The organism is Promicromonospora sp. NPDC110617, assembly GCF_055598465.1.
Genome location: NZ_JBVKBM010000003.1, coordinates 786081 through 841850 on the forward strand (window position 1 = coordinate 786081; position 55770 = coordinate 841850).

The following is a 55770-nucleotide window of genomic DNA, read 5'->3' on the forward strand; positions in this document are numbered from 1 at the left end:
GCCCGAACGCGCCGTCCAGGCCCGCTGCGCGCGCGACGTCGCCCCCGGCCTGGAGGCCGCGCACATAGGCGGCGCCCAGGCGCCCGGTGAGGTCGGCGTCCTCGCCGAACGTGCCCCCGCCCCGCGCCCAGCGGGGCTCGGTCACGAGGTCCACCTGCGGGTGCAGCGCCGTGCGGATGCCGACGGCGAGGTACTCCTGGCGCGCGGCGTCGGCGTGCTCCTCCACGAGCCGCTCGTCGCGGGTCGCGGCCAGGCCCAGCGTCTCGGGCCACTGCGAGAACGGCCCCGACAGCAGGGCCGCGCCCGGGTTGTCCGTGAAGCCGTGCCGCGGGTCGGAGGCCACCGTCACGGGGATGCCCAGCCGCGTCCCGGCGGCCAGGCGCTGGAGCCGGTTGTGCCAGGCGGCGAACTCGCGGGCGGTCGGCGGCGCGGCGAGCACGTTGAGGTGCGTCAGGTGGCGTCCCACCACGAGCTCGGACGTGCCGGGCATGCCGTGGTCGGACGGCTCGTCGGCGAGCGTCCCGCCGGGGCCCACCTCGGCCATGGTCTGGAACATCTGCCCGGCCTTCTCGGCCAGGGTCATCCGGCCCAGCAGGTCGGCGACCCGCTCGGCGACGGGCAGCGCGGGGTCGCGGTACGGCGCTGTTCCGGACGACGGCTCGGTCGCCGGCTCGGGCAGTGCCGTGCGGCCCGCCGCGGTCGCCGTCATCGCGCACCCCGGATGAACATGGTGCTCACGGCGCCGACCACGACCACCAGCGCGCCCACCAGGAACAGCGACGTGTAGTTGCCGCCCGCCCCGGACGCCGGCCCGATCGCCAGCAGCGCGGGCGCGAGGGCCGGCGCGAGCGACTGCGGCAGGGCGTTGGCGATGTTGAACACGCCCATGTTCTTGGCGGCCTCCGTCTCCCGGTTGGGCAGCACGTCCGTCACGAGCGCCAGGTCGACGGCGAAGTACGCCCCCAGGCCCGCGCCGAACAGCGCGGCCCCGAGGTACAGGTGGCTCGGCGCCCCGGCGAACGCGAAGACGAGCAGGCCCGCACCCGCGAGCACGGTGGAGACGATGACGAACACCTTGCGGCGCCCGGTGCGGTCCGACAGCGCGCCGCCCGCGGCGCCCGCCAGCAGCAGCACGGCCGCCTGGAGCACCATGAGGCGCAGCTGCCAGCCGAGCGCCGTCGGCTCGTCCATGCCGAACCGGTCCTGCAGGAAGTACACCTGGTAGCTGTTGTACAGCGCGAAGCCGAACAGCAGCAGGAAGCGCCCGGCGAAGGCCCAGCCGAAGTCGGGGTGCTTGCGCGGCGAGACCCAGAAGCCCGCGAGGAAGCGGCCCAGGTGGAACGGCTCGACGTCGGCCGGGTCCAGGCGGCGGTCCTTGAGGACGGCGACCAGGGCGAGCACGCCCACGATCGCCAGCGCGGTGGGCAGCAGGAACAGCCACGCCGAGCCGGCGCCGGCCGCCGTCAGCCAGGCCGCGATGCCGATGCCGGCGAGCGGCGCGAGGTTCTGCGCGATACCGAGCCAGCCGGAGACGCGGGCCCGCAGGCGCTCGGAGACCTGGTCCGGCAGCAGGGCCTGGAGGGCGGCCTGCGTGCCGTTGAACGCCGTCTGCGCGACGGCCCAACCGATCGCGACCACGGCGATGTTCGGCGCGACGGCGATGATCGCGATGCCGGCCGAGCCGAGCAGCACACCCCACAGCAGCCACGGGCGGCGCATGCCGAGGCGGGAGGTGGTGCGGTCGGACAGGGCGCCCGCGAGCGGGTTGGCCACGAACGCGAAGAACGCGCCGACGCCGGTGACCAGCGCCAGGTCGCCCGCCCGCGACCCGGGGGTCGACAGGGCGCTGACTCGCAGCGCGAGGGTGCTGATCACCGGGGTCAGGAGCGCCACGTAGAGCGCGAAGAACGCTGCCACGTAGGCGAGGACGAGGCCGGTGCCGCCGGCCCGGGGCTGCACCGGGTCCTGCGTCGGGGGCTGGGCCGCGCGCGGTGCCGCGGCCACCGGGTCCTGGGGCGCGGGAGGCGAGTCGAGGGTTGCCATGGTCTCTCCTGAGTGGGGCAGCACTGCCCCGGCTGGTCGGGCGCCCGGCGGGCCGCTGTCGACGTCGGCCTACCAGGTGGTAGTTTTTGAATTTCTACCACCCGGTAGGTTTGCAGCGCAACAGCCCAGCCCAAGGAGTGCACACATGACCATCGAGGAGACCACCGAGGCGCCGGCAGCCGCAGGATCGGGCGCTACAGGGCAGGACACGGCCACGACGGCCGGCCGCGCGTTCGACGTCGAACGCGCGCTCGCCGCCCTCACGCTCGAGGAGAAGGCGTCGCTCCTGTCGGGCCTGGACTTCTGGACCACGCAGCCGGTCGACCGGGACGGCGTGGCCGTACCCGGCGTCATGGTCACCGACGGCCCGCACGGGCTGCGCAAGCAGGCCGAGACGCCCGACCACCTGGGGCTCGGGACCTCCGTGCCCGCCACCTGCTTCCCGCCCGCGGCCACCCTCGGCTCCACGTGGGATCCCGCGCTGCTGCGCCGGGTCGGCGAGGCGCTGGGCCGCGAGACCCGCGCCAACGACGTCGCCGTGCTGCTGGGCCCCGGCATCAACATCAAGCGCTCGCCGCTGAACGGGCGCAACTTCGAGTACCTGTCCGAGGACCCGGTGATCTCAGGCGAGCTCGGCACCGCGCTCGTGGCCGGCATCCAGTCCCAGGGCGTCGGCACCTCGCTCAAGCACTTCGCGGCCAACAACCAGGAGGCCGACCGCATGCGCGTCTCGGCCGACGTGGACGAGCGCACCCTGCGCGAGATCTACCTGCCCGGGTTCGAGCGCGTGGTCAAGCGGGCGCAGCCGTGGACCGTGATGTGCTCGTACAACAAGATCAACGACGTCTACGCGTCGCAGAACCACTGGCTGCTCACCGAGGTGCTGCGCGACGAGTGGGGCTTCGAAGGACTCGTCGTGTCCGACTGGGGCGCGGTGCGCGACCGTGTCGCCGCCGTCGCCGCCGGGCTCGACCTGGAGATGCCCGCCTCGGGCGGCCGGACCGACGCCGAGGTGGTCGCCGCGGTGCGCGCCGGCGAGCTCGACGAGGCCGTGGTCGACGTCGCGGCGCGCCGCGTGCTGCGGATGGTGGCGCGCGCACTGCCCGCTCTGGACGCCGCGGCCGCCGCTCGCGCCGGCTCAGGGGCCGAGGGCTTCGACGTCGACGCCCACCACACCCTGGCACGTGAGGCCGCGGCCGCGGGCACCGTGCTCCTGAAGAACGACCCGGTGGACGAGGCCCCGCTGCTGCCTCTCGCCTCGGCCGACGGCGTCGCCGTGGTCGGCGAGCTGGCCCGCACGCCGCGCTACCAGGGCGCCGGGTCCTCGCAGGTCAACCCCACGCGGCTCGACGACGCGCTGTCCGCGCTGCGCACCGCGACGGGCACCGAGGTGCCGTTCGCCGCCGGGTACACGGTCGACGGCGCGGACGCCGGCTCCGGCACGGACGCGGCGGCCCTGCTGGCCGAGGCCGTCGAGGTGGCCCGCGCCGCCGGGACCGTGCTGGTGTTCCTGGGGCTGCCCGCCTCCTACGAGTCGGAGGGCTTCGACCGCGCGCACATGGACCTGCCCGCCGCGCAGGTCGCGCTGCTGGAGGCCGTCGCCGCGGTCAACGCCCGGGTCGTGGTGGTGCTGGCGAACGGCTCGGCCGTCTCGGTCGCGTCCTGGCGGCACCTCGCTCCCGCCGTGGTCGAGGGCTGGCTGGGCGGCCAGGCCGGCGGCTCCGCCGTCGTCGACGTGCTGCTCGGGGCGCTGAACCCGGCCGGGCGCCTGGCCGAGACGATCCCGCTGCGGCTGGCGGACAACCCGTCCTACGGCAACTTCCCCGGCGAGCTGGGGCACGTGCGCTACGGCGAGGGTCTGCTGGTGGGCTACCGCTGGTACGACGCGCGGCAGGCGGACGTCGCCTACCCGTTCGGCCACGGCCTGTCGTACACCACGTTCGCCTACGACGGCGTGGCCGCCGAGGTGCTGCGCCCGGCGTCCGCGGCGGACGAGACCGGGTCGGACGCCGCCGCGGTCCGCGTGCGCGTGACCGTCGCCAACACGGGTGACCGGCCGGGCGCCGAGGTGGTGCAGGTGTACGTCGGCGACCCGGAGTCCCAGGTGCAGCGGCCGGAGCGCGAGCTCAAGGCGTTCGCCAAGGTCGACCTCGCGCCGGGCGAGTCGCGCGAGCTCACGTTCGACCTCACGGGCCGCGACCTGGCCTACTGGCACCCCGTGCTGCGCCGCTGGGTGGTCGAGGGCGGCGAGTTCGTCGTCTCCGTGGGCGCGTCGTCGCGCGACCTGCGCGGCTCGGTCACCGTCGTCGTCGACGGCGAGGACGTGCGCCTGCCGCTTGAACCGCTGTCCACGGTGGCCGAGGCGATGGCGCACCCCGTCGTCGGGCCGCGCATCCAGGCGCTCGTGCACGGCGGCGCCGTGGCCGAGGACATGCTCGGGATGATCGGCGACATGCCACTGACCGTCGTGGCCGACTTCGGCATGGGCGGGTTCGACCGGGACGGCCTGACGGCGCTGCTGGCGGAGGCCAACGGCTGAGCGCCCGGCGCACGCCGGGCGCGGTCAGCGCAGGATCAGGTTCAGGTAGCCGCGCAGGTCGGCGGCCATGTCGACCCGCTCAGCGCCCGGCCGTTCCAGGGAGAAGAGCCACTGGATCTGGAGACCGTCCATGAGCGCCACCACCGTGCGCGCCGCCTGGTCCGGGTCCACCCCGGGAGCGAGGCCGCCCCGTGCGGCCCGCTCCCGGAGGAGCTGGGACTGCTCGCCCAGCACGCGCGCGTACCGGCGCCGGAAGTACTCGTGCGCCGGGTGGTCCGGCGAGGTCGCCTCCGTGGACAGCCCGGCGAACAGCTCGACGAGCGGACGGCGCAGCCGGTTGCGCTCCACGAGGTTCAGCAGGGCCTCGAAGTAGTCGGAGCCGCGCTCGACGTCCTCCTGGAAGGACTGCTCGTCCACGGCGTCGCGGTACTCCAGCACGGCCTCCAGCAGGGCGGCCTTGTTGGGGAAGTGGTGCAGCAGGCCCGGGTGGGAGATGCCCACCCGGGCCGCGATGTCGCGCAGGGACGCGCCGTGGAAGCCGACGTCGGCGAACACGAGGATCGCCGTGCGGATGATCTCCTGCTGCGTCGCGCGGCCCTTGGCGTAGCCACCGCGTGTGCCGGTGGTGCTCCCGGGCCTGGTGGACGAACCGGTCTGCGCGCTGACGGACATGCGCCCAAACTACCTCGGCCGGGGCCGCGCGACGGCGTCGGCGTGGTTACGCGAGGCGGGCGCTGACCACGATCTCGCGGCCCACGTCCAGGCGGACGTCGGCCAGGCGGACGCCGTCGGGCAGCTTCTCGGCGAGGTCGACGTCCCGGCTGGTGGCGGCCTCGACCTTGCCGCGGATCGTCCCCAGCAGCGCGGCGACCAGCGGGTTGCCGCTGCCGAGCTGCACGTCGCGCACGGCGAGCACCATGTTCTCGTCGATGCTGACCGACGCCGTGGCCTGCACCCGCGCCGAGAGGAACACCCCCTTCTTGATCGCGGCGTCCACCCGGAGCGTCGCCGCGCGCGGCCCCCGCGAGACCACGTCGAGGTCCAGGCCGGTCAGCGTGATGCCCTGCTGCAGCAGCACGACGGTGAGCACCCCGCGGGCCGTCGCGACCAGGCCCGCCTTGTCGACCGCGATCCGGGCGTGGCCGGAGACCGGGTGGTCGGCGCTGGGCTCGACGGGCTGGATGCCGACGCGGCCGTCGGAGCCCTCGACCCAGTCGAACCGCAGGTTCGTGAGCTCCGCGGTGATGTCCACGGGCAGGTCCACCGCGACGAGCTGGTGCGCGTCCACGCGCAGGTGGCGCAGCGTGCCGGGCTCGCGGCGGACCACCTCGGGGTGCCAGCGCTTCGCGGCGGACGCGGGCTGGGCGGGGTAGCCGGGCTGGGCGGGGTGGCCGGGCTGGGCGGGCTGCGCCGGGGCCTCCGGCAGGCGGACGACGACGCCCGACAGGTCGATGACGGCGGAGGCGATGTCCGCGCCGTCGAGCTGCGCGGTGACCGTCGCGCGGTCCAGCCCCACGGCCTGGCCGCCGACCTCGTCCGCGAGCGTCGCGCGGATCCGGGCCTCCAGGTCGACGCCGGCGGCGGGCCGGGGTGCGGTGCCGAGCGGGATCGGGTCGGGCGCAGGGCGGGCGGCGGGCTGGTCGGGTGCGGGGCGCTGGGCGGCGTCGGTCATGGACGCGAGACTAGCCGCGATCAGGCGGGCGGGGTCGGTGACCTGCGGTGCCGAGCCGGACCGGCCGCCGTCGGACGGGGCCGGGCCGGACCCGGCGCCGTCAGACGCGGCCCTGGTTGAGGCGCCGCTGCAGGGCCATGACCGCGCGGGACTCACGCGAGACGACGCCGTCGACCGGGGTGCCGAGGTAGCGCTGGAGGGCGCGGATGGTCTGCGGGCCGATCTTGCCGTCGCGCTGGTCCGCGGGCATGCCGATCTTGCGCTGCAGGGCGGCGATGACGCGGGAGCCCTGGGCGTCGGAGACCCAGCGCCAGCCGGTGGTCAGGCCCGGGTTGACGTCGCGCCAGGCGACGCTCTGGGACGAGACGACGCCGTCGACCGTGGTGCCGAGCTCCTGCTGGAGGCGGCGGGTGGTGGACGAGCCCCAGAAGCCGTCGACGGTCAGGCCGCCGGGGTCCCCCGGGCTGGGCGGGGTGGACCCCTCGCCGGCGCGGATGTCGTCGAGCCGGGCATAGAGGTTGCGCCCGGGGCAGGCGGTCTGCGAGACGTCGCGGTGGCCGCCGAGCGGCGCGCCCTGGGTCCACCAGCGGCCCTTGCCGTAGCCGTAGATGGCCGCGGCCGTGGAGATCTGGGCGGCGGTGGGGTTGTTGGTCTCGTAGTTGCCGGCGAAGCAGATGGACCGGGAGGTGCTGTTGCGCCCGCCGGTATGGGTGCCGCGGCGGTTCCAGCTCACGCCCTGGTAGGCCCGGCCGGAGGGGAAGATCACCACGTTGTACGAGATACCGGTGCCGAACCGGGTCTGGCCCACGCTCTCCAGCGCGCGCATCTGCTCCGCCTCGGCGGCCACGCTCGCGCCGGGCGAGAGCTGCGCGGTGACCGAGTGGTGCACCCACACCTCGACGGCGGGGCCGGTCAGCGTCAGGTCCCCGTCGGGGTAGCGGGCGCCCCAGGACGCGCGGGTCGCGATGCTCACCGTGGCGGTGGGCTCGACGGTCGGCTCGGCCGGTTCGGGGGTCGTGGTGGGTTCGGGGGTCTCGAGCGGCTCGGTCGGTTCCGGAGCCGTCCAGGGCTCGGTCACCTCGCCCTGCGGCTCGTCGTCCGGCCCGAGCACCTCCAGCACGACGCCGCCCTCACCCTTGATCTCGTACGTCTCAGCCACGGTTCCCCCTCGCGCCATGTTCCGTATATGTCGGTCATGTCTACCACCGTGCGGCAGGCGAGGCGACCCCTTAGCGTGCAGGTATGACCACCGCCTGGTCCCTCACGATCGACTGCGCCGACGTCCGCGCCGTCGCCCCGTTCTGGATGCTCGCGCTCGGGTACGGCGAGCGGCCGCCGCCCGCGGGCTGGGGCTCGTGGGAGGACTGGCTGGCCGCCCAGGGCGTGCCCGAGGAGGAGTGGCACGACGTCGCCTACCTCGCCGACCCCGAGGGCCGGCTGCCGTCCGTGTCGTTCCTCAGGGTGCCCGAGCCCAAGACGGTCAAGAACCGCGTGCACGTGGACCTGCAGGTCTCGGGCGGACGCGACGTCAAGCCCCAGGTGCGCGAGGAGCGCATCCGCGCCAAGGTCGCCGAGCTGGTCGCGGCAGGCGGCACGATCGCGTGGGAGGTCCCCGGGCCGGCGGGCCTGGACCACGTCACGGTGCGCGACCCGGAGGGAAACGAGCTCTGCGTGGTGTGAGGGGCGTGGGCGTGAGCCGGCTGGCTGCGCTCGGGCCGGCATGGCGGGCGTGGCGGGCGTGGCCTCGTCGCGTGGGGCGGCGTGTGGGGGCGGCTTGTGGGGCGCGTCCTGGCCGGTCCGGCGCGGGTCGCGCTTGTACTGTGGCGAGCGTGATCAGCATCGACGCCGAGTCCTCCGTCCCGCCGTACGAGCAGGTGCGCACCTCGCTCGCCCAGCAGATGGCGGACCGGACGCTGCCCGTCGGCGCCCGGCTCCCGACCGTCCGGGCCCTGGCCGCCGACCTCGGGATCGCCGTGAACACCGTGGCCCGCGCGTACCGCGAGCTGGAGGCGGCCGGGCTCGTCGAGACCCGCGGTCGTGCCGGGACATTCGTCAGCGCGGCCGGCAACCAGCGCCTCGCCCTGGCCCAGGACGCCGCGGCGCAGTACGCGGAGACGACCCGCGCCCTGGGCATCAGCCGGGCCGAGGCCCTGGAGATCGTCTCGGCGGCGCTGCGGTAAGCCGAGCCGTCGCCGGCGTCGGCAGTTCCCTCCGACGTGGGCAGTTTCCTCCGACGTGGGCAGCCAGCTCCGAGGTCGGCAGTTCCTCCGGCGTCGGCAGTTTGCCGCACAAAGTCGGCAGTCTGCATCGAGGTCGGCACAGGCCTGTGCCGACCTCGATGCAGACTGCCGACCGCCCAGGAAGGTGCCGACGTCGGGGCGCGAGACGGTCGGAACCAGCGGACAGCGCCTCCGGTAGCCGGTGACCCGCCGACTCCCGGACTCAGCTGTCGGCGGGGGTGGTTCCGGGCACGGTCGTGCTCGGCAGGTGTCGTGCTCGGCAGGTGTCGTGGTCGGCGGGTGTCGTACTCGACAGGGTGTCGTGGTCGGCGGGTGTCGTGCTCGGCGGGGCCCGTTCGTCGTCCTCATGGATGCCCGGCCGATGAGCTTCGGCGTGGCCGGTCGTCGGTACGTGGAGAAGGCGTCGTCCCGCACGCCGAGCAACCCGTCGACCCAGGAGAGCACATGACCACGACACATGAGCACCACTCCGAGCAGCACCCCCAGCCCGACGAGGCCGCCAGTCCTGCGGCGCCGCCCGTCGTCGACCGCGCGGCCTGGCAGGCCGCGCGCGACGAGCTGCTGGTGCGGGAGAAGGCGCACACGCACGAGGGCGACGCGATCGCGGCGGCGCGGCGCCGGCTGCCGATGACGGAGGTCGACGCGGGCGCCGTTGTCGTCGGACGGGACGGGCCCACCACGCTGCTGGACCTGTTCCAGGGCCGCGAGGAGCTGATCGTCTACAAGCACATGTGGCACCCGGGCGAGCCGTTCGAGAACCAGTGCGAGGGCTGCACGCTGACCTACTGGGCGGTGCAGAACCCGGCGTACCTGAACGCGCGGGGCGTCTCGTTCGCGGTGCTCGCGAAGGCGCCGTACGCGGAGCTCGCGCCGTTCGTCGAGTTCATGGGGTACCCGGAGCACTGGTACTCGGTGCTGGAGACTGCGGAGGATGTGCTGGGCGGCGGCGAGTTCGGCACCTGGGTGTGCTTCCTGCGGCAGGGCGACCGCGTCTACCTCACCAACTCCGTCACAGGGCGCGGGGCGGAGGCGACCATGCCGGCACTCGCGCTGCTCGACATGACGGCGCGCGGCCGGCTGGAGTCGTGGCAGGACTCCCCCGAGGGCTGGCCGGAGGGCAAGGGGCCGGGCTGGTTCTGGCGCACCCACGAGGACGGCGTCGGGAACAGCTGGACCGGCGGCCGCCCGGCGATCCAGTGGACCCGCCCGGGCGCGACACCGGTGACGACGACGGAGCACCACCACCACTGACCGGCGTCGGTACCCGCTGACCGCCGTCGGCTGAATGCGCGGGAGCCCGGGCGCGGGGCCCGGGGTGCGGAGGTGCGCTTCTGCCCAGTCATCGGGCCCGGAACCAGCTGTGTTTCGTGCCCGATGACTGGGCAGAAGCGCACTTCGGATCGCAGTGCCGGAGCCGGGCACGTGTGCGGTCCGGTCCAGCCCGGGTACGTCAGGTCAGCGCTGGTCGGCGCGGATCGCGGCGCGCACTCGTGCCGAGCGGGAGCCCACGCGGTTGGTGGCGCCGGTGCGGTAGGCCCGGGCCCGCTGGTCGACATGCACGCCGGCCGCGCCCGAGCGGGCGTGCTCGGCGCGCTCCCGCACGGCCTCGGCCGGGAGCGCGTGCTTGTGCCGGGTGCGGTTCTTCTTGTTGCTGCTCACGCGTCTCACCTCCGTCCGGTGCGTCAGCGACGCCCGACCGTAACGGCCGGACCCGTACGCGGTCAGCGGATTTTCGCCGCCGCTTGTTCCCGCTGGTCAACGGCCGGTCCCCGGCTCGGCATACTTGCGCCAATGACCACCGCAGCACAGCACCCGGTCCACCACGTCGACATCCAGCACGCACCCCTCCGGCCCGACGACGACGTCGCGCCCACCAGCACCATGCCCACCAGCACCATGCCCACCAGCACCATGCCCACCGGCACCGCGCCGGCCGACGACGCTCCCCTGCGCCTCGCCTACCGCGAGGCCGGCGACCCCGTCGCCCCCGTGCTGCTCCTGCTGCACGCCCTCGGCGAGAGCTCGCTGTCCTGGGAGCCCTTGCTCGACGACCTCGCGGCGCTCGGCTACCGCGTCCTGGCCCCGGACGCCCGGGGCCACGGCGACAGCGACCGGCCCGGACAGTACTCGTACGAGCTGATGACGGCCGACACGCTCGCGTTCTGCGCGGCGCTCGGCGTGACCGCACCGGGCGGCCTCGCGATCGTCGGGCACTCGATGGGCGCCGTCACCGCGGCGCTGGTCACCACCGCCCTGAACGCCACCGCGACGGCCACCGCACCGGCCACCGCCCAGCCGACCCCGGCCCCCGTCACCCGGCTCGTCCTCGAGGACGCCACCCCGCCGCGGCCCGGCGGTCCGCGGTTCGAGCCGTTCGACGAGCCGGACCACCCCGTCCCGTTCGACTGGCCGCTCGTCAACGCGCTGCGCGCCCAGCGGAGCGACCCCGACCCGGCCTGGTGGGACGACGCGCTGCGGATCGATGCGCCCGTGCTCGTCGTCGCGGGCGGCCCCACGAGCAACGTGGACCAGGCGGACCTCGCGGAGTTCACCTCGCGCGTGTCCCACGGCCGGCTCGTCGAGATCCGCGTGGGCCACATGGTGCACGACGAGGCCCCGGACGAGTTCCTCGCGGCCGTGACCGACTTCCTGCGGCGGTAGCCGGGCCGCAACCCGCGGCAGCGCGGCCGCCGCCCGGGGTACCCCGGCCGCCACGGCCCGTTCACCCGGCGGCCGTACGGCGCTCACCTGGACGAAGACCTCGGCCAACACACTGAGCCGACCCTTCCCCGGACACGTCAGGAACAAGTCATGTCCTCATCCAGGTGGCGCCCAGCACCGCGCCCCACCCGTCCCGCCGGCGCCCGGACGGTCGGCACCCGTCCCGCCGGCACCCGGGCAGCCCTCGCGGCGGGGGTGGTGACGCTCCTCGCGCTCACCCCCGCCGCCACGCTGTCCGCCGCGGCCCAGCCCGCCGCGGCCGAGCAGGCACCGGCCGTGCAGGCCCAGCAGACGACCACGCACTCCCGTGAGCTCTCCCCGTTCGACGCCGTGGACCAGTTCATCGGCACCGAGCTCGACACGACGGAGAACAAGAGCAACGACGCCTACGGGAACACGTTCCCGGGCGCGACCGCGCCGTTCGGCCTGGTGCAGTCCAGCCCCACGACCTACCGCGAGGGCAGCAACGGCGAGAAGGGCGGGTACGAGTACACCGCCGACCGCATCCGCGGCTTCGGCATGACCCGGCTCTCGGGTACGGGCTGCACGGGCAACTACGGCGGCTTCGACTTCCCGGTCCTGCCGTTCACGGGCGCTCTGCCCGACGGCGGGCTGCCGACGGACCCGGCGGCGAGCATCCGGGACTACTACCTCCCGTTCAGCCACGACGACGAGCGCGCCGAGCCCGGGTTCTACGAGGTCACCACCGGCAACGACGTGACCACGCAGCTCACCGCGACCCAGCGCACCGCCGTCAGCCGCTTCGAGTTCCCCGAGGACGCCGCCGGTGCGACCCTCCTGCTCGACGTCGCCGGCTCGAACAACTCGATCCGCGCCAGCGAGGTCACCGTCGACGCGCAGCGCCGCACCGTGACCGGCACGGTCACCGCGGGCGCCGTCTGCAACCAGGGCACGTACTACACGGTGCACTTCTCGGCGACGTTCGACCGCCCGATCAAGGCCCACGGCGTGTGGGGCGACGGCGCGGTCACGCCCGGCCAGGACCACGCGACCGGCACCACGGCCAAGCACGGCACGGGCGCCTACCTCGGCTTCGAGCCGGGCAGCACCGTGACGGCCCGCATCGGCCTGAGCTACACGAGCGTCGAGAACGCGGCGCTCAACCGCGTCACCGAGGTGCGGGACAAGAGCTTCGACGCCGTCCGCGCCGCCGCCCGGAACGACTGGCGCGACGCGCTCGGCACCATCGAGGTGGACGGCGGCGACGGCCCCGACGCGGGCACCGACACCGACGCCGAGCGCACCAAGCTCTACACGGCGCTGTACCACGTGCTGCAGCAGCCGAACGTCTTCGAGGACGTCAACGGGCAGTACGTCGGCTACGACGGCACGGTGCGTCGCGTCGAGAAGGGCCGGCACCTCTACGTGAACTTCGCCGGCTGGGACTTCTACCGCGGCCACGCCCAGCTCCTGGCGATGACCTTCCCGAGGGTCGCGGAGGACATCGCGCAGTCGATCGTGCTGATGGCCCAGCAGACCGGCACCTGGTACGACGGCCCGACCTACAACCTGGTGCAGGCCCGCATGGCGGCCGACTCGCTGCCGATCGCGCTGGCCGCGATGGACGACTTCGGCGCCACGGACTACGACCGTGAGGCCGCGCTGGCCTCGCTCCTTCAGACCCAGTCCCTGCCGGGCACCGCGAGCACCCGCCCGGACGCGTACCAGTACCTCGCCACGGGCATGATCGAGAACCGCAAGGGCAACTTCGCCACGGCTCGTGTGCTGGAGTACTCGATCGAGGACTTCGCCATCGCGCAGCTCGCGCAGCGCCTCGGCGACGACGAGGCCCACGACGCGCTCATGGTCCGCGCCCAGTCCTGGCAGAACGTGTTCGACCCGGTGACCAAGCACATCCGGCCCCGCGAGCGCACGGGCTTCGACCGGTCGTTCGACCTGCGCGTCCGCGACGACGGGGCGGGCCGCGGCCAGTTCAACCAGTCCACCGGGTACCAGTACGGCTGGATGGTGCCGCACAACGTCGGCACGCTCGTCACCGCACGGGGCGGGGCCCAGGCCGCCGAGCAGGCGCTCGACGTGCTCATGGCGGACCTCGACGCCGGCGCGTACACCCAGACCGGCAACTACCTCAGCAACGAGCCGTCCTTCAGCTCCCCGTGGGTCTACACCTGGCTCGGCAAGCCGCACAAGACCACGGACGTGCTGCACCGCGCCGTCGACGAGCTGTACGACACGACGCCGACGGGCCTGCCCGGCAACGACGACCAGGGCGGCCTGAGCGCCTGGTACGTCTGGGCCAACCTGGGCATCTACCCCGTGGTCTACGGCACGGCGGACCTGGTGGTCAGCGCCCCGCTGTGGGAGCGCATCACGATCGACGCCGCCGACAGCCGCCGGGACTACGAGATCGTCGCTCCCGGCGCGAGCAGCGAGCGCCGGTACACGACCGGCCTGCGCGTGAACGGCCGCGCGCAGACCGCGTCCGTCGTCGACGCGTCGTTCGCCCGCAAGGGCGGCACGCTGCGGTTCACGCTGTCGGACGAGCCGGGGACGTGGGGCACCGGTGCGGACGACGTCCCGCCGTCGTACACGGAGGGGATGAACGGCCGGAACAACGTGGGCACCTCGCCCGACGGCCGCGGCAACCTGGGGTCGATGGACCTGAGCGACTGGTCGCTGTCGCGCGAGGGTCTGACGGCGGCGGGCGCCGCGCCGGGGGCGCGCCTGCCCCTGCGCGTCGACGGCGCGGACACGGGCGTCACCTTCACCTGGCCCGACGCCGGGGTGGGCGAGCCGGACAACTGGATCGTCGCCGGTCAGCGGGTCGAGCTCGACGACGCCCCGGCGGCGGCGGTCTCGTTCCTCGGGCTGGCCACGAACGGCCCCGCGCGCGGCACGGCGTACGTCGAGTACACGGACGGCACGCGCCAGCCGGTCGAGGTCGAGCTGACGGACTGGGCGGCGGGCCCCGGCGCGGGCAACACCACGCTGGTCGAGGTGCAGGGCCGCAACAACCGCAACGGCACGGCCGGCACGGACACGTTCCGGGTGTTCGCGACGCGCCCGGTGACGCTGGACCCGGCCAAGAGGGTCGACGCCGTGGTGCTGCCCGCCTCGACCGACCGCGGCATCATGCACGTCTTCGACGTGGCGACGGCTCCGGTGCCGGACGCGACGCCGGCCGGCTGACCATGCCCCGGTGAACACACCGCGGTGACTGCCGCGACGACCATGCACCTGCTGCCAGGACCTGCCCGGTTCTGGCAGCAGGTGCATGGTCATCCCGCTCGGCGGGTGGGGCCGGTGCCCAGGCTCGCGCGGACCGCCGGGTGCACCATCAGCGTGACCCCGGCCAGCACGAACAGCACGTGCAGCGCCCGGACGACGGGGAAGACCAGCGAGGTGTCGCCGCCCAGGGCGGCGGACCAGGAGGCACCGTCGGCCAGCAGCGCTGCCATGGGCAGCAGCATGGAGGCGAGGCCCACCACGCCGAGGCCGAGCAGGAGGGCCCACCACGCCCAGCGGCGTCCGCGGGCCAGGTGCCAGGCGCAGGTCAGGGCCGCGGCGAAGATCAGGCCGCGCAGCCCCACCTGCGCCAGCAGGGCGCCGTCGGCCCCTTGCTGCGCCACGATCGAGGTGACGGCGACGACGGCCTCGGCGATCCCCGCCGCGACGGCGAGCGCGAACGCGCCGGCCGCGGACGTCCGGAGCGACCGGCCTGTGAGCAACGTGTGCGGTGCGGTTTCGGTCATGCGTCCATGCTGGTCAGCGAACGATCGGCGAACCAACCGGCTGTCCTCCGTGCTGCGCGGTGGGTTATCCCCACCTGCTCGCGTGGGAAGATGCAAAGGTCATGAACTCCCGCTCCCCGCTCCCCCACCTGCGCCGGATGCTGCACGTGGGACCGTACGGCGGGGAGCTGCCCGTGGCGCTGCGGGCCGCCGCGTCGGTGGCCGTGCCGATGCTGGTGCTCTGGACGACGGGCCACCTGGAGTGGTCCCTGTACGCGACGTTCGGTGCGTTCACCAGCCTGTTCGGCCGCACCGTGCCGATCCGGCCGCGTCTGGTCATGCAGGTTCAGGCGGGGGCCGTGCTGGTCGCGTCGGTGCTGGTCGGCACGCTGATCGCCGTCCTGGCCTCCGCCGTCCCCGGCATCGGGTGGGTCGTCGTGCCCGTCGCGGCGCTGTGGGCCACGGGCGTGGCGATCGTGTCGCACCGGCTGCGCTGGCACCCGCCCGGGCCGCTGTTCCCCGTCTTCGCGCTGGGGGCCTGCTCCTCGGTACCCGCCGGTGCGGGCAGCCTCGTCGTCGCCCTGGCCGTAGCCGTGGCCGCCGTGCTGTTCGCGCTCGCGCTGACCGCGGCCTTCGCGCGGTTCGAGCCGGGCCCGGCGGCCGTCGTCACCGGCGCGGCCGGCGCCGCCGCCCGTACTGCCACCGGCCGTACTGCCACCGGCCCGGAGTGGACGCTCTCGCACTACCTCGTGCGGTACGCCGCCGGCGTGGCCGTCGCGGGCGCGATCGCCACCGCCGTCGGGCACCCGTACTGGGCGATGGTCGCCGCCGTGGTGCCGATGTCGGCCCCCGACGCCTCCGGGGCGATCGTGCGTGCCGCGCAGCGGCTCGCGGGCACCCTGGTGGGCGTGCTCCTCGCGTGGGCGCTGCTGACGGCGGGGCCGCCGCCGCTCGTGGTCATCGCGGTCGCCGCGCTGCTGCAGGCCGGCGCCGAGCTGTACGTGGGCCGCAACTACGCCGTCGCGATGCTGTTCATCACGCCGCTCGCCCTGTCCATGACCCACCTGGCGCACCCCGTCCCCGTGGCCGGTCTGGTCAGCGACCGCGCCGTCGACACGCTGGTCGGCGTCGTCGTGGCCGTGGTGATCACGCTCCTGACCCACGAGCGCCGCCAGGACGCCGAGGGCTGACGCCGGGGCGCACCACGGGCCGCACGCCACGGGCCGCGCGCCACCGGTCGCCCGGAGCGGTCAGGCGTCGTCGGGCAGCCGCAGCGGCCCGACGGCGAGCCGAGCCAGCTCGCCGATCGCGGCGTCCACCCGCGGCAGGTGCCGCTCCGGCCGCGCGGCCCGGGTCAGCACCACCACGCCCACGGGGTGCTCGTGCGGGAACCGGACGACGGCGGCCTCGTGCCGCAGCCGCCCGAGGGTGCCGGTCTTGCCGAGCAGCGCGACGTCGTCGTGCGGGAACCCGCTGCCCACCCGGTGCCGCCACGCCTGGCGGGCCAGGGCGTCCCGCACCAGGTCGTGGTCCGGGCCGGTGCGCGACCACAGGAGGCGCAGCACCTCGCCGACCTGCGCCGCCGTCGCGGAGCTCGCGTATGCCGGGTCGTACTGCGACGTCTCCGCGGCCCGGTCCGGGTCGGCGAGCGCCCGCTGGGCGGCCACCCAGTCGGCGGTGCCGGTGTCGCGCAGCACGGCGCGCGTCTCCTCCGCCGAGCCCTGCCGCACCAGGGTCGCCGGGAGGTCCAGCTCCGCCAGGTGCTCGTGCACGCGGGTGCGGCCGACCAGGGCCAGGAGGGCGTCGCCGCACGCGTTGTCGGACACCGCGAGCATCAGCCGCACGGCGTCGCGCGCGGTCAGGGACACGTCGTCGAGCAGCATCGCCACCCCCGTGGGGCCGGGCATGCGGGAGCCCGCCGTGAGGCGCACGGGCTGGTCCGCGGCGAGGTCGCCCGCCGCCACGAGATCCGCCCAGACCAGCGCGAGCGGCAGCTTGTAGAGCGAGGCGATCGCGACGGGCTCGGCGTCGTCCAGGGTGACCGTGCCGGGCGGGCCGGTCAGGCGGGTCGCGTGCACCCGCGCCGTGACGCCCGCGTCGCGCGCGACGTCGCGCAGGGTCGCGACGACGGCGGACGCGTCGGGGGACGTCATCGGACCGGTCCCGCACCCAGTGTCCGCTCGATCGCCGCGGCGACCGCGTCGTGGTCCACCTCAGGCCTGCGCTGCGCGGCGTGCGGCACGGCGACCCGCAGCCGCAGCGGCGGGCACGACGGGTCGCCGGGCGCCTCCGCGGTGGCGGGCACGAGCCCGGCCGCCGCACCCGCCGCGACCAGCGCCCGGCGCTGTGCGGCGTCCCGCGCCTCGGTCACCGCGCCGCTGTGCCCGGCGCGGCGCAGCGCGTCGACGAGCTGGTCGTGCGCGGGCGGCTGGTGATGCCGGGACGGGACGGCCACAGGCAGCCGGAGGTGCGCGAGGCCGGCGCCGGCCTCGGCGCGGCCACCCGCCGTCGCCTCCGCGGCCACCAGCCGGGTCGGCAGCACGAGCACCGGGCCCGCCGTCAGCCCGTCGAGCACGCCCGGGTGCCGCACGACGGCGACGTCGAGCAGGCCGTCCCGCAGCAGGTCGACGAGCTCGACGCTGCCCGCCACCGTGGGCACCAGAGCGCCGGCCACGTCGCCCACGTCGCCAGCACCGCCCGCGCCGGCCGCACCGGGCACATCAGCTGCAGCACCGCCGACGGCGGCGTCGCCCGCGAGCGCCCGGAGCAGGCCGGGAACGCCGTCCTCCAGGTCGGCGGCGATGCCGAGGCGGACCTGCTCCGGCAGGGCGAGGTCGCGCGCGGCGCCGACGAGGTCGTCGGCGGCGTCGAGCAGCTCGCGCGCGGCGGGCAGGAGCCGGCGCCCGGCGGCGGTGATCCGGACGCCGCGCGCGTCGCGGTCGAAGAGCCGTACGCCGAGGTGCCGCTCCAGCCGGAGGATGCCCTGGGACAGCGGCGGCTGGGTCATGCCGAGGTCGGCGGCGGCGTTGCCGAAGTGCCGGGCGTCGGCGACGGCCGCGAAGAAGCCCAGGTGCTTCAGGAGGTCCACGGCCCGAGCCTAGACGGGGCTCATATCAGGATCGACTCGGGTCACGTCGGCAAGACTCTTTGACTCTCGCCCGCGGCCTCGCGAAGGGTGTGCCGCATGACGACACCCTCCACCTCGCACCGCCACGTCAGCCGCCGCACCCTGATGACCGGCGCCGGGACGGCGGCCCTGGGCGTGCTCGGCGGTCTCGCCGGCACCGCCGTCCCGGGCACGGCACCGGCGGCAGCCGCCACCGCCGTCGGCCCGGGAACCACGGCCGGCCCGTCCGGGGCCGCGAACCCCACCGGCTTCGCCACGTTCGCCTGGCTCGGCACCTCCGGCTGGCGCATCCGCACGCCCACGACCACGGTGCTGCTCGACCCGTACGTCACGCGGTTCGACACCGGCCTGGCGGCCGGGGCGTTCCGCGCGACCACCCGGCTGCGGGTCGACGCCGCCGCGCTCGACGCCGCCCTCGGCGCGGCCGGGACGGCGCAGGGCGCCGTCGACTCGATCCTGGTGACGCACACCCACTGGGACCACTTCGCCGACGTGCCCCACCTGGCCCGCACGCGCGGTGCGACGGTGTTCACCACCCTCACCGGGTACCACCTGGCGCTGGCCCTGGGCGTGCCCCGGGAGCAGCTCGCGGTGGTGCGCGGCGGCGAGGAGATGCACCTGGGCGACCTGGTGCTGCGCGTGGTGCCCTCCCTGCACAGCCGCACGGCGTCCGGCGGGATCCTGTTCCCCGGCGTGCACACGCGGGTCCCGGCGCGGCCCCGCACGATCGCCGACCTGCCGGAGGGCGACACCCTGTCGTACCTGCTGCGCTCGCCGCAGGGCCGGTCCGTGCTGCTGCTCGGCGGCAGCGACCACGACGACCGGTCGCTGCGCGGGCTGCGCGTCGACACGGTGGCGCTGCCCGTGCCCAGCACCGACGTCACCGCCGACTACGCGGGCCGGCTCCTCGCGGCGCTGGACAGCGTCGGACAGGTCGTCCTGGTGCACTGGGACGACTTCGAGTCGCCCCTGGCCAACCCGCCTCGCGCCGACGAGCGCACGCGGGGCCGGATGCGCGACCTCACCGAGCGGATCGGCCGACTCTCGCCCGGCACGCGCGTGGTGGTCCCGGAGTACGGGACGCCGCTGGACCTGCTGTGACCGCTGCCGGCTGAGACCTCACGGCCGGCTCCGCACGGCCGCGCCGCCCGCATCCCGCCCGGCGAGCAGCTCCCGCACCACCGGGCCGAGCACCGACGCCATGTGCGCGTAGCCCTCGGACCCGGGGTGCAGGCCGTCGGCCAGCAGGTGCGCGTGCTCCGGCCCGAGCACGGCGCGGCCGTCGAGCAGGTGCAGGTCCGGGTCGCCGTGCGCGGTCAGGAGGCCGACGGCGTCGGCCACCTGCTCGCGCACCTGCGCGAGCGTCAGGCCCGCGGGGCCCGCCACGTCCTCGCGTCGCGGCGAGGTGACGGGCGAGACCACCAGCAGGGGCACGCCCGGGTGCCCGTCGCGGACCCCGCTCAGGAACCCGAGCAGCGCCGGGAGCAGCGACCGCGCGCCGAACGTGCCCGCGCCGTACACGTTGATGCCGAGGCAGGCCACGACGACGTCGGCAGGCAGGTCGCGCAGCACGCGCGCGACCATCGGGTCGAGGTGCGCCTCCCCCGCGAAGCCCAGGCACGTCAGGTCCTGGCCGAGCCCCGTGCCACCCGCGCGGGCCACGTTCCCGTGGGGGACGCCGCCTGCCGGCACTGCGTCAGGGAGCTGCCGTACGTCACGAGCCGGGGCCTCGGCGGACCGGCGGCCGGCCACACCCGTGCCCCGTCGTCGACGGCGAGGCCCAGCAGCCGGAACGTCCCGAACTGCGGCAGCCACACCTCGACCCGCTTGTCGCCGGGCGGCAGCTCCACCGCGAAGACCCCGTCCGGCCCGACGGGCGCGGCCACGACGGCGCCGTCCGGCCCCGCGCCGTCCGACTCCATGCCGTCCGAGCCGGCGCCGTCCGGCCCCACACCCTCCACCACCACGTCCAGCGGCACCTCGACCCCCTGGACCGCGGCGAGCCCCGCGAGCGCCCGCGCGTCGGTGCCGAGCACCAGCCGCACGCCCGCCGGCATCGCGGCGCGCGAGCGCAGGGCGCCGCCGGGGAACAGGCCGATCCGGTCGTGCGGCAGCCGCCAGGCACGCGACCAGCCCGGCCGGTGCTCGACGGAGACGGCGCCCGCCCAGGTCAGGACGTCGTCGTCCGCCCGGATCTCGCGCATCCCACCCTCGCTCCCTCGACCGGGTGAATACCGGCGTTTTGGCCGGGATTTCCTTGACGACCCGTTGCCCGGATCCATAGTGTGGCGTCGCACGACTTTAATACGTATTAAAGAGGCTACCCGGCAATGGCGCCGGCTACCCGAGGAGTCTGCGATGACGCAACGTCGGCGTCCCACCCAGGTGGACATCGCGCGGGCTGCCGGCGTCTCGCAGGCGACGGTATCCCTGGTGGTCAGCGGCGGCCAGGCCAGCAGCCAGGTCGCCGAGCAGACCCGCCGTGCGGTGCTCGACGCCGCGGCTCGGCTCGGCTACACCGTCAACACCGCCGCGCGCAGTCTCAAGGGCGGCCGCAACCGCATGCTCGGCCTCTACACGTTCGAGCCGGTCTTCCCCGTGGACCAGCGTGACTTCTACTTCCCGTTCCTGCTGGGCGTCGAGGAGGCCACCGCGGAGTTCGGGTACGACCTGCTGCTGTTCAGCTCCGTGGGCACGGGCGAGCGCCGCATCTACTCCGGGGGCATCAACCGGCTCAAGGTCGCCGACGGCTGCGTGCTGCTGGGCCGGCACATCGACCGCGCGGACCTCGCCGACCTCGTCCGCGAGGACTTCCCGTTCGTCTTCGTCGGACGCCGCGAGCTGCCCGGCGCGGAGCTCTCCTACGTCGCCCCCGACTACGTGGGCGCCACCCGCGACATGGTGCGCCGCCTGGCCGACGCCGGGCACCGCCGCCTCGCCTACCTGCGGCCCGCCGACCACCAGGAGCCCACCCGCGACCGCGAGGCCGGGTTCCGCGCGGGCCTGGCCGACGCCGGCCTGCCGGACCAGCCGGTCCACGAGATGCCGGACGACGCCGCCACCACCGCCGGCCTGCTGACCGACCTGCTGCAGCGGTGGCGGTCCGACGGCGTGACGGCGCTGCTGGTCGAGCCGAGCGAGGACGACCAGACCGTCGCCGCCCTGGAACGGGTCGCCGCCACGGCGGGGCTGCGCATCCCGGAGGACCTCTCCGTCGCCCTGCTGGGTGACCCGGCACCCAGCAGCTCGTCGAGCAGCACGCCCGGCAGCTCCTTGAGCAGCACCGCGAACCCTGCCGGCCGCGACTGGACCCGCTTCACGCTCCCCCGCGAGGACATGGGCCGCGCGGCCGTGGGCCTCCTGCTGGAGATCCTGGACGCCGACGACGGCCCGCGCCGGCTCTCCGTCGCGTGCACGCCGGTCGACGGCGACTCCGTGGGGAGTCCGAGATGATGCTGACGTTCCTGCTGCGGCGCCTCGCCGTGGGGCTGTTCACCATCTGGGGCGTGCTCACCGCCGTGTTCCTCGTCGTGCGGCTCGCGCCGGGCGACCAGGCCACGGTCGCCCTCGGCCCCGACGCCACCCCCGAGCAGATCGCGGAGCTGCGGCACACCCTCGGTCTGGACCGGCCGCTGCTCGCCCAGTACCTGTCGTTCCTCGGCGACGCCGTGCGCGGCGACTTCGGCGAGTCGTACCGGTACGGCCGCCCCGCCATGGACGCGGTGCTCGAACGGTTCCCCGCGACCGTGACGCTCACGCTGGCCGCCACGCTCGTCGCGGTCACGGTCGGGATCGTGCTCGGCGTGCTGGCGGGGCACCGGCCCGGCAGCCTCGTGGACCGTGCCACCTCGACGGTCACGCTGGGGCTCCAGGCGCTGCCGCCGTTCTGGGTCGGCATCATGCTGATCCTGGTCCTCGCGCTGTGGCTGCGGCTCCTGCCGAGCGCCGGCGGCGGGGACCTGGAGCACCTGGTGCTGCCCGCGGTCACCCTCGCGATCCCGTTCACGGCGCTGGTCGGGCGCATCACGCGCAGCGGCGTCGCCGAGACCATGTCCGAGCCGTTCGTGCGCACCGCGCGGTCCAAGGGCCTGACCGAGCGCGAGGTGCTGACCGGGCACGTCCTGAAGAACTCGCTGGTCCCGGTGGTCACGGTCGTCGGCCTCCAGGTCGGCACGCTGCTGGGCGGCGCCGTCGTCATCGAGACCGTGTTCGCCTGGCCCGGGCTCGGCAACCTGCTGGTCGGCGCGGTCGGCAACCGCGACTACGCGGTGGTGCAGGCCGCCACGGTGCTGATCGCCGTCTGCGTCGTCGTCCTCAACCTGGCCGCGGACCTCGCCTACGCCCGCCTCGACCCGCGCATCCGGCTGGAGGCCCGCCGATGAGAGGCACGAGCTCGGTCGGCGCCTGGGTCGTCTACGGGATCATCGGCGGCTACGTGCTCGCCGCCGTCGTCGGTCCCTACCTGGTGCCGTACGACCCGGTGGCGACCGTCGTCACCGAGCGGCTGCTGCCGCCCGGCTCGGCCACGGCGTCCGGCACCGCCTGGCTCGGCACGGACGGCGTGGGCCGGGACGTGCTGGCGCAGGTTGTGCACGGGGCGCGCACGTCCCTGACCATCGGCGTGGTCGTGGTGGCGCTGTGCTCCCTGGTGGGCGTGACGCTCGGCGCGGTGGCCGGCTACGCGGGCGGGTTCGCCGACGTCGCCGTGGCCCGCACGGTCGACGTGCTCATGGCGTTCCCCGGCATCCTGCTCGCCATCGTGATCGCCGGGCTCCTGGACCGCGGCACGGGCGTGGTGATCATCGCCCTGTCCGTGGCGGGCTGGATCGGCTTCGCCCGGCTGTCGCGCAGCGTCGCCCTGTCCGTCCGCGAGCGCGACTGGGTCGACGCCGCCCGCATCATGGGCGTGCGCACCCCGGTCGTCCTCGGCCGGCACGTCGTGCCGTTCCTCGCCGGGCCCGTGGTCGCGCTCGCCACGATGGAGCTCGCGTCCGTGGTCCTGTCCGAGGCGGCCCTCAGCTTCCTGGGCCTCGGCCTCCCCCCGCATGTCGCGTCCTGGGGCCAGAGCATCGCGAGCGGCAAGGAGTACCTCGCCACCGCGTGGTGGATCTCGGCCTTCCCAGGCATCGCGCTCACCGTCCTGGTCGTCTGCATCGGCCTCGTCGGCGACCGCCTCACCAGACGTTTCGCGCAGACCTGACAACGCCTCACCCGGCGCTGCACCAGCACACCCACCCGGCACACCCCTCCGGAAGGAACGAGCGATGAAGCTCAGCACCCGGCGCGCCGTACCCGCCCTCACGATCACTCTCGCGCTCCTGGCCACGGCGGCCTGCGGCGGCTCCGACGGCGGGGACGACCCCGGCGGCGACGCCGCGGGCGGCACGCTGACCGCGGCCGGCCCGATCCCCATCGAGAACCTCGACCCGCACGGCCCGTCCAGCATGGACGCGGGCACGCAGCTCGCGGCCCGCGCGCTGTTCAGCCAGCTCGTGGTCAGCACCGGCCCCGGCGAGTTCACGGGCGACCTGGCGACCGAGTGGGAGCCGAACGACGACACCAGCCAGTGGACGTTCACGCTGCGCGACGGCGTGGAGTTCTCCGACGGCGAGCCGGTCGACGCCGACGCCGTCGTCGCCTCGTTCGAGCGCGTGCTGGAGCTGCAGGGCCCGCTGGCCGGCAACTTCGTGGACTACCAGGTCGAGGCGCCCGACGAGGCCACCGTCGTGTTCGACGCGGGCAAGCCGGACGCGTCGTTCGTCGCGAAGATCTCGTCGTTCTTCGTCACCCCGCCCGACGTCGACGAGGCCTTCTTCCAGGACCCCGTGGGCTCCGGGCCGTTCGTCGTGGAGTCGTTCGAGCCGGGCCAGAGCTTGCGGATGACGCCGAACCCGACGTACTGGGACGGTCCCCCGGCCCTCCAGGAGCTGGTCCTCCAGTCGATCCCCGAGGTCTCCGCCCGCATGACGGCGCTGCAGACCGGCGAGGTCGACGTCACCTGGGCCATGCCCGACGACCAGATCCCCGCGCTGCAGGGCGACACGTCGATCACGGTCGAGAGCGTGGACAGCCCCGGTGTGCTGACCATGTGGATGAACAGCTCCGAGGAGACCCTGCAGGAGGCCGCCGTGCGGCGGGCGCTGTGGCAGGCGGTGGACTTCGACGAGATCACCGCGTCGCTGTTCCCGGAGACGGGCTCCCCGGCCGACTCCGTCGTCAGCCCGGTCGTGCTGGGCTACGCCCCGCAGGAGCCGGTCACGTACGACCCCGAGGCCGCCAAGGCGGCGCTGGACGCCGCCGGCTTCGACTACGGCACGAAGCTGCGCATGCAGTTCTCGCAGCCGCAGTTCCGCCAGCTCGCGCAGGCCGTGACCTCCGACCTGGCCGAGATCGGCGTGCAGGTGGAGCCGCTGGAGAAGGAGCAGGCGGTGTTCCTGGAGGACCTGCTGGCCCTGAAGTGGGACCTCAACATCCAGCAGATCGGTTCGCAGGGGTACGACGCCGCCACCAACCTGGGGCGCCTGTACCCGTGCGCCGCGGGCCGCACCGGCTACTGCAACGAGGACCTCGACGAGCTGCTCGCCGCCGCCGAGGCCACCAGCGACACCGCCGAGCGGGAGGACCTGTACGCGCAGGCCACGCAGATCGTCTGGGACGACGCCGTGGGCATGTACCCGATGTTCGTCGGCATGCCGTACGCGTGGCGCTCGGGGGTCGAGGGTTTCGTGCCGGCGTCGGACAGCCTGCCGTACTTCACGCGCGTGACGAACTCCGAGAGCTGACGGGCGCCCATGGCTGACCAGTCCGTCGCGGTGGTGACCCCTGAGCGGAGCACCACCCCGATGCTCGAGGTGACCGGGCTCGGCGTCACCCTGCCCGCGGGGACGGTGGTCGACCGGGTCTCGTTCACCGTCCTCGCCGGACGCACCACCGGCCTGATCGGCGAGTCCGGCAGCGGCAAGACGATGACGGCGATGGCCGTCGTCGGGCTGCTGCCGGACGCCGCCGTGGCCTCGGGCGAGGTGCGGTGGAAGTCGCAGGACCTCCTGACCGCGCCCGAGCGCCGCCGGCGCCAGGTGCGCGGGCGCGAGATCGGCGTCGTCTTCCAGGACCCGTCCGCGGCGCTCGACCCCATCCAGACCGTGGGGCGGCAGGTGGGCGAGATCCTGCGCCGCGACGGCCTGGCGCGCGCCGAGGTCCGGGCGCGCGTGCTGGAGCTGCTGGCGCGCGTGGGGCTGCCCGAGCCGGAGCGGCAGGCCGGGTCGTACCCGCACGAGCTGTCGGGCGGCATGCGCCAGCGCGTCATGATCGCCATCGCGCTGGCCGGGCGGCCCGAGCTGGTCATCGCCGACGAGCCGACCACCGCGCTCGACGTCACCACGCAGGCCCGGATCCTGGCGCTGCTCGGCGACCTGCGCGAGCGCGAGGGCCTGGCCATGATCCTGGTCAGCCACGACCTGCGGGTCATGGCGCACGTCGCCGACGAGGTGGTGGTGATGTACGCGGGCCGGGTCTGCGAGCGGGGCCCCGCGCGCGCCGTGCTGGACCGCCCGTTCCATCCCTACACGCGGGCGCTCGCGGGCAACGTCCCGGCCGTGACCAGCCGGACGGCGATCGCCGAGCCGCTCCCGGGCGCGCCCGCCAGCCCGTTCGACCCGCCGTCCGGGTGCCCGTTCCACCCCCGCTGCCCGATGGCGCGGGCGCGGTGCGCCTCGGAGGTCCCGGCGCTGCGCGAGATCGACTCGGGACCGGCCGACGGGACCGGCCCGGGCGGGCCCGCGCCGCGCCGGCTCAGCGCCTGCCACTTCGCCGAGGAGGTCAGCCCATGAGCGTGCTCGAGATCCGCGGCCTGCGCGTCACGTTCGCCGGCCCGCGCCGGTCGGTCCGCGAGCGCCGCACCATGGTGCGGGCGGTCGACGGCGTGGACCTGGACGTGGGCGCGCGGCAGGTCGTGGCGCTGGTGGGCGAGTCGGGTTCGGGCAAGTCGACGGTGGCGCGGTGCGTGCTGGGGCTGGTCACGCCGCAGGAGGGCAGCATCACGTTCGAGGGGCGGGAGCTCGGCCCGGTGCGGCGGCGGTCGCCGGAGCTGCACCGCGCGGTGCAGATGGTGTTCCAGGACCCGGGGTCGTCGCTCAACCCGCGCATGACGGTGGGCGCGATCGTGCGCGAGGCGTGGCGGGTGCACCCGTCGGTGGCCCCGGCCGGGGACCGGCGTGCGGCGCTGGCGCGCGTGCTGGCCGACGTCGGGCTGGACCCGGGGGTGGCGGACCGCCGGCCGTCCGCGCTGTCGGGCGGGCAGAAGCAGCGGGTGAGCATCGCGCGGGCGCTGGCGCTGCGCCCGCGGCTGCTGGTGTGCGACGAGGCGGTCTCCGCGCTGGACGTCTCCGTGCAGTCGCAGATCCTGCGGCTGCTGGTGGACCTGCGCGACGAGCACGACCTGTCGCTGCTGTTCATCACGCACGACCTCGCGGTGGTGCGGCAGATCGCCGATCGCGTGGCCGTGATGCACCGCGGGGTGCTGGTCGAGGACACGTCCGCGGAGCGGCTGTTCGCCGCCCCGGAGCATCCGTACACGCAGGGGCTGCTCCAGGCGGCCCGAACTCTGGAGGGTGCACCATGACGGCCGAACGCCCGGCTCAGCTGAGTGCTGGGTATTTGTCGTCCCGGAACGATTCGACAAGACAAATACCCAGCACTCAACGGGTGGGTGGGCGGGAGGTGGGCACGGAGGTGCTCGTCGTCGGAGGTGGGGCGGGTGGGGTGGCGGCCGCGCTCGCCGCCTTGCGGCGCGGCCGGTCGGTGGTGCTGACCGAGGAGACGGACTGGCTGGGCGGGCAGCTCAGCGCGCAGGGGGTGCCGCCGGACGAGCACCCGTGGATCGAGCAGTTCGGCTGCACGCGCTCCTACCGGGCGTTCCGCGAGGGGGTGCGGCAGTACTACCGCGCGTGGTACCCGCTGACGCCGTCCGCTCGCCGGGTGGTGGACCTCAACCCGGGCCTGGGGCGGGTGAGCCGGCTGTGCTACGAGCCCCGGGTCGCGGCCGCGGTGCTGGACGCGATGGTGGCGCCGTACCTGACCGCGGGGCGGCTGCGGGTCCTGTTCCGACACCGTCCGGTGGCGGTGGTGACCGACGGCGACCGGGTGGCGGCCGTGACGCTGACGGGTCCCGACGGCGCCCGCGTGACGGTCGCGGCGCCCTACGTGCTGGACGCCACGGAGCTGGGCGACCTGCTGCCGCTGGGCGGCGTCGAGCACGTGACGGGGTTCGAGTCACGGGAGGCGACCGGGGAGCCCAGCGCCCCCGCTCATCCGCAGCCGGACAACCAGCAGGCCTTCTCGTGGGTGTTCGCCGTGGAGCACCGCGAGGGCGAGGACCACACGGTCGACCGGCCGGAGCAGTACGAGCTCTGGCACGACTACCGGCCGCCGTACTGGCCCGACCGCATGCTCAGCCTCACCGCGCCCGACCCGCGCACCCTGGAGCCGCTGGTGCGCACGTTCGTGCCGCATGCGCCCAGTGGCCCGGTCGTGGCCGACCAGAGCGCCGACCCCGGCGACCGGGAGCTGTGGCTGTTCCGCCGCGTCGTGGCGCGCGAGCAGTTCGAGGAGGGCTTCGCCGCGAGCGACGTCACGCTCGTCAACTGGCCCATGATCGACTACCTGGGCGGCCCGCTGGTCGGTCCGGCGTCCGACCCGGTGGGCGACGCCGAGCGGGAGAAGCACCTGCTGGGCGCCCGGCAGCAGTCGCTCAGCATGCTCTACTGGCTGCAGACCGAGGCGCCCCGGCCCGACGGCGGCACGGGCTGGCCCGGGCTGCGGCTGCGGCCGGACGTGCTGGGCACGCAGGACGGGTTCGCCAAGGCGCCGTACGTGCGCGAGTCGCGGCGCATCCGGGCCCGCACCACCGTGGTGGAGCAGGACCTCTCCCTCGCGGTGCGCGGCGCCGCCGGCGCCGTGGCCTACCCCGACTCCGTGGGCGTGGGCATGTACCGGATCGACCTGCACCCCAGCACCGGTGGGGACAACTACCTGGACGTGCCGTCCAGCCCGTTCCGGATCCCGCTCGGCGCGCTGCTGCCCGTGCGGGTGCGCAACCTGCTGGCGGCCGGGAAGAACATCGGCACCACGCACATCACCAACGGCTGCTACCGCCTGCACCCCGTCGAGTGGAACGCCGGGGAGGCCGCCGGTGCGCTCGCCGCGCACTGCCTGGCCCACGGCGTGGAGCCCGCCCAGGTGCACGGTGACGCCGCGCTGCTCGCCGCGTTCCAGGCCGAGCTCGTCGCCGACGGCTTCGAGCTCGACTGGCCAGAGATCAGGGGGTACTGATGCTGACGGGGACACCGCTCCTGACCGGGGTGACCGTGCCGCTCGTGACGCCCATGGACGTGCGCGGCCGGCCCGCGGCGGCGAGCGCGATCCGGCTGCTGAACAGCCTGTACGCCCACGGCGTGCGCACCCTGATGCTGTTCGGCAGCAACGGCGAGGGGCCGCTGGTGCCCGCCGCGGACGTCGGCCCGTTCACCGCCGAGGTGGTCGCGCGCTGGCACGCGCTCGGCCGGAGCTCCGAGCACCACAACGGCCACCACAACGGTGGGCCCCGCCTCGGCGGGCAGCGTTCCGGCACGCAGCACCACAGCACCCCGCACCACGGCACGGGGCACGACGGCGGGTTCGTGCTGGTGAACGTGACCGCCGCCGGCACGCACGACGTCCTCGCGCGGGCGGACGCCGCCGCGGCCGCCGGAGCGGACGCGCTGGTGCTCAGCCCGCCGATCTACTTCCACCACCGCGCGGACGAGGTGGTGGCGCACTACGCCGCCCTGGCGGGCGTCGGCCTGCCGGTCGTGGCGTACAACGCGCCCCGGTACAGCAACCCGATCACGCCGGGCCTGGCCGACGCGCTGGCCGACCTCGACCACGTGGTCGGCATCAAGGACAGCTCCGGCGACCTCGTGCTGCTGCGACACCTGGTCGGGATCGCGGCGCGGCGGCCGGGGTTCGCCGTCGGCCAGGGCGACGAGACGCAGCTCGCCGCCGCCCTGGACCTCGGCGCGCACGGCATCGTCCCCGGAATCGGCAACATCGCGCCGCGCGCGACGCTCGCGCTCGTGGCCGCGCACCGCGCGGGCGACACCGCCGAGGTGACCCGCCTGCAGGACCTGCTCACGGCCCTGGTGGGCCTGCACAAGGTGCGCCCCGGCACCCCCGCGATCAAGGCCGTGCTCGCCCGGCGCGGCCTGTGCCCACCGCACGTCGCACCACCCCTGATCGCGTGCGACCCGGCCGAACGGGAGTCGCTGCACGCCTTTCTCGCGCCGTTCGCGGAGCATCTCATCTGAGTGCCCCTACCTGAGTCACCCCCATCTGAGCCGCCCCACGAAGGCTCAGCCCGTAAGGCTCAACGGAAGGAAAGCAACGATGCACCAGCCCGTGACCCGACGGAACATGCTCCGCACCGCCGGCCTGGCCGGCCTCGCCACCGCCGCAGGCGCCGTGCCCGCGCCGCTGTCCGCCGCACTGTCCCCCACGGCACTGTCCCCCACCGCGCTACCGGGCGAGCCCGGTCCGCCCGAGCTCTCCGACCCGGCGCTGGCCACCCTGGACATCTCCGGCGCCACCACCCCGCAGGAGTTCGGCGCCCTGGCCGACGGCGTCAACGACGACACCGCCGCGATCCAGGCCGCCATCGACGCGCAGTTCGAGCGGCTCAGCAAGATCGTCTGGTTCCCGCCGGGCACCTACCGCATCACCGCGCCGCTCGTGGTGCGGGACACCGAGTTCACCGAGCCGATGAACCTCAACCGCATCGTGCTGGCCGGCCAGGGCACCATGGGGGTGCGCACGTCGCTGATCCTCGTGGACTTCGACGGCACCGGCCTGGAGATGCACGCCCCGCTGTGCGGCATCCGGGGGCTGTCGTTCATCACGCGGACCCGCACGCCGAGCTCGGTGGCGGTGCGCACGGCCCGGACCAACAACACCGACGACATGGACGCCACCATCACGGAGTGCACCTTCGTCTCGTTCAACCAGGCGGTGGTGCATGTCGGGCGCGGGCTGGTGTTCACGAACAACCTGGTCGCGATCTCCGGGACCGCCCTGACCGTGCAGTGGCCCACCGACGGCACGGGCGGCGGCGACCTGCACCTGCTGCCGTACGGCATGCGCAAGTGGCTCATCGAGGGCAACCACTTCCACAGCATGAACCAGTGCATCGCGACCACCGGCGCGGAGAACGAGAACTTCCGAGGTGCCGTCATCTCGAACAACCTGGTCGACATCGGCCGCCGGTTCTTCGCCGGCGGCATCATCAACTCCACGATCGTCGGCAACGTCATCGAGCACGCCTCCGGGCCGGCGATCGACATCACGGCGGGTGGCAGCAACCTGACCATCGCGGGCAACGTCATCGGCGGCGGCGGGGTGGAGCCGGGCGGCAACCGGCCCCCGAACGCGATCCTGTTCCGCGGCGTGGACGCGCACAACGTCACCATCAGCGGGAACACGTTCAACTGGATCAACCTCGACCCGGTCGCGTTCGAGCAGTCGGCGTCGGAGATCACGATCTCCGCCAACTCGTTCGACAACTGGAACCTGGAGCGCAGCGTGATCCGGGGCGCGGTGCGGGTCGCCGGCGACGCCGCCGGGATCTCCGTGATGGGCAACGCGTTCGGCGCCAACACCGTACCCGCGAACGCGCCCGTGCGGGTCACGGGCACCCTGACGGGCTCCACCATCAGCGGCAACACGCTGGACGCCGCCGCGCCCGTGCTGCTCGCGGGCACCGTCGGCGAGGGGTGCTACGTGCAATGGCGCAGCGCCGGGAACAACGAGCACGAGCTCACCTCCGCGAAGAACGGCGCGTCCGTGGTGCGGGCCACCGCGGCCGACGGGTACGCGGACGGCGACGCCTACGGCAGCTTCCTGGCGGCGTCCGCCCAGGCCGCGGGCGCCGGGCCGGGCGTCAAGGGCGGCGTGCGGGTGGTGCCGGACGGCGAGGCGGGGGCCGCCGTCGTCGAGCTGGTGGCCGCGACGCCCGAGGCGAACGCGCTGGCCGCCGTCCGCGTCGGGGCCGACGGCGTGGTGCCCACCGCGGACAACGAGCGCGACCTCGGCTCCGCGGAGCTGCGGATGCGCCGGGTCCACGCGCACAGCCTGCAGCTCGTGCCCAACCCCGTGGCCGAGCTGCCCGAGCCCGTCGCGGGCGGGCTCGTGATGGTGCCCGACGCACTGGGGCCCTTTCCGACGCTCGCCGTGTCCGACGGGCGGCGCTGGTACCGGGTGATCGTGGCCGGGTACCTCACCGCCGACGGCGCGACGATCGAGGTGCCGGGCGCCGGGGAGCTGTCGTGAGGGGACAGCCGTGAGGCTCGCCAGCTTCCTGGCCCAGGGCACGGAGCGCTGGGGCGTCGTGCTGCGCGACCCCGGCGTGGCGGACCGCGAGTGGCTCGTCGAGCCCGTCCGCGCCGAGGCCGCGCTCGCGGCGCACGCGCCCGTCCCCGCCCCGGACGCGGCCCCGCACTTCCTCGCGGGGCCGTGGCCGGACACGCTCGTCGGCCTCCTCGCGCTCGACGACGCCGGCCTGGCGGCCCTGTCCCGGCTCGCCGCCGCCGTCGAACAGCGGGCGCGGAACGACGTGACGATCCTGCCGCGCTCGGGGCACCACGTCGGCGGGCCGGGCGGCCCGGGGGCGGACGACGGCGGGCCGGACGGCGTCGAGCTGCTCGCGCCGGTCCCGAGGCCGCGCCTGTGCTGGGGGCTGGTGACGAACTCGCCGTCGTTCGTGCGGAACCGGGCGGGCGTGCCGCTGCTCAACCTGTTCCCGCTGGGGCACCAGCGGCCGCAGGGGGCGGTGGTCGGGCCCGGCGCGCCCGTCGTCGTCCGGCACGGCCACCACCTGCCCGCCATGGCCTACAACGTGGAGCTCGCCGTGGTGATCGGCCGGGCGGGGCGGGACGTCCCGGTCGAGCGGGCCATGGAGCACGTGGCGGGGTACACCGTGGTGGACGACGTGTCCGGCACCCACTACTTCTCGGCCGTGCCGGGCAACGGCGGCACCGGGTACTCGCTGCCGCCCGGCTACCAGGACTGGCTGTTCCAGGCCACGGCGTCGTGGGGCGGCAAGAAGGCCGACAGCATGTGCCCCATGGGCCCGTACCTCGTCACGAAGGACGAGGTGGGCGACCCGTACGACCTGCTGATGTGGACGCGGCAGTCGGGCCGCACGCGCGACCGCGCGCACAGCGGCGCGACGCTGCTGGGCATCGAACGGGTGCTCGCCTGGTACTCGTCGTTCGCGTCGCTGCACGTGGGCGACGTGATCCACCTCGGCACCATGGGCATCGACGGCCTGCCCGTCACGCCCGGCGAGGTCGCCGCCGGCACGCGGCTCGAGGTCGAGATCGAGCGCGTGGGCGCACTGGCCAACCCGGTGGTGGCGCCGGACGACGTCCCGGGGCGTGCGGGAGAGCCGCCCGACCTGACCCGGCACCCCTCGTGGGCCGTGCGGGAGCTCGCGCTGCGCGAGCGCGCCGAGCCCGGCTCGACGGTGATCGCGGCACCCGCGGACTGGTCGGTCGCGGAGGTGCGGCACTTCTGGACCGCCTTCGGCAACGCCGCCCCGGCCGGCGGCGTCGACCCCGACGGCCTGCCGCGGCTCGCCGTGCCGCGCTTCCTGAACGGCCCGGCCTCCGCGCTCGCGGCGGGCGACCCCGCGGGCGACCCCGCGGGCAGCCCCGCGGGCGGCGTCGCGGGCGGCGCCGTGCGGGTCCCGGCGCGTGCCACGGACCTGGTCGTGGCGGTCGAGCTGGCGCTGGTGCTGCGCCGCCTGGTCGCACCGGCCCCCGACGGGTCAGACGCACAGGTCACCCCAGGGAACCGTGCGTCTGACACGTCGGGGGCCGGCGACCTGGTGCTCGGGTACACGCCCCTGATCTCGGTCTGCGACCAGTCGTTCACCGACGCCGTCGCCGAGCCCGCCCGCGCCGGCGAGCGCGGCATCGGCGCCGTGTACGGGCGCTGGGCCGACGGATTCAACGTGGTGCTGCCCGCACCCGGCCCGCTCCTGCCCGTCGCCGCGCTGCCCGACCCGGCCGGCTGGTGGGGGCGCGAGACGTGGCTGACGACGCCGGCGGGCGCCGTCCGCGGCTCGACGGCGGAGTACGCCGCCGGGCCGGGCGAGCTGCTGGCCACGGTCTCCCGCATGATCACGCTGTTCCCGGGCGACGTCGTGACCCTGGGGGCGGCGTCGGCCCGGGTGCGCGTCCCCCGCGAACAGTACGCGGCCGGGCTGGACGTCACGGCCGGGATCGAGGGCCTGGGCACGGTCCACGCCCGGATCGCGAGGGCGACGTGACCCGCCGGCCCGACGTGCTCGTCGTCCTCGCCGACGACCTCGGCTTCTCCGACCTCGGTGCGTTCGGCGGCGAGATCGACACCCCCGCCCTGGACCGGCTGGCCCGGCGCGGCGTCCGGATGAGCTCCTTCTACGCGACGCCCCGCTGCAGCCCCTCGCGCGCCGCGCTGCTCACCGGCCGCCACGCGCACGACGTCGGCGTCGGCGTCCTCACCAGCGACGACCGCCCGCACGGCTACCGCGGCTCACCCGACCCCGCGGCGCCCACCCTCGCCGAGCGCCTGCGCGCCGTCGGCTACACGACGGCGCTCGCGGGCAAGTGGCACCTGTCGTCGCGGACGGACCGGCCCGACGAGACGTGGCCCACGCGCCGCGGGTTCGACGAGTTCTACGGCGTGCTGCCCGGCGCGACCAGCTACTACCGCCCGCCGCTGGTCCAGGGCGAGGAGCGGCTGCCGGCGTCCGCCACCGCGGGCGACTACTACCTCACGGACGACCTGAGCCGGTACGCGCGCGGGTTCGTGGAGCGGGCGCACCGCGCCCGACGGCCGTGGTTCCTGTACCTCGCGTACACGGCGCCGCACTGGCCGCTGCACGCACGTGAGGCCGACGTCGCGAAGTACCGCGAGCGCTACCTCGCGGGCTGGGACCGCCTCCGCGAGCGCCGGCTGGCCGCGCAGCACCGCCTCGGCCTGGCCACGTCCGACGGCCTGCCGCCGCGCGACCCGCGCGTTCCGGCGTGGGCGGAGACGGCCGACCGGGAGTGGGAGGCGGAGCGCATGGCGGTCTACGCGGCGCAGGTCGAGGCCATGGACCGGGGCGTGGGCGCGCTGCTGGACCAGCTCGCGGCGCAGGGCACGCTGGACGACACGCTGGTCGTGTTCTGCTCGGACAACGGGGCGTGCGCGGAGGAGCTGCCGCCGCCGTCCGGCCGCCTCGGCCCGGACGTGTCCCCGCCGACGACGCGCGACGGGCGGGTGGTGCGGGTCGGCAGCTCCCCCGCCGTCGTCCCGGGGCCGGAGGACACCTTCGCGAGCTACGGCCGGGCGTGGGCGCACCTGTCGAACACACCGTTCCGGCTGTACAAGCGGTGGGTGCACGAGGGCGGCATCGCCTCCCCGCTGATCGCGTCGTGGCCGGCGGGCGGCGTGCGGGGCGGGGGCCGGACGGCGGGACCGGGGCACGTGGTCGACGTCGCGCCGACGGTGCTGCGCGCGGTGGGCGGCGACGCCGACGGCATGGCGGGCGTGAGCATGCTCGACCAGTGGCGGGGCGCAGCGGCGGTGGAGCGGCCGTTGTTCTGGGAGCACCTCGGCAACGCCGCCGTGCGGCACGGGCGGTGGAAGCTGGTGCGCGAGGCGGGGCGGCCGTGGGAGCTGTACGACGTCGGCGCGGACCGCGGCGAGACCCACGACCTCGCGGACGCGCACCCCGACGTCGTCGCGCGGCTGGAGCGCTGCTGGGAGGCGTGGGCGCGGTCGGCCGGGGTGATCGAGTGGGACCGCCTGCTGGCGTACTACCGCGAGCGTGGGCTGGAGCGGTCGGTGCTCCCGGACTGACCCGGCCGGGCCGTTACCTGGTTCCGGTGGGGCGGCGGTGTCCTCGACGGCCACGATGACGGCGGAGCAGCAGCTCGCCGAGCACCGTGAGGAGCAGCACCGCGGCGCAGGCGCCGGCGAACAGGGCGAGCGCGTGCATGCCGGCGGTGTCGGGCTCCTGCCGGTACGCCGCGGCGGTCGCCGCCGTCGCGCACAGGGCGCCCACGTACATGAAGGTGCGGAACAGCCCGGACGCCGCGCCGATCTGCTCCGGGGTGGCCTGCTCGTACAGGGCGTTCTGGTTGGCCAGGCCGTTCAGCGCCTGCGGTATGCCGTGCAGCGCGATGATCACGCACAGCCAGAGCACGGGCGTGCCGCCGTCGAGCAGGAGGAGCGCCGCGCAGGCGACCACCTGCACCGCCGACCCGGCGAGCAGCTTGCCCAGGACCGCCGGGCTGCGGCCGGTCAGCACGGTGAACAGCATCGCCGTGCCGAACATCGGCAGCACCACCAGCCCGGTGTGCGACGGCGACAGCCCGCGCGCGTGCTCCAGCCACTGCGGCATGCCGTAGACCACGCAGTACATGACGATCCCGGTCAGCATCTGCCGGGCGTAGGTGAGCAGCAGGGGCCGGTTCTGCCCCAGGACCCGCACGTCGAGGAACGGGTCGGCCGTGCGCAGCTCGCGCCACACGAACCCGGCGCCGGCCACGAGCGTGATCGCGACGAGCCACAGCGCCCGGGCCGCCGGGTCCATGAGGAACAGCATCAGCGCCGTGAGCGCCACGGCGAACAGGGCGATCCCGGCGGCGTCCCAGGTGCGGCGCGGGGCCGGGACGTCGTCCCCGGCGGCGTCAGTGGCGGCGTCCCGGGCGCCGTCCGCGGCGTCGTCCCGGGGCAGGAACAGGGCGCCCAGCACCAGGCAGGCGACGGCGAACGGCACGTTGACGGAGAACACGGCGCGCCAGCCGCCGAGGTCCACGAGCAGACCGCCGAGCGACGGCCCGACGACCGCGATCACCTGGTTGGCGAACGACAGCGTGGCCAGCACCCCGGCGGGCGAGGGTCCGCCGGTGCGGCGCCCCTCGCGCTTGATGAGCGCCATCGACGCCGGGTAGCCGGCGCAGGTGCCCAGGCCGATCAGCACCCGGGCGACGACCAGCCAGCCGAGCGTCGGCGCGAACGTGCCGAGCAGCCCGGCGGCGCCGACGAGCGCCGTGCCGATGAGGTACAGCCGGCGCGGCCCGTACGTGTCGACCATGCGGCCCACCACCGGCTGCCCCACCGCGCACGCGAGGTACAGCGCGCTGACCAGCCACGCGGTGTCCGACGGCGGCGCCCCGAACGCCAGGCCGATCGGCACGAGCGCGACCGCCAGCAGCGAGGTGTTGAGCGGGTTGAGCACCGAGCCGAGCACCATCGGGGCGATGAGCCTGCGGTCGAACCGGGCGGGCTCGGGGGCGGACTGGTCGGGCCGCGTCACCCTGCGGCTCTCGGGAAGTCAGTTGCCTCGGGCACGCTCTCACGGTACACCGGCGAGGTCGGCAGTCCGCCCGTGCGGTCGGCGGTCCGCAGACCCGGTCGGCAGTCGGTGTCGGCAAGCGAGGTCGGCAGTCCGCAGGCCAGGTCACCAGCCCTCAGGCCAGGTAGGCAGTCTGTATCGAGGTCGGCACAGGCCTGTGCCGACCTCGATACAGACTGCCGACTCTGCGCTGCAAACTGCCGACTCTGCTGCGAGGCAAGCCGCCGACTCCGCTGCGAGGTGCCGTTCGCCGGGTGACCGCCGTCGTCCGAGCGCCGTCCCCGCCGAAAGTGCGAGACTGCGCCCATGCGTGACGACGAGTGGTCCCGGCAGCGCGCCGAGGCGGTGCGGGTGCAGGCGGAGCGCCTGGAGGCGCGGCAGGACGCCGAGCACACCCGGGCCGAGGCGATGCTGCGCGAGTTCGTCGCCGCGGCGCGCACCGCCAGACTCGAACCCGAGGACCTCCAGGTGCAGGGCTACGGCGGGCGCGGGACGGCGCGCACCGGGCTCAAGGGCTGGTACCTGCGTGTCGACCGCAGCGCCGGGGTCAGCACCGACGGCGAGTTCTACGTGCTCACCGCGCCCATCGGGCTGCTCGACCGCCTGCGCGGGATCCGCCCCGAGACGCGGCGTCCGCCCCTGGTGCTCGGCGCCGGCGGGAAGGACGGCGAGTCCATGCCCCTGGCCGACGTCCTGGACCGCCTGCTCCCGGGCTGGCGCACGCGCTGACCCGCGCTGCGCTCGACCCGCGCCGCCGTCAGCCCGCCGAACGGCCCAGGTCCGTCCAGCGCCGCCACGCGGCGACCCGCTCCTCGGTGATCGGCAGCACGGCGTCCACGGCGAGGTCGCCGACCAGGATCCGCAGCGGCGGCTCGTCGGCGTCGACCACGGCGAGGACCACGCGGGCGACGTCGGCCGGGGACGACGACCCCGGCGGGTGCCAGGCGGCCGCGCGCAGCGGGTCGTAGGCGGGCAGGTGTGCGGCGTGCACCCCGGACTCGTCGCGCCAACCCGTGTCGACAGGCCCCGGTTCGACGAGCGTGACGTGGATGCCGAACCCCGCGACCTCCTGGGCGAGCGCCTCCGACAGCCCTTCGAGCGCCCACTTCGACGCGCTGTAGCCGCCGAGCCCTGGCCAGGCGGCGACCCCGCTGGAGCTGGAGACCTGCACCACGTGCCCACCGCCCTGCGCACGGAGCACCGGCAGCGCCGCCTGGGTCACGTGCAGCACGCCGAAGAGGTTGACGTCGAGCTGGTCCCGGAGCTGCTCGGGCGTGATCTCCTCGACCGTGCCGAACAGGCCGTAGCCCGCGTTGTTCACCACCACGTCGATGCGGCCGAGCACCTCGGCCGCTGCCCGCACCGCGGCCCGGGCCTGCTCCGGGTCGGTCACGTCGAGGCGCAGCGGCAGGACGGCGTCGCCGTGCCGGGCCACGAGGTCGTCGAGCGCGGACAGGTCGCGCGCCGTCGCCGCGACGCGGTCGCCGCGCTCCAGGGCGGCGACCGTGATCGCCCGGCCGAGCCCGCGGCCCGCGCCGGTGACGAACCAGGTCCGGGTCATCGGGCGCCGGCCGGGGTGGTGGTGAGGTCCGGGTCGGACACCGGGGTACGCACGAAGTCAGCCGCCATGCGCGTCATCGTGCCAGGTGAGCCCGCCGGGTGTCGCACCGGGCGCCACGCCCCTGCCCGAGCTCGTCGGCCCGGGCTGCCGGTCCGCTCACGACCCGGCGCTCCGGCCCCGTGGTTGGCACTAGGCTCGCGGCATGCCCGTGGACGACGTCGACACCCGGCCCGCACCGCCGCGGACCCTGACCCGCCGCGAGCGACTGCGGCGGCAGACCGTCGACGAGATCGTGGAACGGGCGCTGGAGCTCGTCGACTCGGGCGGGGCGCACGGCCTGTCCATCGCGTCGGTCAGCAAGGCGATGGGCATGACGCCGCCCGCGCTGTACCACTACTTCGCCTCCCGGGACGCACTGCTCGACGCGCTGGTCCTGGCCGGGTACACGGACCTCGGCACCGCGGTGGAGGGCGCCGCACACGCCGCGTCGGACCGGCCGGCACCGGAGCGGGTCGCGGCGATCGCCCACGCGTGGCGGCGCTGGGCGCTGGACCACCCCAGGCGCTACGCGATGCTCTTCACGGGCAGCCGGCGCGAGGCCGTGGACCCGCTGGAGCACGTCGGCCCGATCACCGCGAGCATGCTGGCCCTGGTCTCGGCGCTCCAGGAGCTGGTGCGGGGCGGCGGGGACGACGGTGGCGGGGGTGACGGCGCCGGGGGCGACGCGGACGAGGAACGCACGCGGGACAGCGAGATCCGTGCCGGCGCCGAACCCGGCGCGGGGCGCGAGTCCGGCACCCGGCAGGGCCTCGTCACGGAGCTCTCCCGGTGGGGCCGCGCGCTCGGCGCCCCGCCGGAGACCGCGCCCGGTGCGCTACGGCTGGCCCTGTCCACGTGGTACCGCGTGCACGGACTGGTGTCGCTGGAGCTGGTCGGCGGTTTCGACACCATGGGACTAGACGGCGGGGACCTGCTGACGGCGGAGATCGACTCGCTGATCCACGAGGCCACCCGCTGACCGTCCCGCCCCGCCTCGCCGCCGCCCGCCCCGCCGCACCCTGCCCCCCGCCGCACCGCACCGTGAAGGTGCGCTTCTACCCAGCGAACTGGCCCGGAACCGGCCTCTCTTCGGGCCCGATCGCTGGATAGAAGCGCCTTTCTCACGCCCGCACTTCTCACGCCCGCCCGGCCCAACCCGCCCGGCCCACCCCGCTCGGCACCGACCAGGTCAACGACGGTCCGGGTCGGCACTCCCGGCGTGCGCCTGGAGGAACTCCCGGACCAGCGTCACCACCCGGTCCGGCTGGTCCAGCGTGGAGAGGTGGCCCGCTCCGGACAGCACCACCGACCGCGCGCCGGGCGCGGCGGCGACCGCGGCGTCGAGCTCGGGCTGGAGCACCAGCGGGTCCTGAGAGCCGCGCACCCAGAGCGTCGGCACCGACAGCCGGTGCAGCGCCGGGAGAAAGTCGGTGCGCATCGCGAACGGCCCGAACGACAGGGCCTGCCACTCGTCGAGCGCCGGCTCGCGGTACCGGGCCTTCTGCTCGGCCTCGCGCTGCGCAAGCTCGACCGCCCGCTCCAGGCCCGGGGTGTCCGCGCCGTGCTGCAGGTTGTCGACGAGCGAGCGGCGCACCGCGCGCTGGCTCCGCGCCAGCCACGCCGTGGTCGCGCGGAGCAGCCCAGGCGTACGCGTCGACAGCCAGGTGACGAACTGCGCCGGACGCCGCGCGCCCAGCCCGCCCGGCGCCAGCAGCACCGCGGCGCTGACCCGGTCGGGGTGGTCGAGCGCCGTGCCGATCGACACGCCGCCGCCCATCGACAGCCCGACGAGCGCCGTCCGCCCGATGCCGAGCTGGTCGAGCAGCCCGATCACGACCCGCTGGAGCACGGGCTGGTCCACGGGCCCTGCCCAGGGTCGGCTGCCGCCGTGCCGCGGCAGGTCGATCGCCAGGACCCGGAAGTGCTCCGCGAGCGCGGGCGCCACGTGCATCCAGTCCAGCTCTGCCGTGTCCAGCATCGCGCCGTGCAGCAGCAGGACCGGCGGCGCGTCGGGGCGGCCGCTCGCGTACAGGCGCACCGGTCCGCCCGCCACAGTGAGGTCGCGGACGTCGTCGAAGGTGGTGGTCGCGGTCGTCACGGCCGGGTTCCCTCCCCCGGCCCGACGCCGACGGCGCCCGCCGCTCCCGGCCCGACGTCGATCCCGTCGCGCACCAGCCCCTCTACCACCCCGAGCGCCGCCCGCAGCTGGTCAGCCGTCAGCGGCCCGATCAGCGCCGAGGCCGACAGCAGCCCGATCGTGACGCTCGACAGCGCGAGCGAGACCCCCTCGGCGTCGACCTCGGGCCGCACGCGGCCAGCGTCACGCAGCTGCTCCACGTGCGCCGTGATCCAACGGAACCGGGCGCGGTACCGCTCGGGGTCGACGGCGCGCACGTGCTCGCCCAGCACCGCGCGGTCGTCGAGGAACGCCGCGGACATCAGCGGGTCCGCCAGCAGCGCCTCGACCCCGGCGCGGTACAGCGCGCTCAGCGGGACCGGGGGCGGCAGGTGCGCCGTCAGCTCGTCCACCCGCTCGCCGAGCCGTTCGGTCGAGCGCAGCAGGACGGCGTCGAGCAGCTCGTGCTTGCCCACGAACTCGCGGTAGACGCCACCCTTGCTCACGCCCGCGGCGTCCGCCACGGACTGCATCGACATCGCGTCGAAGCCGCGGTCGAGCACGAGCCGTTCGGCGACGTCGAGCAGCGTCTCCCGGCGGTCCGGGATCGTCGGTCTGGGCATACGCACCTCCGTAGTGACCCAAACTACCACATCGGTCACTACGGGTGAACCAACCGATCAGGGCACGAGCACGACCTTGCCGCCGGAGTGCCCGCCGTCGACCAGGCTCTGCCCCCGCGCCGCCTCCGCCAGTGGCAGCACGTGCGCGACCGGCACGGACACCTCGCCGCGCAGCACCAGGCCGACCAGGTCGGCGAGCTCTGCGGCCGAGGGCGTGGACCGCTCGTCGAACTCCACGCCCAGCTCGTGGGCCGCCGGGTCGGTGAGGGTCAGCACACGCTCGGTGCCGCCCCGCAGCTCGATGCTGTCGGGAAGCACGCCGGCACCGGACGTGTCGAGCACGGCGTCGACGACGGGCGTGAGGGCGCGGACCCGCTCGACCAGCCCGGCGCCGTACGTCGTGGGCGTCGCGCCGTACGCCGCGACCCGGCCCTGGTTGGCGGGCGACGCCGTGCCGATCACACGCACGCCGGCGGCGACGGCGAGCTGGGTCACCAGCCCGCCGATGCCACCGCTGGCGCCGTGCACCAGCAGGGTCTCCCCCGGCTGCGGGCCGAGGATGCGCAGCGACCGCCGGGCGGCCTCGCCCACCACGGGGAGCGCGGCGGCCTGCGTCACGGCGAGCCCGTCGGGCACCGGGGCCCAGCGTCTCAGGAGGGCGAGCTCCGCGGCGCCGCGACTCGTCCATCCGGTGACCCGGTCGCCCGGGGCGACCCCGGCGACGTCCGCCCCCACCTGGTCGACGACACCCGCGACCTCCAGCCCTGGCACCGCCGGGAGACGCGTGCGGAACGCGGACTCCATGGCCCCTGAACGGACCTTGCCGTCGAAGGCGTTGAGGCCAACGGCCTCGACCCGGACCCGGACCTGTCCGGGCCCGGCCTCCGGCTCCGGGACCTCGCCGAGGTGCAGCACCTCGGGCCCGCCGAACTCGTCGTACACCACTGCGCGCATCGTGCGTCCTCTCCCTCAGGAACAGTCTGCCCGCCGTTTCCGACATCGCGGTTCAGGGCTCCGATGCCCGGGCCTGCGCGGCCCACGCCTCCGACACGGGCGCCATCAGCTCCGGGTCCGACGACGGCTCGAGGTCGGAGTCGCCCACGGGGTCCGGCGTCGGCCCCGGGACGGCGAGGGTGGCGATCGCCGTGGTCACGGGGATGGCGAGCACGAGGCCGATCGAGCCCACGAGGGTGCGCACCACCTCCTCGGCGATCTCGCCCGAGGTCAGGGCCGTGAGCGGCGACTGGTCCACGAGCCAGACGATCATGAGCAGCGGCAGGGCAGCGCCCACGTAGGCGAACGCGATCGTGTAGACGGTCGAGGCGATGTGGTCGCGGCCGATCCGCATGGCGCTCGTAAACAGCTCGGCCCGGGACGCCGTCGGCGCGACGGCGCGCAGCTCCCAGACCGCGGAGGCCTGCGTGATGGTCACATCGTTCAGCACGCCCAGGCCGGCCAGGACGATGCCGCACAACGCGATCCCGCGCAGGTCGGCCAGGGGCGCGCTGGACGGGAGGAAGGCCGAGGCCTCGTCGGACGTGCCGGTGATCTGCGCGGCGCCCGACGCCCAGGCGGCGATCCCCGCCGTCAGCGCGAGGCCCACCAGCGTGCCCAGCAGCGCCGTCGACGTGCGCGCCGACAAGCCGTGCGCCAGGTACAGGGTGACGAACATGATCAGCGACGACGTCACCAGCGCCACCCCGAACGCGTTCTGCCCCGCGAGCAGGGCCGGCATCGTGAACCCGAGGAGCACCACGAACGCGATCCCCAGCCCGGCCATCGCCGCCAGCCCGCGCCACCGCGCCACGAGCAGCACCACCAGCGCGTAGACGACGGCGAGCAGCGCGATCGGCAGCTCGCGCTGGAAGTCCATGAACACGAGCGGGTCGACGCCGGGCTGTGCGACCCCGGAGATGTCCACCGCCGTGATCCGGTCGCCCTCGGCGAGCGGTACCGACGGGCCGGGCGACTGCATCCGCGAGGCGCCGCCGTCGGCGAGCTCGACCGGGATGCTCCCCGTGGCCGGGTCCGCGGGGCCCGCGATGGTGACGTCCACGAAGGACGTGCCCTCGGCCCGGTTCGGCACCCGGTCGGGCACGTCCCCGGCGTTCGGCCACAACAGCCACAGCCCGGCCAGCGTGGCGAGCAGCGCCGAGACCAGGATCATGACCAGGAAGAACGTGGTCTTCGGCGCGGCAGGGCCCGCCGAGCCGTGCGTGGGAGCGTGCGCCATGCCGACATCCTGACCCACGAGTGCGCCGCAGGCACGGCGAGCCGGAGCACCGTCCGAGATCAGCGGTTTGCCCGGCCGATGCGCCGCCTGCTCAGTCGAGAAAGCTCACCTCGACCAGGCGGCACCGGCGCACCCAGTCCTCCAGGTCCACCGGCTGGGCCAGGTGGCCGGGGTTGGCCGGCTGGTTGAGGTCGGCGACGATCTCGGTGAGCACCGCGCGCCGCTCCGCGTCCTCGGTGACGGGCCGGGCGGTCGCCCGCAGGTCCGCCCGCACACCGTGCTTGAGGTGGAAGGTGAAGGTGGGCTCCGCCACCAGGTTCACGTACCAGCTCGGCCGGTCGACCGTGCCGCTGCACAGGTAGGTGCGGCCGGACACGTGGTAGAAGAAGATCTCGATCCGCCGCGGCAGCCCGGTCCGCCGCCCCGTCGTCGTGACGTCGACGATCCGCTGCCGGGTCGTCGCGGCCGGCGTGATCTCGACCGCCCGGCGTACGGCCGCGTCCATCAGGCCGCCTCGCTCTCGTGCCGCGTTGCGGCGTCCGGCGCCTCGTACCGCAGCGCCGGGCCGAGCAGCAGGCCGCCGTCCACCACGAACTCCGACCCGGTGGCGTAGGCGGCATCGTCGGACGCCACGAACAGCGTCAGCCGGGTCACGTCCTCGGGCTGCCCGACGCGCGGGATCGCGAACGGCTCGGGCGTGTACGCGTCCGCGATGGGCGCGGCACCGGGCGCCGCCGGCTCGGTGATGAAGCCGGTGGCGACCGCGCCGGGATGGACCGAGTTCACCCGGATGCCGTCCCGGCCCAGCTCCATGGCCGCCGTCCGGGTCAGACCGCGCAGCGCCCACTTGCTCGCGGTGTAGGCCGCGAAGTACGGCGTGGCGGTGTTCGCCATGGACGAGGCGATGTTCACGATCGAGCCCCCTCCGCCACGGCGCATCGACGGCGCGACGGCGCGGATCCCGAGGAACTGCCCGGTCACGTTGATGTCCAGCAGTCTCCTCCAGTCGGCAGGCTCCGTGTGCTCGACCGTCGCCGCCGCCTGCGGCACGCCGGCGTTGTTCACCAGCACCGACACCGGCCCGAACCGCTCCTCCGCCGCCGCGACGGCGTCGGCCCACTGCCGCTCCTCACGGACGTCCAGGGTGACCGCCAGGGCCCGCTCCCCCAGCTCGGCGGCCAGGCGGGCCCCGCGCTCGGGGTTCCGGTCCCCGATCACGACCTCGGCGCCCTCTGCGTGGAAGGCACGCACGTGGCTCACACCCATGCCCCGGCCCGCACCCGTGACCAGGACCGTCTTGTTCTCGAATCGCCGCACGGCGTCGTCCTCTCGTCAGGTTCCGAGTCGCTCGACTCGGAACATCGGAGACGCTATGCCGGAGCATGGTTGTGAGTCAAGTGACTCACCTCGTAGGTTCCGGCATGATGGGCGCATGGCCACCGGCACGGGCGTCTACCACCAGCAGCTTGCGGAGCAGAAGCGGGCGGCGATCATCGACGCCGCCACCAGCCTGTTCATGGCGCACGGCTACGCGGGCGCGTCACTGGCCCGGGTGGCGCAGGACGCCGAGGTCTCCAAGGCGACGCTCTTCAAGCAGTTCCCCACCAAGGCGAGCCTGTTCGAGGCGGTGGTGACGCAGCAGTGGGACGCGGCCGACGACGACCGCACGACGCCGGAGCCCGGCGACCTCGCGCGCGGCCTGCGGGTGTACGGCCGCCGCTACGCCGCCCTCATGTCACGCCCCGAGATGGTGGGCCTGTACCGGATGGTGATCGCCGAGATGCCGCGGTTCCCGCAGATCGCCGACACCCAGTTCGAGACGGGGAAGATGCCGTTCTTCCGGGTGGTCCAGCAGTACCTCCAGGCGGAGCACGACGCCGGGGCGGCGCGTGTCGACGACACGCTCATGGCCGCGGCGAACTTCCTCGGCATGATCGGCAACTACGTGTTCTGGCCGCGGCTCATGGTGGTGGGCTGGGACCCGACACAGGCCCAGATCGAGGACGCCGTGGACGAGGCCGTGGCGACGACCGTCGCCCGCTACGGCACCGCGTAGCCCCGGTGTCTCGGGGCTCCCGGTGCCCGGGAGCTACAGCAGGAGCGTGACCGCCGTGAACACCAGGGCCGCCACCGCCACGCCGACGGCGATCATGAGCGCCACGGAGGCCCGGGAACCACGTCCCGCGCCGGGGCCGGCACCGCGGCCGGCGCTCGATCCCGACCATGCGTCCTGGGCGCCCCGGGGCAGGATCGACACCGGCTGCGCCGGGACGCCGGCGGCGGGACCGACGTCGGCAGGACCAGAAGCGGCGGGACCAGCAGGGTCGGAACCGTCGGCGGCGGTGCCGGAGTCGGGCGGCAGGTCCAGCCGGGCCGTGTCGAGCTGCTTCGTCAGCGCCGACGTCCCGGTCGCGTCCAGCCGGGCCGTGTCGGGCTGCTCCGTCGCGTCCGGCGCCACCGGCGCGATCCGCGCCGTCGGCTCCGCGGGGATCGCGGACGCCAGCGGCGCCGACCGGCCCCGGCCCAGCACTGCCCACTGGGCGAGCTCGCCGGTCAGTCCGGCGGGCAGCACCCACGAACCCGCAGGTCCGGCTGCCAGCCGCCGGCGCAGTGCCGCGAGGGTGGGCCGCTCCCCGGGGTTGGCGCGGACGGCAACGGTCACCGGCTCGACCAGTTCGTCCGGCAGGCCGGTGAGGTCGGGCTCGTCGTCCCGCACGCGGCGCGCCAGCTCGCCGGAGGCGCCGGAGCCGAAGGGTCCGCGCCCCGTCGCGGCGTACGTGAGCACCGCGCCCAGGCCGAAGACGTCGGCGGGCGACCCTGGCTCCAGGCCGCGCGCGACCTCCGGGGCCAGGTAGGCGACGGCGTCGGGCACAAGGCGCGGGAGCGTGACCGTGACGGCATCCAGCGCGCGGGCCAGACCCAGCCCGGTCACCACCGGGCCGTCCGCGGTGAGGACCACCGTGGACGGGTCAAGACCGCGGTGCACCTGGCCCGAGCCGTGGACGGCGTCCAGGGCGTCCGCGAGCGCCGTCGCCAGGCTCCGCACGGCGGTGGCCGGGAGCGGGCCGTGCGCCTCGACGGCCTCGCGCAACGAGGGCCCGGGGAGGAAGTCGGCGGCGATCCACGGCCTGCGCGCGGCCAGGTCGGCGTCGCGCACGCGCTGGACGTGGGCGGCGCGGAGCCGTCGTGCGCCGTCCGCGCCCTCGGTCAGGAGGGCGAGGACCTGCGGGTCCCACGCGATCTGCTCGCCGACCACGGTCACCTCGGCGAACAGCCCGTCCGGTGACCGCCCGAGGTAGACGGTGCCCAGCCGGCCGACCCGGAGGCGGCCCCGCAGGTGGTAGGGGCCCAGCTCGCGGGGGTCACGGTCGCCCAGCGGTTCCAGCTCCATGGTCGGTGTCCTCTCAGTGGTCCGGAACGGCTGGGGTCGGGTCGGCGCGGTGTCGGTACGCGGCGTCAGAACAGCCCGTCCAGGATGTTCGACATGTCGACCGGCACCCCGCACATGACGCCGCGGGAGTCGGTCGCCTCGGCGGCCGGCTCGCCGTCCAGCGCGATCCGGCAGGTGATGTCGTCCACGCCGTCGCCCTCCGCGGTGACCGTCAGGGACTGAAGCTGCGAGTCGACGGGGATGGTCCCGGTCCACGGCGTCACCACGGTGAAGCCGTCATCGTTGCCCTGCTGGCCCTGCTGGGTGCCCTCGCCGTCCGAGGTGACGACGCTGGCGTGGTAGGTCACGGTGAGCACCTCCCCCTCGCGGGGCGTCACGATCTCCAGCTCCACGCTGTGCGGCGCGTCCGCGGGTTCGGCACCCAGGTGCTCGCCCGACAGGCTGTAGGCGCCGCTCGCCACGGCGTCGTCGGGCGCACCGTCCTGCGCCTCGAACCACCACACGCCGCCGGCTACCGCGACGGTCCCGGCCGCCGCGAGCGCCCACCACCGCCACGGCCGGCCTGCCTCCCGCCCAGGGGCGAGGACGCCGCGCGCCCCCGCCCGCGCGCTCGTGTCCGTGCGGTCGCGCTCGTCGACGGCGTCCTCGACGCCCTCCGGGACCGGCGCCCGCACCACCTCGGTGACCGCGGGCAGCTCCCGCGCCTGCAGGTCCTTGAGCTCCCGCGCGCGCTCCGCGACCAGCGGGCCGACGCCGGCCGGCAGCCGCCACGGCACCACGGCGGCCCCGGCACCCTCCGCCGGCCCGGAGCCCGGGGCGGGCCGGAGCCGGTCGAGCACCTGCGCCGTCGTCGGGCGGTCGGCCGCGTCCTTGGCGAGGCAGTCCGCGATCAGCCCGCGCAGCGCCTCGGGCACGTCGCCGAGGTCGACGTCCTCGTGCACCACGCGGTAGACGACCGCCTCGGTGGGGCCGCCGCCGAACGGCGAGCGTCCCGTGGCCGCGAAGTGCAGCACGCAGCCCAGGGCGAACACGTCGGACGGCGGCTCGGCCTCCCGTCCGCGCACCTGTTCGGGCGACATGTACGCGGCGGTGCCGAGCACGTCGCCCGACGTCGTCACCGAGGTCGCGTCGACGGCGCGGGCGATGCCGAAGTCGATGACGCGGGGGCCGTCGGCCGTCAGGAGCACGTTGGCGGGCTTGAGGTCCCGGTGCACCAGGCCCGCGGCGTGGATCGCCGCCAGGCCGCCCACCAGGCCCGCGCCGAGCGCCCGGACGGCCTCGACGTCGAGCAGGCCGCCGCGCTGCACCACCTCGTGCAGCGACGGGCCGGGCACGTAGGCGGTGGCCATCCAGGGCCGGTCGGCGTACGCGTCGGCGTCGACCACCTCGGCCGTGTGGTAGCCGCCGACCGCCCGCGCGGCCTCGACCTCCCGGGCGAACCGGACGCGGAACTCGTCGCCCTCGGCCAGCCCCGGGTGGATCACCTTGACCGCGACGACGCGCCCGCCGCGCGAGCGGCCCACGTACACCTGGCCCATGCCACCGGCGGCCAGCCGGCCCAGGAGGCGGTACGGGCCCGCCTGGGCGGGGTCGTCCGCCCGGAGCGTCTCGATCACGGGCGCACCTCGGGCGGCCATACGGTGCGGGGCATCAGCCGTCGCCGTCCTGGGTCTGGCCGGCCTTCTCCAGCAGGTTGTCCAGGTACTCCTCGAACTCCGGGGTGCCGGGCTCGGGCATGTCGTCCTGCCGCTCCTGCTGCTCCTCGGTCTGCTCCCGGGCCAGCTTCTCGCTCTCCTCGCGCATCTTGTCCATCTGCGCCTGGAGCTCCGGGGGCAGGAGCATGCAGCCCACGTTGGCCTGGCCCGCCTCGTCCACGACCACCTCGCCGTCGATCAGGATGCGGCAGGAGACGGCGATGTCCGTGTCGCCGGTCACCATCGCCATCCGGTCCCGCCACCCGGCCTCGGCGGACAGGGAGATGTTCGCCCCGTCGACCGCGCCCTGGGCGGAGATCGTCCTGCTCCACGGGAGCTCGACCTCGGTGTACATCTTGTCGGGGTCCATCTCCATGATGTCCTCGGCGCTGCGGAACGAGTCCCCGAGGCCGGCCGGCCCGAGGCGTCCGTCGTAGCGCACGCCCACCTCCGTGGTGGCCGCGTCCTTGCCCGTGGCCGTCACCTCGAGCGTGACCTCGTGCGTCTCGTCCGGCACGGTCATCTGCATGTTGCCGACCGACGGCGACGGACCCGCGTCCCGCGCCCCGCCGTCCGGCGTCAGCACACCCGCGACGGCGACGGCGGCGACCGTGCCGACAGCCACGGCCGCGACGCCGATCCCGGCCCAGCGGGCCGCCGGGGTCCGCCACCAGGGCCGAGCCTCCGCGGTGCCCGGCCCCGCGGGCGCGGCGCCGCCCGCAGCCGACCGGTCCGGGCCGCCCCCGCCGACCAGCACGTCCCCGCGCCGCGTGCCCGGGTCGCCGACCCGCTCGGTGGCCGCGGGGTCGTGCCGGGACACCGACACCACGCCGGCCTCGGCCCCGCCCACCTCGGCGCTGCGTTCGGCGATCATCTCGATCACCCCGGCGGGCAGCTCCCAGCTGTTCGTGCCCGTGGCGAGCCGGTCCACGACGTCGGAGAGCCCGGGGCGCTCCCCCGGCTCCTTCGCGAGGCAGGACCGCACCAGGTCGCGGATGCCCGACGGCACACCGGCCAGGTCTGGCTCGTCGTGCACGACGCGCCGGGCGACGTCCTCGGCCGCTCCTGCGCCGAAGGGGCTGCGGCCCGTGCAGGCGAAGCCCAGCACCGAGCCGAGCGCGAAGACGTCGGACGCCGGGGTCACGTCGAGGCCCCGCACCTGCTCCGGCGACATGTAGGGCGCCGTGCCGATCGAGCCCTGGCGGGTCAGGGAGGTCGCATCCCGCTCCAGCGCGATGCCGAAGTCCACGACCCGGGGGCCGTCGTCGGCCAGCAGGATGTTCGACGGCTTGAGGTCGCGGTGCACCAGGCCCTGGTCGTGGATCGCGCTCAGCCCCTCGGCCAGCGTGGCGCCCAGGGTGCGGACCACCGACAGGGGCAGCGCGCCCTCCTGGTCGACGGCGTCCTGCAGCGACGGGCCCGCCACGTAGGCGGTGGCCATCCACGGCCGCTCGGCGTCGGGGTCGGCGTCGACCACCTGCGCCGCCCAGAACCCGCCGACCCGCCGCGCCGCGGCGACCTCGCGCCGGAACCGCGTGCGGAACTCGGCGTCGCCCGCCAGGTCCGGGTGGACGACCTTGACCGCCACGGGCCGCCCGGTCCGCGGGCGGCCCAGGTACACGCTCCCCATGCCGCCCACGCCGAGGCGCCCCTCGATCACGTACGGACCGACCTCGCGCGGATCCCCGCTGCTGAGCGCTGCGACTGGCACTGTGCCCCCGACTCCCCTGACCGCCCCGGAACGGCTTCCGCGCCGGGCTGCTGGCCTGATGGTAGAGGGCCTAACGTTTTGGTTCAATCGGTCCCCGGGCCAGGCACCTCGGCCTGCGGGCAGAGCCGTCCGGGCAGGTCAGGCCGCCGACAGCAGGAGCGCGTCGCGCAGGGCGGACGCCGCGCCGTCCTGCTCCAGGGTGCCCGTGACACGGTGGGCGGCGGCGCGGACGGTGGCGGGCGCATGCCCCATGGCGATCGACACGGCCGCCCAGGCGAACATCTCCAGGTCGTTCTCCCCGTCGCCGACCGCCAGGGTCCGCGACGGCGCGACGCCGAGCTCCACACGGATGTTCTCGAGCGCGATCGCCGTGCTGACGCCGGGGGCGGTGACGTCCACCCAGTCCACGCGGGCGGGGATCGCGGTCACCCCGGACGCGCGCAGCGCCGGGGCGAGACGCTGGGCCCACTGCCCGTACACGACCAGGCGTGGCGTCGGCCGCGCCCAGAGGTCCTCGACCTGGCGCAGCACCTCCTGGTGCCCGTGGAGCTGCCGCTCGGGGAACCGCCTGGTGACGCGGTATCCGGTGCCTACCACCTCGGCGGCGAGCCGGAGGTCCGGCCGGATGCGAGTGACCAGCCGGACCACGGGCTCGGCCGCGACGGTCCGCACCTCGACCACCGAGTAGCCGTCCGGGTCCAGGCGCGCCGTCACGGCCCCGTTCGCAGCGACCACCCAGCCGTCGCGGACCCCGAGCTGCCGCACCACCTGGACCGCGCCCGACAGCGACCGGCCGGTGGCGATCACCAGGTGGTGCCCGGCGGCACGCACGGCCGCGAGCGTCTCGACGACGCGGGGGGTGGCCCGGCGGCCGGTGCGGACAAGGGTCCCGTCGACGTCGCAGGCGACGAGGGCGGGCGTGGACGTGGGTACGTCAGGCAGTGCTGCGGTGGCCCCGGAGGCGGTCGCGGTCACGGTATTCCCCTGGTGATAGGTGGCGGGCCCATCATCGCTCATACTAGGACATTTTGGAACTCGCGTTCTCTCGGCGAGATCGGTGTCGTCCCAGGTCAGAAGCCTGCGGCGGCCGAAACGATACACGCCGGGGCGGGTGAAGGACGCACCCGTCCCGTCAGCGCTCGCGGACGGCGATGCCCGGGTACTCCAGCACCAGCCCGGAGGGGTCGCAGGTGAGCACGCAGGCGAAGTCGAAGGTCTTCGCGGTGTAGTCGAGACTGAGCACGTCGGGGGTGTGCTCCCGGAGCCGGTACTCCTGCTCGATCGGCTCGGCGGAGAGATCGCCGGCGCGGACGAACAGGGCGGGCGCGGCACGGGCCAGCCCGGGTCGCAGGTCGAGCCGGTGGATCGGCAGCGTGTTCGTCACGGCGGACGACTCGAGGTCCACGTCGACGTAGTCGTCGAACCGGTCGTCGAGCTCCCCGTCGACCAGCCAGCGCGTGCCACCGGGTTCGTCGACCCGTTCGAGGGTGACGCGGAGCGTCTCGGCGGCCGTCAACGCCTCGACCCGGACCTCGCGGGTGCGCCACCGGTGGTCGACGTCGATCCGGTAGCCGACCGACCACGCCTCCGCACCCTCGACGGCGGTGGTGTGCCCGCGCAGCACCAGCCCGTCCGCCGTCGGCCGGACGAACAGCACCTCGAAGCCGGCCCGGACCCCGGTGTGGGTCCAGGCCGACACCGGGGGCATCGGTCGAAACCGCATGGTTCGACCCTAGCGACAGCCGTCACGTCGTGCCGTGCTGCGACGTGCCGTGCCGTGCCGTGAGGTGTCCTGCCCTGCCGTGACGTGCCCGGCCGCAGCGCCTACAGGTTGAAGCCGCCGGTCACCTCGATGTCCTGCGCGGTGATCCAGCGCGCGCCGTCGGACAGGAGGAACGCGATGGCGGAACCGGCGTCGTCGGGCTCGCCGAGGCGACCCAGCACGGTGCGGCCGACGAGCTGGGCCGTGATCTCGGGGTACTCCTCGAACGCGCCGCCGGCGAACGGGGTGCGCGTGGGCCCCGGGGAGACGGAGTTGACGCGGATCCCGCGAGCGCCCAGCTCCTTGGCGAGGTAGCGGGTCAGCACGACGACGGCGCCCTTCATCGACCCGTAGGCCGAGTACCCCTCGGACAGCCCGGCCGTGCCCGCGGAGCTGCTGGCCGTGTTGACGATCGCGCCGCCGTCCTCGATCAGCGGCAGCAGGGCCTGCGTCACCAGGTAGGGACCCTTGAAGATGACCCGGTAGAAGTCGTCGAGCTGCTTCTCGGTGGTGTCCGCGAACAGGGTGCCGCCGCCGTAGCCCGCGTTGTTGACCAGGCCGGTGAAGGTCCGCGCACCCCAGGTCTCGGCCAGCGCACGCTCGACGGCGGTGCGGAACGCCGGGAACGTGGTGCTGTCGCCCACGTCGAGCGGGAGCGCGACGGCGGTGCCGCCGACCTCCTCGATGCGCGAGACCGTCTCGAGCGCGCCGTCCCGGTTCGCGTTGTAGGTGACGACGACGCCGGAGCCGCCCTCCGCGGCGCGGATCGCAGCGGCCCGTCCGATGCCGGAGCTGGCCCCGACGACGATGGTGATCGACATGTCTGCCTCGTTCCCTGGATGACTGGAGTCTTGCCGGATCGTGCTTCCCGGTGGAAGCACCGGAACCGGGAAGGTGTCCCCCTGGCTCCTGGACGAGTCAAGGCGATGAGCGGCGCCTACGGTGATAGCGTTCCTCGCGCGTTCTTGCCTGATCCTGCTCGCAAGGTTGGTGCGCGGGGTCGGGACGGAGCCGATGGAGGAAGGTGGGCGACATGGACCTCGACGAGCTGCGCGCGCTCATGGACCGGCGCGTGCCCGCCGGCACGACCGAGCCCCTGCCCGGGGTGTTCCTGTCGCGGGAGACTCGCCCTGGCGACCCGGAGGCCGCCACGACGGGCACCACGTTCGCGCTCATCACACAGGGCACCAAGGAGCTGCGGCTGGGCGCCGAGACCGTCGTGTACGGGCCCGGCGAGTACCTGGTCACATCGATCGACCTGCCGGTCATCGGCCGGTTCACGCAGGCGAGCGAGCAGGCACCGGCGCTCGGGTTCGGGATGACGCTGACCGCCCCCGCGATCGCGGAGCTGCTGCTGTCGGCGGAGTCCTTGCCGGCGGAGTCCTTGCCGGCGGAGTCTCGGTTGGCGGGGAGCGCGACGGCGGGGAGCGCGACGGCGGGGTCATCGCGGCCGGCGGGGTCTCGGTCGGCGGGAAGCGCGGTGTCGGAAAGCGCGGTGTCGGGAAGCCCGGCGGCGGGAGGAGGCAGGTCGGCCGATCTCCCGTTGGCGGGAACCGCACGCGGGGCGGGCCGAGCCGGCGCACCGGGCCCCGGGCACGGCCCCGCCGTCCCCGCCCTGGCGACGAGCCGGGTGCCGGGCGAGCTGCTGGACGCCGTCGGACGACTGATCCGCCTGCTCGACCGGCCGCGCGACCTCCCGGTGCTGGGTCCGATGGTGCGGCGGGAGATCCTCTGGTTGCTGGTCACGGGACCGCAGGGCGACACCGTGCGGCAGCTCGGGCTCGCCGGCAGCAAGCTCACGCGAGTCAGCACCGTGGTCCAGTGGATCCGGGACAACGCCGCCGAGCCGCTCCGCGTCGAGGATCTCGCCCGGCGCGCGGGCCTGAGCGTCTCCGCGTTCCACCGCACGTTCCGGGCGGTGACCGGGTCGAGCCCGCTCCAGTTCCAGAAGCAGCTCCGGCTCGCCACCGCGCGCCAGCTGCTCGCGTCGCGGGACACGAGCGTCACGCGGGTCGCGTACGACGTCGGCTACGAGAGCGCGGCCCAGTTCAACCGGGAGTACCGCCGCCTGTTCGGCGCGCCGCCGGGCCGCGACCGCAGCAGGCCGGCTGGCGCCCCGGTCCTCGGCTGACCGCCGCCGCAGGCCCCGTCGCTCACAGGTCCCGCCATCCGCCGTCCCGCTGCTCCGCCGGCTCGCCGCCGACCCGCCCCGTCCCGCTCCGCCGTCCCGCTCCGCCGCCCCGCTCCACCGCCCCTCTCCGCCGCCGCCCCGCCGCCGCCGTCGAAGACCATGCATCTGCTGCCAGGCCTGCGAGCCCCCTGGCAGCAACTGCATGGTCCCCGGTGACGCCCGCGTCTGTGGTCCCGCAGTCGGAACCGCTGCCGTCCGACGCCCGGCCGTCACGTGACCCATGCAGTTACTGCCAGGCCGTCGACCCCGCTGGCAACAACCACATGGTCTGCGGCCACGCCCGGCGCGCCCGACGCCCGGCGCGCCCGACGCCCGGCGCGCCCGACGCCCGGCGCGCCCAGCACCTCTCAGGCGTCCAGGACCAGCCGGCGTAGCACGGGTTCGGCGGCCGCGACGACGTCGGGCCCCTCGATGGCGCCGGAGAGCCAGAGGCTCGCGAAGCCGTGGGCGACGGACCAGGCCGCGCGCGCCCCGTCGGCGTCGGGCGCCAGACCCGCGAGCGCCCCGGCGGCCACCTCCTCGGCGGCGAGCAGGCCGGCGTCGTCGCCGTGCAGCAGGCTGCGGTCGAACATGACGGCGAAGTGCCCGGGGTGGTCCACCGCGAACCGTACGTAGGCGACACCGGCGGCGAGCAGGTTGTCGCCGGCCTCGTCCAGAGCCGCGGCGAGCAGCGTGAAGCCCTCGGTCGCGACGGCCGTGAGCACGCCTGCCTTGTCGCCGAAGTGGTGGGCCGGCGCCGCGTGCGACACCCCCGCGAGCCGGGCCAGCTCGCGCAGGCTCAGGCCGGCAGGCCCGTGCTCGGCGACGGCGGTCGCGGCGGCGGCGGTCATCGTCCTGCGCAGGTCGCCGTGGTGATAGCTCATGGAGCTCCGTCTCTCGCGAAGTTTCGCGCTCGCAGGTTCTCGTGCATGCGGTGTCGCCGTGCACCCGAGCGATCTTGCCATTGACAAGATAGCACTCCGGGTGGTGGGGTGGTCGAACTTGTCGCTGTCAAGATTGGAACGGTCATGCCTGTCCCCCTTCCCGTGCTGCTGATCGCGGTCACGGCGCTCGCGCGCCTGCTCGGCCTGCTCGCGGTCCCCGCCCTCGACTCCTGGCACGACGCCGCCCGGGTCGGCGTCGCCGCCGTCTACCTGCTGGCCTCGTCCGGACGCCTCATCCCGCACGTCCGCCAGGACCTCGTGCGGATGGTGCCGCCGGGGCTGCCGCGCCCCGACCTGCTCGTCGCGGTCACCGGTGTGCTGGAGCTGGCGGGCGCGATCGGCCTGCTGGTGCCCGCGACGGCGTCCGCGGCCGCGATCTGCCTCGGGCTGCTCACCCTGGCCATGACCCCGGCGAACATCTCCGCGGCGCGCCGCGGCGTCCTGTTCGGCGGCAAGCCGGCCACCCCGGTCGGACGCCGCCTCGCCGAGCAGGCCCTCTACCTGGCGGCCCTGGCGTCGATCGTCTGGCTCCCCGTCTGACGCCGCCGGCCCCGCCAGCCCCGCCGCCGTCCGGCCCCGCGGGCCGGCTGGCCCGACCCCACCGGCCCGGTGTTGACCACAGCGGTTGCTGCCAAGATGGGCGCTCTCGTGGCAGCAACTGCTGTGCTCAACACCGTGAGGGCAGCAGCGTGGCAGCAACCGCTGTGGTCAACACCGTGAGGGCAGGCAGCAGCCCGACAGCTCGTCGCAGCAACCGCTGTGGTCGACGTCGGCACCCGGGCGCCGACGTCGACACCCGGGCGGCGGCGACCCGTCACCGGGTCGTGCGGGGCACCCGCTCCTGGCGGGTCCAGCCCGACCAGCCGCGCTCCTCGAGCAGCATCTCCAGACGGCGGCCCGCCGGGATGGAGTCGAGGGCGAGCGAGTCGAACTGCTCGACGAGCCCCCGCTCCACCCCGCGCACGCTGCCACCCGTCCGGTCGGCGTGGCGGTCCAGGACGGCCGCCACCTTGTCGGCCAGACCGGGCAGCCGCGGGTCGTCCGGGTCCCAGC

51 protein-coding genes (2 of these 51 running past the window's edge) are annotated in these 55770 nt (G+C 74.9%); 24 read left to right on the plus strand and 27 right to left on the minus strand.

Translation table 11 applies throughout. The annotated features are described in order from the left end of the window. On the minus strand, nt 1–709 hold the start of the coding sequence (locus ACZ7LE_RS21280) for a glycoside hydrolase family 3 protein (RefSeq protein ID WP_470405231.1). 1355 nt of this gene lie to the left of the window's left edge; 709 of the gene's 2064 nt are visible here — the first part of the coding sequence; its start codon is at nt 707–709; the stop codon falls past the left edge of the window. Further along, complete coding sequence (locus ACZ7LE_RS21285) at nt 706–2043, minus strand: MFS transporter (protein WP_470405232.1); 1338 nt, start codon at nt 2041–2043, stop codon at nt 706–708. The genes ACZ7LE_RS21280 and ACZ7LE_RS21285 overlap by 4 nt, the downstream gene beginning before the upstream one ends. Before the next feature lie 145 nt (nt 2044–2188). Between ACZ7LE_RS21285 and ACZ7LE_RS21290 the strand changes: the two genes are divergently transcribed. Next, complete coding sequence (locus ACZ7LE_RS21290) at nt 2189–4582, plus strand: glycoside hydrolase family 3 C-terminal domain-containing protein (protein WP_470405233.1); 2394 nt, start codon at nt 2189–2191, stop codon at nt 4580–4582. Nucleotides 4583–4606: 24 nt separating this feature from the next. On the opposite strand, the gene ACZ7LE_RS21295 is transcribed toward ACZ7LE_RS21290, so the two are convergent. The 3 genes from ACZ7LE_RS21295 to ACZ7LE_RS21305 all read right to left on the minus strand — a co-directional run bounded on the left by ACZ7LE_RS21295 (nt 4607) and on the right by ACZ7LE_RS21305 (nt 7413). Beyond that, on the minus strand, nt 4607–5254 hold the full coding sequence (locus ACZ7LE_RS21295) for a TetR/AcrR family transcriptional regulator (protein ID WP_470405234.1): 648 nt from the start codon (nt 5252–5254) through the stop codon (nt 4607–4609). Nucleotides 5255–5300: 46 nt separating this feature from the next. Beyond that, on the minus strand, nt 5301–6254 hold the full coding sequence (locus ACZ7LE_RS21300; RefSeq protein WP_470405235.1) for a hypothetical protein: 954 nt from the start codon (nt 6252–6254) through the stop codon (nt 5301–5303). A gap of 100 nt (nt 6255–6354) precedes the next feature. After that, nucleotides 6355–7413, minus strand: coding sequence for a peptidoglycan recognition protein family protein (locus ACZ7LE_RS21305; RefSeq protein WP_470405236.1), 1059 nt, complete (start codon nt 7411–7413; stop codon nt 6355–6357). Between the two features lie 83 nt (nt 7414–7496). Here ACZ7LE_RS21305 and ACZ7LE_RS21310 point away from each other — a divergent pair, with 83 nt between their 5' ends. The 3 genes from ACZ7LE_RS21310 (at nt 7497) to ACZ7LE_RS21320 (ending at nt 9745) form a co-directional block, all read left to right on the plus strand. Next, entirely contained in the window at nt 7497–7934 is a 438-nt protein-coding gene (locus ACZ7LE_RS21310) for a VOC family protein (protein ID WP_470405237.1), read from the plus strand. A gap of 140 nt (nt 7935–8074) precedes the next feature. Then, on the plus strand, nt 8075–8434 hold the full coding sequence (locus ACZ7LE_RS21315) for a GntR family transcriptional regulator (protein WP_397395507.1): 360 nt from the start codon (nt 8075–8077) through the stop codon (nt 8432–8434). A 504-nt stretch (nt 8435–8938) separates the two neighbouring features. Then, on the plus strand, nt 8939–9745 hold the full coding sequence (locus ACZ7LE_RS21320; RefSeq protein WP_470405238.1) for a DUF899 family protein: 807 nt from the start codon (nt 8939–8941) through the stop codon (nt 9743–9745). A gap of 204 nt (nt 9746–9949) precedes the next feature. On the opposite strand, the gene ACZ7LE_RS21325 is transcribed toward ACZ7LE_RS21320, so the two are convergent. Further along, entirely contained in the window at nt 9950–10153 is a 204-nt protein-coding gene (locus ACZ7LE_RS21325) for a hypothetical protein (protein WP_470405239.1), read from the minus strand. Between the two features lie 132 nt (nt 10154–10285). Here ACZ7LE_RS21325 and ACZ7LE_RS21330 point away from each other — a divergent pair, with 132 nt between their 5' ends. Continuing rightward, nucleotides 10286–11155, plus strand: coding sequence for an alpha/beta fold hydrolase (locus ACZ7LE_RS21330; protein ID WP_470405240.1), 870 nt, complete (start codon nt 10286–10288; stop codon nt 11153–11155). A gap of 150 nt (nt 11156–11305) precedes the next feature. After that, nucleotides 11306–14386, plus strand: coding sequence for a GH92 family glycosyl hydrolase (locus ACZ7LE_RS21335; protein WP_470405241.1), 3081 nt, complete (start codon nt 11306–11308; stop codon nt 14384–14386). Nucleotides 14387–14475: 89 nt separating this feature from the next. Here ACZ7LE_RS21335 and ACZ7LE_RS21340 read toward each other — a convergent pair whose 3' ends face one another. Next, entirely contained in the window at nt 14476–14949 is a 474-nt protein-coding gene (locus ACZ7LE_RS21340) for a hypothetical protein (protein WP_470405242.1), read from the minus strand. Between the two features lie 101 nt (nt 14950–15050). Here ACZ7LE_RS21340 and ACZ7LE_RS21345 point away from each other — a divergent pair, with 101 nt between their 5' ends. Beyond that, a complete protein-coding gene (locus ACZ7LE_RS21345) occupies nt 15051–16118 on the plus strand; it encodes an FUSC family protein (protein ID WP_470405243.1) in 1068 nt (355 codons plus the stop codon). Between the two features lie 60 nt (nt 16119–16178). On the opposite strand, the gene ACZ7LE_RS21350 is transcribed toward ACZ7LE_RS21345, so the two are convergent. Together ACZ7LE_RS21350 and ACZ7LE_RS21355 are read right to left on the minus strand one after the other, a co-directional pair. Continuing rightward, nucleotides 16179–17081, minus strand: a complete 903-nt coding sequence (locus ACZ7LE_RS21350; RefSeq protein ID WP_470405244.1) for a serine hydrolase — start codon at nt 17079–17081, stop codon at nt 16179–16181. Further along, on the minus strand, nt 17078–18016 hold the full coding sequence (locus ACZ7LE_RS21355; RefSeq protein ID WP_470405245.1) for a LysR family transcriptional regulator: 939 nt from the start codon (nt 18014–18016) through the stop codon (nt 17078–17080). Before ACZ7LE_RS21355 ends, ACZ7LE_RS21350 begins: the two co-directional genes overlap by 4 nt. A 96-nt stretch (nt 18017–18112) precedes the next feature. On the opposite strand from ACZ7LE_RS21355, the gene ACZ7LE_RS21360 reads away from it, so the two are divergent. Continuing rightward, nucleotides 18113–19156: an MBL fold metallo-hydrolase gene (locus ACZ7LE_RS21360; protein ID WP_470405246.1), complete on the plus strand. Its 1044-nt coding sequence runs from the start codon at nt 18113–18115 to the stop codon at nt 19154–19156. Between the two features lie 18 nt (nt 19157–19174). On the opposite strand, the gene ACZ7LE_RS21365 is transcribed toward ACZ7LE_RS21360, so the two are convergent. Together ACZ7LE_RS21365 and ACZ7LE_RS21370 are read right to left on the minus strand one after the other, a co-directional pair. Then, entirely contained in the window at nt 19175–19717 is a 543-nt protein-coding gene (locus ACZ7LE_RS21365) for a GDSL-type esterase/lipase family protein (RefSeq protein ID WP_470405247.1), read from the minus strand. Next, nucleotides 19678–20259, minus strand: a complete 582-nt coding sequence (locus ACZ7LE_RS21370) for a hypothetical protein (protein ID WP_470405248.1) — start codon at nt 20257–20259, stop codon at nt 19678–19680. Before ACZ7LE_RS21370 ends, ACZ7LE_RS21365 begins: the two co-directional genes overlap by 40 nt. Nucleotides 20260–20413: 154 nt before the next feature. Here ACZ7LE_RS21370 and ACZ7LE_RS21375 point away from each other — a divergent pair, with 154 nt between their 5' ends. The 11 genes from ACZ7LE_RS21375 (at nt 20414) to ACZ7LE_RS21425 (ending at nt 34972) form a co-directional block, all read left to right on the plus strand. Beyond that, nucleotides 20414–21508 carry a LacI family DNA-binding transcriptional regulator gene (locus ACZ7LE_RS21375; RefSeq protein ID WP_470405249.1) on the plus strand — a complete coding sequence of 365 codons (1095 nt, stop codon included), beginning with the start codon at nt 20414–20416 and terminating at the stop codon, nt 21506–21508. Further along, nucleotides 21505–22437 (plus strand): ABC transporter permease, encoded by a 933-nt coding sequence (locus tag ACZ7LE_RS21380; RefSeq protein WP_470405250.1) that lies wholly within the window; start codon nt 21505–21507, stop codon nt 22435–22437. The genes ACZ7LE_RS21375 and ACZ7LE_RS21380 overlap by 4 nt, the downstream gene beginning before the upstream one ends. Next, entirely contained in the window at nt 22434–23255 is an 822-nt protein-coding gene (locus tag ACZ7LE_RS21385; protein WP_470405251.1) for an ABC transporter permease, read from the plus strand. The genes ACZ7LE_RS21380 and ACZ7LE_RS21385 overlap by 4 nt, the downstream gene beginning before the upstream one ends. Nucleotides 23256–23319: 64 nt before the next feature. Further along, nucleotides 23320–24837, plus strand: a complete 1518-nt coding sequence (locus ACZ7LE_RS21390; protein ID WP_470405252.1) for an ABC transporter substrate-binding protein — start codon at nt 23320–23322, stop codon at nt 24835–24837. Nucleotides 24838–24846: 9 nt separating this feature from the next. Further along, entirely contained in the window at nt 24847–25884 is a 1038-nt protein-coding gene (locus tag ACZ7LE_RS21395; protein ID WP_470405253.1) for an ABC transporter ATP-binding protein, read from the plus strand. Then, a complete protein-coding gene (locus ACZ7LE_RS21400; protein WP_470405254.1) occupies nt 25881–26675 on the plus strand; it encodes an ATP-binding cassette domain-containing protein in 795 nt (264 codons plus the stop codon). The genes ACZ7LE_RS21395 and ACZ7LE_RS21400 overlap by 4 nt, the downstream gene beginning before the upstream one ends. A gap of 83 nt (nt 26676–26758) precedes the next feature. Continuing rightward, complete coding sequence (locus ACZ7LE_RS21405; RefSeq protein ID WP_470405255.1) at nt 26759–28384, plus strand: FAD-dependent oxidoreductase; 1626 nt, start codon at nt 26759–26761, stop codon at nt 28382–28384. After that, nucleotides 28384–29397, plus strand: a complete 1014-nt coding sequence (locus tag ACZ7LE_RS21410) for a dihydrodipicolinate synthase family protein (RefSeq protein WP_470405256.1) — start codon at nt 28384–28386, stop codon at nt 29395–29397. The genes ACZ7LE_RS21405 and ACZ7LE_RS21410 overlap by 1 nt, the downstream gene beginning before the upstream one ends. Nucleotides 29398–29476: 79 nt before the next feature. Then, complete coding sequence (locus ACZ7LE_RS21415; RefSeq protein WP_470405257.1) at nt 29477–31411, plus strand: right-handed parallel beta-helix repeat-containing protein; 1935 nt, start codon at nt 29477–29479, stop codon at nt 31409–31411. Between the two features lie 10 nt (nt 31412–31421). Further along, nucleotides 31422–33413, plus strand: a complete 1992-nt coding sequence (locus tag ACZ7LE_RS21420; RefSeq protein WP_470405258.1) for a fumarylacetoacetate hydrolase family protein — start codon at nt 31422–31424, stop codon at nt 33411–33413. After that, nucleotides 33410–34972, plus strand: coding sequence for an arylsulfatase (locus ACZ7LE_RS21425; RefSeq protein ID WP_470405259.1), 1563 nt, complete (start codon nt 33410–33412; stop codon nt 34970–34972). The genes ACZ7LE_RS21420 and ACZ7LE_RS21425 overlap by 4 nt, the downstream gene beginning before the upstream one ends. Nucleotides 34973–34985: 13 nt before the next feature. Here ACZ7LE_RS21425 and ACZ7LE_RS21430 read toward each other — a convergent pair whose 3' ends face one another. Next, the gene (locus tag ACZ7LE_RS21430; RefSeq protein WP_470405260.1) at nt 34986–36434 is read right to left on the minus strand and encodes an MFS transporter; all 1449 of its coding nucleotides are present in this window, start codon (nt 36432–36434) and stop codon (nt 34986–34988) included. 345 nt (nt 36435–36779) lie between these two features. Between ACZ7LE_RS21430 and ACZ7LE_RS21435 the strand changes: the two genes are divergently transcribed. Next, entirely contained in the window at nt 36780–37202 is a 423-nt protein-coding gene (locus ACZ7LE_RS21435) for a hypothetical protein (RefSeq protein WP_470405261.1), read from the plus strand. A 28-nt stretch (nt 37203–37230) separates the two neighbouring features. Here ACZ7LE_RS21435 and ACZ7LE_RS21440 read toward each other — a convergent pair whose 3' ends face one another. After that, nucleotides 37231–38034 carry an SDR family NAD(P)-dependent oxidoreductase gene (locus tag ACZ7LE_RS21440; protein WP_470405262.1) on the minus strand — a complete coding sequence of 268 codons (804 nt, stop codon included), beginning with the start codon at nt 38032–38034 and terminating at the stop codon, nt 37231–37233. A gap of 202 nt (nt 38035–38236) precedes the next feature. Between ACZ7LE_RS21440 and ACZ7LE_RS21445 the strand changes: the two genes are divergently transcribed. Next, nucleotides 38237–39052, plus strand: coding sequence for a TetR/AcrR family transcriptional regulator (locus ACZ7LE_RS21445; protein ID WP_470405263.1), 816 nt, complete (start codon nt 38237–38239; stop codon nt 39050–39052). 210 nt (nt 39053–39262) lie between these two features. Here the strand turns inward: ACZ7LE_RS21445 and ACZ7LE_RS21450 are convergent, their stop codons facing one another. From ACZ7LE_RS21450 to ACZ7LE_RS21475, 6 genes are all read right to left on the minus strand, one after another. Next, nucleotides 39263–40171 (minus strand): alpha/beta fold hydrolase, encoded by a 909-nt coding sequence (locus ACZ7LE_RS21450; protein ID WP_470405264.1) that lies wholly within the window; start codon nt 40169–40171, stop codon nt 39263–39265. Next, entirely contained in the window at nt 40168–40812 is a 645-nt protein-coding gene (locus ACZ7LE_RS21455) for a TetR/AcrR family transcriptional regulator (protein WP_470405265.1), read from the minus strand. Before ACZ7LE_RS21455 ends, ACZ7LE_RS21450 begins: the two co-directional genes overlap by 4 nt. A gap of 57 nt (nt 40813–40869) precedes the next feature. After that, nucleotides 40870–41766 carry an NADP-dependent oxidoreductase gene (locus tag ACZ7LE_RS21460; protein ID WP_470405266.1) on the minus strand — a complete coding sequence of 299 codons (897 nt, stop codon included), beginning with the start codon at nt 41764–41766 and terminating at the stop codon, nt 40870–40872. 52 nt (nt 41767–41818) lie between these two features. Continuing rightward, on the minus strand, nt 41819–43045 hold the full coding sequence (locus ACZ7LE_RS21465; RefSeq protein WP_470405267.1) for a YibE/F family protein: 1227 nt from the start codon (nt 43043–43045) through the stop codon (nt 41819–41821). A gap of 91 nt (nt 43046–43136) precedes the next feature. After that, nucleotides 43137–43550, minus strand: a complete 414-nt coding sequence (locus ACZ7LE_RS21470) for a nitroreductase/quinone reductase family protein (RefSeq protein WP_470405268.1) — start codon at nt 43548–43550, stop codon at nt 43137–43139. Next, entirely contained in the window at nt 43550–44362 is an 813-nt protein-coding gene (locus ACZ7LE_RS21475; RefSeq protein WP_470405269.1) for an SDR family NAD(P)-dependent oxidoreductase, read from the minus strand. Before ACZ7LE_RS21475 ends, ACZ7LE_RS21470 begins: the two co-directional genes overlap by 1 nt. A gap of 115 nt (nt 44363–44477) precedes the next feature. Here ACZ7LE_RS21475 and ACZ7LE_RS21480 point away from each other — a divergent pair, with 115 nt between their 5' ends. After that, nucleotides 44478–45101, plus strand: coding sequence for a TetR/AcrR family transcriptional regulator (locus ACZ7LE_RS21480; protein ID WP_470405270.1), 624 nt, complete (start codon nt 44478–44480; stop codon nt 45099–45101). 33 nt (nt 45102–45134) lie between these two features. On the opposite strand, the gene ACZ7LE_RS21485 is transcribed toward ACZ7LE_RS21480, so the two are convergent. The 6 genes from ACZ7LE_RS21485 to ACZ7LE_RS21510 form a co-directional block, all read right to left on the minus strand. Further along, nucleotides 45135–46436, minus strand: a complete 1302-nt coding sequence (locus ACZ7LE_RS21485; protein ID WP_470405271.1) for a serine/threonine protein kinase — start codon at nt 46434–46436, stop codon at nt 45135–45137. A gap of 65 nt (nt 46437–46501) precedes the next feature. Next, the gene (locus ACZ7LE_RS21490) at nt 46502–48052 is read right to left on the minus strand and encodes a serine/threonine-protein kinase (RefSeq protein WP_470405272.1); all 1551 of its coding nucleotides are present in this window, start codon (nt 48050–48052) and stop codon (nt 46502–46504) included. A 34-nt stretch (nt 48053–48086) separates the two neighbouring features. Next, a complete protein-coding gene (locus ACZ7LE_RS21495; RefSeq protein ID WP_470405273.1) occupies nt 48087–49841 on the minus strand; it encodes a serine/threonine-protein kinase in 1755 nt (584 codons plus the stop codon). Nucleotides 49842–49979: 138 nt separating this feature from the next. Next, nucleotides 49980–50816 (minus strand): HAD family hydrolase, encoded by an 837-nt coding sequence (locus ACZ7LE_RS21500; RefSeq protein ID WP_470405274.1) that lies wholly within the window; start codon nt 50814–50816, stop codon nt 49980–49982. 157 nt (nt 50817–50973) lie between these two features. Continuing rightward, nucleotides 50974–51564, minus strand: a complete 591-nt coding sequence (locus ACZ7LE_RS21505) for a putative glycolipid-binding domain-containing protein (protein ID WP_470405275.1) — start codon at nt 51562–51564, stop codon at nt 50974–50976. Nucleotides 51565–51665: 101 nt separating this feature from the next. Continuing rightward, nucleotides 51666–52424 carry an SDR family NAD(P)-dependent oxidoreductase gene (locus ACZ7LE_RS21510; protein WP_470405276.1) on the minus strand — a complete coding sequence of 253 codons (759 nt, stop codon included), beginning with the start codon at nt 52422–52424 and terminating at the stop codon, nt 51666–51668. Between the two features lie 212 nt (nt 52425–52636). Here ACZ7LE_RS21510 and ACZ7LE_RS21515 point away from each other — a divergent pair, with 212 nt between their 5' ends. Beyond that, nucleotides 52637–53734, plus strand: a complete 1098-nt coding sequence (locus tag ACZ7LE_RS21515) for an AraC family transcriptional regulator (RefSeq protein ID WP_470405277.1) — start codon at nt 52637–52639, stop codon at nt 53732–53734. A gap of 407 nt (nt 53735–54141) precedes the next feature. On the opposite strand, the gene ACZ7LE_RS21520 is transcribed toward ACZ7LE_RS21515, so the two are convergent. Continuing rightward, nucleotides 54142–54657, minus strand: a complete 516-nt coding sequence (locus tag ACZ7LE_RS21520; protein ID WP_470405278.1) for a TetR/AcrR family transcriptional regulator — start codon at nt 54655–54657, stop codon at nt 54142–54144. Nucleotides 54658–54801: 144 nt separating this feature from the next. On the opposite strand from ACZ7LE_RS21520, the gene ACZ7LE_RS21525 reads away from it, so the two are divergent. Further along, entirely contained in the window at nt 54802–55257 is a 456-nt protein-coding gene (locus ACZ7LE_RS21525; protein WP_470405279.1) for a DoxX family protein, read from the plus strand. Between the two features lie 274 nt (nt 55258–55531). On the opposite strand, the gene ACZ7LE_RS21530 is transcribed toward ACZ7LE_RS21525, so the two are convergent. Further along, nucleotides 55532–55770, minus strand: the end of a protein-coding gene (locus tag ACZ7LE_RS21530) for a MerR family transcriptional regulator (RefSeq protein WP_470405280.1). It continues 535 nt past the right edge of the window; the window shows 239 of its 774 coding nt (coding positions 536–774); the start codon falls outside the window, past its right edge; it ends in the stop codon at nt 55532–55534.

What these genes read in the sequence shown, in the direction of transcription:
- ACZ7LE_RS21285 (WP_470405232.1), bottom strand. Translation starts at nt 2,043, where the DNA reads ATGGCAACCCTCGACTCGCCTCCCGCGCCCCAGGACCCGGTGGCCGCG.
- ACZ7LE_RS21290 (WP_470405233.1), top strand. Translation starts at nt 2,189, where the DNA reads ATGACCATCGAGGAGACCACCGAGGCGCCGGCAGCCGCAGGATCGGGC.
- ACZ7LE_RS21295 (WP_470405234.1), bottom strand. Translation starts at nt 5,254, where the DNA reads ATGTCCGTCAGCGCGCAGACCGGTTCGTCCACCAGGCCCGGGAGCACC.
- ACZ7LE_RS21300 (WP_470405235.1), bottom strand. Translation starts at nt 6,254, where the DNA reads ATGACCGACGCCGCCCAGCGCCCCGCACCCGACCAGCCCGCCGCCCGC.
- ACZ7LE_RS21310 (WP_470405237.1), top strand. Translation starts at nt 7,497, where the DNA reads ATGACCACCGCCTGGTCCCTCACGATCGACTGCGCCGACGTCCGCGCC.
- ACZ7LE_RS21320 (WP_470405238.1), top strand. Translation starts at nt 8,939, where the DNA reads ATGACCACGACACATGAGCACCACTCCGAGCAGCACCCCCAGCCCGAC.
- ACZ7LE_RS21330 (WP_470405240.1), top strand. Translation starts at nt 10,286, where the DNA reads ATGACCACCGCAGCACAGCACCCGGTCCACCACGTCGACATCCAGCAC.
- ACZ7LE_RS21335 (WP_470405241.1), top strand. Translation starts at nt 11,306, where the DNA reads ATGTCCTCATCCAGGTGGCGCCCAGCACCGCGCCCCACCCGTCCCGCC.
- ACZ7LE_RS21340 (WP_470405242.1), bottom strand. Translation starts at nt 14,949, where the DNA reads ATGACCGAAACCGCACCGCACACGTTGCTCACAGGCCGGTCGCTCCGG.
- ACZ7LE_RS21345 (WP_470405243.1), top strand. Translation starts at nt 15,051, where the DNA reads ATGAACTCCCGCTCCCCGCTCCCCCACCTGCGCCGGATGCTGCACGTG.
- ACZ7LE_RS21350 (WP_470405244.1), bottom strand. Translation starts at nt 17,081, where the DNA reads ATGACGTCCCCCGACGCGTCCGCCGTCGTCGCGACCCTGCGCGACGTC.
- ACZ7LE_RS21360 (WP_470405246.1), top strand. Translation starts at nt 18,113, where the DNA reads ATGACGACACCCTCCACCTCGCACCGCCACGTCAGCCGCCGCACCCTG.
- ACZ7LE_RS21370 (WP_470405248.1), bottom strand. Translation starts at nt 20,259, where the DNA reads ATGCGCGAGATCCGGGCGGACGACGACGTCCTGACCTGGGCGGGCGCC.
- ACZ7LE_RS21375 (WP_470405249.1), top strand. Translation starts at nt 20,414, where the DNA reads ATGACGCAACGTCGGCGTCCCACCCAGGTGGACATCGCGCGGGCTGCC.
- ACZ7LE_RS21380 (WP_470405250.1), top strand. Translation starts at nt 21,505, where the DNA reads ATGATGCTGACGTTCCTGCTGCGGCGCCTCGCCGTGGGGCTGTTCACC.
- ACZ7LE_RS21385 (WP_470405251.1), top strand. Translation starts at nt 22,434, where the DNA reads ATGAGAGGCACGAGCTCGGTCGGCGCCTGGGTCGTCTACGGGATCATC.
- ACZ7LE_RS21390 (WP_470405252.1), top strand. Translation starts at nt 23,320, where the DNA reads ATGAAGCTCAGCACCCGGCGCGCCGTACCCGCCCTCACGATCACTCTC.
- ACZ7LE_RS21395 (WP_470405253.1), top strand. Translation starts at nt 24,847, where the DNA reads ATGGCTGACCAGTCCGTCGCGGTGGTGACCCCTGAGCGGAGCACCACC.
- ACZ7LE_RS21400 (WP_470405254.1), top strand. Translation starts at nt 25,881, where the DNA reads ATGAGCGTGCTCGAGATCCGCGGCCTGCGCGTCACGTTCGCCGGCCCG.
- ACZ7LE_RS21410 (WP_470405256.1), top strand. Translation starts at nt 28,384, where the DNA reads ATGCTGACGGGGACACCGCTCCTGACCGGGGTGACCGTGCCGCTCGTG.
- ACZ7LE_RS21415 (WP_470405257.1), top strand. Translation starts at nt 29,477, where the DNA reads ATGCACCAGCCCGTGACCCGACGGAACATGCTCCGCACCGCCGGCCTG.
- ACZ7LE_RS21435 (WP_470405261.1), top strand. Translation starts at nt 36,780, where the DNA reads ATGCGTGACGACGAGTGGTCCCGGCAGCGCGCCGAGGCGGTGCGGGTG.
- ACZ7LE_RS21440 (WP_470405262.1), bottom strand. Translation starts at nt 38,034, where the DNA reads ATGACCCGGACCTGGTTCGTCACCGGCGCGGGCCGCGGGCTCGGCCGG.
- ACZ7LE_RS21445 (WP_470405263.1), top strand. Translation starts at nt 38,237, where the DNA reads ATGCCCGTGGACGACGTCGACACCCGGCCCGCACCGCCGCGGACCCTG.
- ACZ7LE_RS21455 (WP_470405265.1), bottom strand. Translation starts at nt 40,812, where the DNA reads ATGCCCAGACCGACGATCCCGGACCGCCGGGAGACGCTGCTCGACGTC.
- ACZ7LE_RS21460 (WP_470405266.1), bottom strand. Translation starts at nt 41,766, where the DNA reads ATGCGCGCAGTGGTGTACGACGAGTTCGGCGGGCCCGAGGTGCTGCAC.
- ACZ7LE_RS21465 (WP_470405267.1), bottom strand. Translation starts at nt 43,045, where the DNA reads ATGGCGCACGCTCCCACGCACGGCTCGGCGGGCCCTGCCGCGCCGAAG.
- ACZ7LE_RS21470 (WP_470405268.1), bottom strand. Translation starts at nt 43,550, where the DNA reads ATGGACGCGGCCGTACGCCGGGCGGTCGAGATCACGCCGGCCGCGACG.
- ACZ7LE_RS21480 (WP_470405270.1), top strand. Translation starts at nt 44,478, where the DNA reads ATGGCCACCGGCACGGGCGTCTACCACCAGCAGCTTGCGGAGCAGAAG.
- ACZ7LE_RS21485 (WP_470405271.1), bottom strand. Translation starts at nt 46,436, where the DNA reads ATGGAGCTGGAACCGCTGGGCGACCGTGACCCCCGCGAGCTGGGCCCC.
- ACZ7LE_RS21505 (WP_470405275.1), bottom strand. Translation starts at nt 51,564, where the DNA reads ATGCGGTTTCGACCGATGCCCCCGGTGTCGGCCTGGACCCACACCGGG.
- ACZ7LE_RS21510 (WP_470405276.1), bottom strand. Translation starts at nt 52,424, where the DNA reads ATGTCGATCACCATCGTCGTCGGGGCCAGCTCCGGCATCGGACGGGCC.
- ACZ7LE_RS21515 (WP_470405277.1), top strand. Translation starts at nt 52,637, where the DNA reads ATGGACCTCGACGAGCTGCGCGCGCTCATGGACCGGCGCGTGCCCGCC.
- ACZ7LE_RS21520 (WP_470405278.1), bottom strand. Translation starts at nt 54,657, where the DNA reads ATGAGCTATCACCACGGCGACCTGCGCAGGACGATGACCGCCGCCGCC.
- ACZ7LE_RS21525 (WP_470405279.1), top strand. Translation starts at nt 54,802, where the DNA reads ATGCCTGTCCCCCTTCCCGTGCTGCTGATCGCGGTCACGGCGCTCGCG.